Below are 41,221 nucleotides of genomic sequence, written 5' to 3' on the forward strand. Positions count from 1 at the left end.
GCACTCGCCGAGCCCGCAACCGAATCATATGGACAGAATCAGCGAACAGACCACGCACATATATATAATTCACATACGTCTCCGATAGGACTAGGACCAATTAAAGCACCAGAGGTTTTGCCACAACTGACTGAAGCTACACAGTTATTTACCGCCAGATACCGATCTTCCCACGAGCTTGTTGAAGATGTTTTCGGGCAGGCTGCAACACTTCCTGATTCGGGACGGGCGACATACGTTCCACCTCAGACGGAAGTTGAAAAAATGCTCGCTGATATCTGGCAGGATGCTCTGGGATGTGAGTCTCCCGGCGTTCAGGATAATTTTTTTGCAGCAGGGTATAACTCTTTGGAAGCAACCCAAGTTATCGCCCTGATCAGAAAACAGACCTGTATTGTCATTAATCTGGCTGATCTTTTGGAATATCCTACTATATCTATACTTGCGCAACATATTGAGAAAAAATTAGAACAGTGGGCTGCCGGTGCTTCACACCGGCAGCTGCTCGAACAGGCAGCTTTATTGAGCGACGATGATCTTGAAACCCTTTTACGTTAGGATGGCTAATTATGACTAGAGAAAATGATAAGTTGAGCCGCTTTAGCGAACAGCAGCGTGCTTTGTTAACCCTGAAATTACAACAGAAATTACAGCAGCAGATAGCTGTTGATACAGAGCCGGCAGCCTGTAACGATATTCCTGTGAATCGCAAATCGAGTACAGCTACACCCGCAGAACTTGGACTATGGCTTCAGGAAAGAATAGCTTCGGATTCAGCATATAATGAGTCGGTGACACTTGAGTTACATGGTGAATTAAATCACGAAGCGCTTCAATGGGCATTGGATCAAGTGGTTGCCGGACAACCGGCTCTGAGAAGCAGATATGAGTCTTCGATCGATGAACAGGGCGATATTTTCGTTACGCAACATATTGAACCACAATTGCATGTTTCTTTACCTGTAACTGCATTAAGTCCGGGGGATGTTCCTGATCAGCTTGCAAAACAACAGGCACGTCGAGGGTTTCAACTCGATCAGGCTCCGTTGTGGCGGGTGCAATTGCTCCATTTGGAAAATGGCTTGCACTGGCTGAATATAACAGTCCACCACATTATTTTTGATGGCTTCTCACAGTCGATTTTTCTTCATGAGTTGGGAACTTATTACAATGCTTATTTAGCCGGACAGCATTCAGAGGCTCCGGTTCGTGATCGCGCGTATCTATTACTGAGAGAAAAGCAGAACCGTGCAGCCGACGCAGACAATTTAGAGCTCGAACAGGCATATTGGTCAAAAAGGTTGAAAGATGTGCCTCCCCAAAGCCTGCCGCTCAATCCTGATCAACGGATGAAAAGTAGTTTCCGCGCTTCTGTACGTCATATTAATTTTGACCGGCAGTTTGCTGAAAAATTAACTGCATTTGCCCGTGCCCAAAATACCACAGTCTATACGATATTACTGTCTGCATATTATCTGCTGCTCTTTCATTATACCCGGCAACAGGATATTGCGGTCGGTATCGATGTGGCAAACCGAGAGCAGGAAGGGAGTGACGTTTTCATCGGGTGTTTTGTTAATCAGTTAGTGGTTCGTCATGAACTGACTCCAGAAGATGACTTTACAACATTTCTGCGTAAGGTTCAACATCACCTTACAGAAGCCTACCGCTATCAGGCGTTACCTTATGAGAGTCTGGTGAGATTGCTTTCCTGCCAAGATTCTCACTATCAAACGCCTTTATTCCGTAGTAAATTTATGATGTATCATAAACCGGATATTGCCTCTAAAATGGTTGGTCTCGATGTCGCATTAAAGACGTATCATCCCGGTTACTGTCCATTTGATCTGGCTTTTAGTTTCGAAGATGATAAGGGCGGGATCAGCGGGAGTGTTGAATATAGCAATGATATATTCTCAGCGCAGTCTATCGAACAACTGATAAATCACTACCATTTTTTACTTGAGAAAATCGTCGATGCTCCGGGAAAAGCATTGGCTGATTATCAGCTATTGACAACGACAGAAAGGCAACACTTGCTCATTGAATATAATCGTACTCAGGTTGATATTGGTCCGCCGCTGCCTGTGAATTGGTTGTTTGAAAAATATGCTAAAGAACAACCTGAGCAGGCAGCTATCGTAACCAAAGATACGCAGCTCAGTTATGGTGAACTTAATGCCAGAGCCAACCAGTTAAGTCATTATCTTCTTTCTTTGGGAGTGCAAAAAGATATTACGGTCGGGATTTACCTTGAACGGGGAAGCGATTTTATTGTTTGTATTCTGGCTGTTTTAAAAGCGGGAGGGGCATATGTTCCGATCGATACTGGCTTACCGGAGAAGAGAATTAAACGTTTGCTTGACAGTTCCGAAACCCATCTGGTGATTTCATCCCCTCAATGGTCGCATCAATTACCGGCGGGATTGCTGTTTTGTATAGATTTTGACGAAGATGGAGCTGAAATAGCGGACTACCCGACGACAACGCCGGATATACAGATTTCTCCCAATGATTTGGCATATGTCATCTATACATCCGGAACGACAGGCGAACCGAAAGGGGTTATGATCGAACATCGCAATTTGTACCATCTTGCCTGCCGGCAGCAGCGATATTTTTCGGTCGGGGCGGGGGCTCATATTTCACAAATGTCTTCGATCAGTTTTGACGGTTCGGTTGGTGAAATTTGTATGGCACTATTCCACGGTGCCACACTCTTTATGATGGATTGGGGACAGTTGAGTGGTTCAGCACTTTTAGCGGCAGTGAAGGAATATGAAATTGACGTAATGGTCACGGTACCGTCTCTTTTAGCTAACCTTTCGCCGGAAGATATCTGCGGACATTCAGGGTTGTCAATTGTCTGTGTCGGGGAAGTCTGCTCAACCCATCTGGCGAAACAGTGGGGCGATAAGGTTCGTTTTATTAATGCCTACGGGCCGACAGAATATACAGTTTATTCCCATCTGTTTGAATACCCCCCCACCGCCCATCATCCACAGAAATGACCCGAGTTCCTATTGGCAGGGCGATTGATAATACGCAAACTTATATTCTTGATGAGCAGTTACGTCCGCTTCCTGAAGAAGTTGTCGGAGAACTGTATATTGCCGGACATGGTATTGCCCGGGGATATCTGAATGATCCGGATCAAACCGAGCAGCGTTTTCTGGAGAATCCATTTCTTGTCAGAGACAGAGAGCGGGAAAACCATTTTGAAGAACCACTTATGAAAAGGGCTGCTGCCTTTCCGGAGGGCAAAATGTATCGCACGGGGGATTTGGCCTACTATCAGAGAGATGGGCAGGTTCAAATTGTCGGACGCGTCGATCATCAGGTGAAGTTCAAAGGTTTTAGGGTGGATTTGTCGGAAATAGAACAGTCACTTAAACAACACGCCGAAGTACGGAACTGTGCTGTCTTTGCTGAAAAAAGCACCGGACAGATCGTGTCGCGTTTGATATCCATCGTACAGTTGAAGGCTGAAAGTCTCCTCGTCGGTAAAGCAAACACAGGTGACGTTTTTCGGGGTTTCTTGAAGCTCGGCTCCCGCATTTTATGGTACCGCAAATCTTCATTGAAGTTGAACAGCTCCCTCTGATGGCCAGTGGTAAAATCGATAGAACCCGGCCGGAAAGCCAGTTTAGTGGATATTTAACAGAATCAAGATCATGTCTTTCTAATAAGATCATATTCGAGTCTGAACAGGAAGCATTGATGGCGGACATCTGGCAAGAGGTTCTGAAGGTAAATCATATTCGCCGCAATGATAATTTCTTCAAGGTCGGAGGCGATTCTATCCGTACGTTGCAGGTCATTGCTAGCTTGCAAAAACATAATATTACCTTACAGGCAGAAGATTTCTTTGAATATCCGACGATTGCTGAACTTGTCACGAAGATAATATCTACGCAGGTGCAGACGAGCGATTTGGTCTTTGTTGACAGCGGGCCAGTCGGCCCGGCTCAAGCGTGGTTTTTGTATCAAAATCTACCACAGGAAAATATTTATTACTGGGAAGTAACACTGAATCTGACGCAACAGCTTGAGACCAAGCATCTTCCGGCTGTGGTAGAAGCATTGTGTAAACGGCATGCTGCACTAGCGACGGCTTTTCGTTGTGAAAATGGTAGGCGGAAACAGTATCCGCAGACAGCAACTGAAATCGACGGTGACGATGAAAAGAACGTTCACCTGATAAGTTGCTCAGTGGAAGAGTGGTATGAGAATAAACAGGTGCGGATGCAGCCAATCGTAGCCAATCTCGATATCAGGCAGGGTCGTCTGCTACAACTGGCCGTCGTTGGTGAGCTCGGGAGTGCCGGACAGTTGGTTTTTATCATTCATCACCTGGCTGTTGATCTGCTTTCAATCGATATTTTATTGCAAGATTTTACCCGGATATACCCGAAGAGATATGTCCGGTTATTCGCCGTACAAGCATTTAGAAGCATCAGCAGACTTTGAACGGTTGGCTTACCGGCCTGGTCGCAGAAACTGGCTGATAAAAGCAGAGCTGAAGGCCGGTCAGAATCCGCAGATGACGAATACGCAATGCAAAGAGCAGATATGGCGTCAGTCCCCGGGCAGGAGCAGCTAACATGGACTGTTGATTTACCGGCCGGCAGGCACGTCAATGTCAGCTTTGTCAAAAGATTATCAGGCATCCGGACAGGCATTGATCAGCTGCATTTTGATTGGCGCATTGCAAGATAGCCTCCTTTTAGGATCGATGTTCAAAGTGCATGTTGAACAGCACGGCCGGTATGGCGACACGACAGAAATCGAGACAAGCCGTGCGGTTGGTGGTTTACTCGGTTACAAACTTTATCTGTTGAGCAGGATAAGCATGTGAGTTTGAAAATGCTGAAACAGTGGCTTGGCCGGATGGTTGACAGACAGGATGAACAATCACTTGCTCAGATATTAATTAATTACATGGGAGAACCGGATCGTCTTATATCGACCAATCCTTTATTTGACATTGCGTCGTCGTCACTGCATCTGGTCAGCAGCACATTACAGCCGCTACCATATTTACTGGCGTTTGACTGTTATGTGCAGGCAGATAAGCTAGAGATTTTGGTTAAATACAGCGGAACGCAGCTAAATCGACAGAAACTTGGTGTACTGGAACAGGCGATCCACAATAGATTCGCGGAATTGATCCGGCAGGAAGAATCGACATTACCGATGATGGCTGAAGATTTCCCCTTGGCTGCTGCCGTTATAAAACAGCAACCGGCAGACTTTTTGCCACAATTACGGCGGCAGATAGGGCGGATAGATGACCTTTATCCCCTGTCACCCATGCAAAGCGGGATTCTGTTCCAATCGCTGCTTATGCCGGGATCCGGTATATACATCAATCAGGTAGGCCGGAAGGTTGAAGGGCAGTTGTCACCTGAGCACTTTATTCGAGTGTGGCAGATGGTGATGTCTGAATTCGCGAATTTGCATAATGGCTTTGTCTGGGAAGCTCTCAGTCAGCCTCTTCAGTTTAACTCGGGAATACGCGATGTTCCCTACACGGTGAAAGACTGGCGTAATTTCACACCGAACCGGCAACGTGAGCTGCCGGAAGAATCTGCTGCAGCTGTTCGAAGTCAAGGATTTGATTTGTCACAGCCACCGTTGCAGCACCTTTTGATTGCACGTTTATGTGAGAATACCTACCAATTTTTATGGAGTATTCATCACTTGCTAGTGGATGGTGGTCAACCTCAATCTTGATTGACAAAGTCCTCGGGCGTATTGGTAGCCGGACTGGAGAAGATTTACAGCGTGACGATTCTGACTTATTTGAAGCCAATCCAGAGATACCGGGATATGCGGCATTCATCGAGCAGGTGATCCAAAACCAAAATAACGCACAATCTCCGAATTTTTGGCGTACATACCTTACAAAACCTTTGCAGCCTAACCGGCTGCTCGTTTCGTCGTCCGCCCGGAACCGTTCTTGGCGAGCCTCGCAATGGCAACGTAAGACACTCCGGCTTTCAGATAAACTGACCAACTCTCTTATTCAATTCGCAAAATGTCAGCATGTTACGCTTAATACGGTGATTCAGGCTGCTTGGGGAATTTTGTCAGGTCGTAGGAACCATACCGATGACGTGGTTTTTGGGCAGGTATTTTCCGGGAGAAGTCGCATGTCCGGTCAGATTCATCAGGCTGTTGGTTTGTTTATCAATATGCTGCCTGTCCGGATCTCAGTGGACAAGACTCAGATGATAACTTCGTACCTGCAACAGGTTTACTCGGCAACGTGCCGGCTACAACGATATGAAACAGATTCATTGCATGATATTCAGCGATGGGCCGAAGTGGGACAGATCAGTGACCTGTTTGATGCTGTTCTGGTTTTTGAGAATTACCCGGTCTGTGATGTATTGGGTCAGACTCGGGATACAGCAAGGTTATTTGACATCGAAGTTCGTGAGCAGACCAATTATCCTTTGACTGTGATGGTGAATCTGGCGGAAGAGTCCCATAGCCAGTATTTGACCTTCGATTTTATCTATAACGCCGATTTGTTTTCCAATCAGGATATGGCCGGAGAAGCAGTGAAGCAGTTGAGTCGGGATTTTGAACAGATTTTGACAGATCTGCCGGAGCCCAGTGATTGCCTGTCAAAATTTTTCCGGATGAATTGTCTTCAACTAACACCTTATTACAGCTTTCTCAAAGCCCAGAACCGTATGATACAGACGACAACCATTCCATGGACCTGATCGGACTGTTCGAGACTCAGGTCAGGAAGACGCCATCTGCAGTGGCACTGAAAAGTGCACTTGGCCAAATGAGTTTTTCACAATTAGACCATTACGCATGTCTCCGGCGAATTACCTGCTTTGGATTCTGGTGTCACACCCGGAGAGGTTGTTGCCGTCATCATGCCGGGTTCAATGGAAGCTGTTGTCAGTATTCTTGCGATACTGAAAGCCGGTTGTACCTATCTGCCTCTTGAAAGCAGTACGCCGGCAGAGCGGAAATACTACATTCTTGATAACGCCGGATGTCACTGTATGCTTCACTGCGATTCTTCAGATTCGCATGAAAATCACCGACTTCTCGATAAAATGAACTGTATTTCATACAGTGAATTCGAGCAGATGCTGCAAAAAAATGAAGAAAGAGACGGGGCTGAAGCCGGCGTGATTTTGCAGAAAAAGGTTATTTCTCGCAGTGAGATTGCCTGTTTAACATACACGTCAGGCTCGCAAGGGGTTCCTAAAGGGGTATTGTTGCCTCATTCGGCAATTGTCAATCGCCTGAAATGGATGTGGTGCCGGTTCCCGTATTCGGAGCAAGATATCTGCTGTCAGAAAACCTCACTTAGCTTTGTTGATTCGGTTTGTGAGCTGTTCAGCCCATTATTACAAGGGATTCCACTGTTTATTTTCACCGAAGAGCAGATAAAAAATCCTTATCTGATGATAAGCATACTGCAACGAGAGAAGATTACACATATTGTTCTGGTGCCATCTTTGCTAAAGATTTTCGTTGACCAGGCGCCTGAGCAGGTTCAGCAGCTTAAGCATCTGATCTGCCGGACAGTCAGCGGCGAAGTTTTTCCTGCAATGTTATACCGTCGGTTGAAACAATTGTTGCCTGATGTCACCGTCCTCAATTTGTACGGCTGTACCGAAGTTATGGCGGATGTATGCTGTTTCGAAGCCTCTGGAGAAGAAATCCTGACAGACAGTGTTCCCATTGGCCGGGCGATTTCCGGTAATGAAGTTTATCTACTGGATGAGAATCTGTATCATACGGCCATTGGTGAAACAGGAGAAATTTATGTTGCAGGTGAAAATCTCGCCAGAGGTTATCTTCATAATTCATCACTAACCGAACAGGCATTTATCGAAAATCCATTTATCGGTAGGGCGGGTGCAAATATTTCGGTTAGGGGGAAGTGGCAGAAAATGTATCGCACAGGTGATATTGCACGTAGATTGCCGAACGGAGAGCTAGAATTCATCGGTCGTTGCGATCGGCAGCTCAAGCTACGCGGACAGCGGTTCGAACCGGAAGAGATAGAAACGATTCTGTTTACTGACAGCCGTATCAGCCAGGTGGCCTTAATGCCCAGAGAGTATATGGAATATCCCGATTTGGTAGCTTTTTATCAATCGACACATCACGAACCGCTCTCCGAGTCTGTATTCCAGTCACAGTTAAAGGATAAGCTAGCTCGTTCCATGTGGCCGACCGTGTGGATTTACCTGAACGAATGGCCTGTTTTAGCCGCCGGTAAGACCGACTATCTGGCGTTGAAACGTGAATTGGACATCAGGCAGCCTGATGTAGCAGGTAACGAACGACAAAATGATGTTTTCGCTCGGGTGAAACAATTGTGGCAACAGGTGTTGCAAAAAGAGATTTCAGATGTCGATAAAACATTCTTTGAACTTGGGGGAAACTCATTGTCACTTATCCAGTTACATGGTTTGCTGAAGCAGAATATCACGCAAGATGTTCAGCCGGCAGATCTGTTGCAGTATCCGAGCATTCGCTATTTTTCTGATTACTTGGCAGGTCCCCCACGCTTGGATGGTAATGTCGGAGACAGTAAAAATCCTCGTAACAGGGGAGAGAGCAGACGCAAGGCTGCACACCGGAAATACCGGCAGACACGTCGGGTTAAATAACCGAAAATGTGGCTTTCAGTGCGTAATAAAAGCCAGAGATAAATGATTAAGGATAGTTTTGATGGATGTGGGTACAAATAACGGCAAGACTGAAGACAAAAGCGATATTGCGATTATTGGTCTGGGATTGAAATTCCCCGGTGCTGACAGTGAACAGGTATTTTGGGATAACTTGGTGTCGGCCAGAGAGTCGATCAAGCGATATGATCTGAGTATGTCGGAGAATAACCTTTTTGAGCATGCCAGAAACCATACGCAGGACCGAGTGGGTGCTGCTTTGGAGTGATTGAAGATATTGCATATTTCGATGCGGATTTTTTCGGTTATAGCAATAAAGATGCCGAACTGTCAGATCCCAGCAGAGACTGATCTTTGGAACTGGCTTGGCAGACTCTGGAAAATTCAGGATACTGTGCAGAAAAATATCCGGGTCGCACCGGTATCTATATCGGAGCGGCCAACAATACATATAGTTATTATCTGCAAAGCCGGCTTTCCAAGCTTCCGGATATAGGTCTTTGGCTTGACTAGGGGTATTGAATAATACTGACTATATCAGTAGTCAGATTTCTTACCAGATGAATCTTAAGGGGCCTTCTTATACCATCAGAACAGCTTGTTCATCATCACTTGCTGCGGTTCATTTAGCTTGTCAGGCATTATGGAATTATGAGTGTGATATGGCATTGTTTGGTGGAGTGACGATTCGTGTTCCCAAAGAGACTTCATATCAATATGTCGATTCGGGTATTTTGTCTAAGGATGGTCATTGTAAGGCGTTCAGTGCGCAGGCTACTGGTACGGTTTTTAGTAATGGTGCCGGTCTTATCGCTATTAAAAGATTGAATGATGCGGTAAATGATGGCGATCAGATTCTTGCGGTGATTAAAGGCACGGCCTGTAATAATGATGGTGGTATAAAAGGTTCATTTACTGCTCCTTCGGTTGAAGGACAGGTTGCGGTAATAGAGGAAGCTTTGGCACATGCCGAAGTATCACCAGATGATATTGACTATATTGAAGCCCACGGAACGGGAACCGATTTGGGAGACATGATCGAACTGACCGCACTAGAAAAAGTGTTTACCCGGCGGAAGAGGAATAGACAACCGCTTTTGATTGGTTCGGTAAAATCTAATATCGGTCATCTGGATGCAGCTTCTGGAATTGCGGGTCTGATTAAAACCGTTTTGGCTCTGAAAAATTGTCAGCTTCCGGCAAATCTTCATGCAGAATCTCCACGGGAAGAATTCGGACAGCACGATTATCCCCTCAGGCTGAATCGGTCTCTTACACCATGGCCTCACCAATTTGACGGTGTGCGTTGTGCAGGAGTCAGCTCTTTTGGTGTCGGCGGAACCAATGTACATATTGTATTGCAGCAAGCACCTGAATCTATGCCGTTAAGGATGCCTGATAGTGGATACAGTCCGGCAGACGATGATTTTTATACTTTCCGGTTGTCAGCAAGAAACTGGCGGGATCTGGACGGAGTGGTCGGGCAATTGGAAAACTTTCTCCTTGAAAAGAAACAGGATTTTGAACGACAAGATACCCCCCTTCAGTATCAAGGAACTGTCGGTAGCGATACGGCACCACTGGTTCTGACAGACCTTTCTGGTACGCTTGAACAGGGCAGACGGGACTTTTCTCACCGTTTGGGGATTGTTTGTGATAGCTACGATGCTCTCATTCGAGGTTTGCAGAAAAGCCGCAATTTGATTGCACAGGCGTCAGCCGGACGTCATTCCTCTCAGACCGAAGGACATAAAGATACGTTACCCTCGGATGATTGCCTCTTGTTTTTGGACCAGGTGCCGGATCAACCTCGTTTATTGCTTCTGTTTCCGGGCTATCATCAGGACTCGATCGCCTGTGTCCGTAGTTTTTACGTCTCTGATTTGCAATTCCGGGAAGAAATTGACCATTGTTTCAAGGTAGCACACAGTGTGTATGACGGCTTTCCAGAATCAAGCAGTATACTGAATATGGTGGATATAAGTGTGGGCGGAGATGGCAATCAGAAGCCTGACGGGGATTTATCTGCGGCTGAAAGGCTGTGTACATTTATCGCCGAATATGTTTTTGCCCGGATCCTGAACCGGCAAAATATCCATCCGTGTGGCAGTTTCGGTTCAGGTATCGGTATACTGGCAGCAGCCTGCATTAGTGAAGTTATTGATGTTACTGATGCATGCCGCCTGCTAGCAGTCTGGGAAAAGAAGGACTTGCTATTTACAATACTTCAGAATATGCCTTTCAGAGCGACACTTTATCCCGGTTTCGAACGGGACCGGATCTTGGCAAACGGCTGAAGAGACGTTATCAGCGGCATATTGGTTCACTCAATTGACTGGTCAGACTGACTTCCGGGCATGCACCAGTTTATTGTCAGACTATGAGGTTGCAGATGTCGTTGAAGCCGGACATGAGCAGAAACTGAGCCGCGCCTGTTTCATCAACCGAACCTGCCGGAAGTACAAACGGAGCACATGATCACCGGATCCAGTTATCAATACTGGCGGAAATCTCTGCTTCGGTTATGGACAAGAAGACCTGCCACATCTTTACCTGGTCACTATACTTTCCGGCGTATCATGCTGCCGACCTATCCGTTTCATCGTCAGAAGTACTGGTTATCCGATCCAAAGAGCGCTCCCTCAGACAGGGATGCATCAACGACAAACCGAGAGCAGCCCGATTGACAAAATATATAATTACAGTCAGTGGTTTTTTACGCCTGGCCGGATGCGTGATTATCAGCAGATGCATTGTCACCAGGGTAAAGTGACAAAAGGGAGTCATGTATGGTTGCTGCCGGGGGCCAACGAAAAACAGTGCGAGGTGTGGAAACATGCGCTGACGTGCAAAGGTATCCGGATGGTCACAGTATTCCCTGCTGAGGAATATTGCTGCTACCGGAACGATCATTACTCGATCAATCTGACCAGGCAAGCTGATTTTCAGCAGTTATTCTCGCAGCTGTCTTCAGCCGGACTTGAGCCGCACAATGTGATTCATCTGCTGAATCAGGGGAGGTTTAATTCCCGACCAACCAGTGAGGTATACAATTCATTCTATAGTGTGATATGGCTTGCTGCGGCACAGGCTGATAATTCTGCAAATCCGAGAGGATTCTTTATTGTTTCAAATAATACCCATATGGTTCTAGGGACTGAGCAGATGGCTGCGGAACGTGCAATGCTAATGGCCTGCATCAGGGTTATTCCACAGGAATATCCTCAAATTTATTGTAAAAATATCGACATCGACGATAGTGAACAGGATACCTTGAAGCAGGAAACATTTGAACTATTCTATACAGAAATCAACCGGGAAACAGATGAGCGGATGATAGCTTATCGGAATGGAATGCGCCGGAAACCCACATATCAGCGAATGACTCACTCTATGGAGCAAAGATCGCTGTTGCCAAAACAAGGTGGGGTTTATCTTGTCCGGGAGGACTGGGCAGCTTTGGTCTAATGACCGCCGCCTACCTTGCCAGAAAAGGAGCAGCAACGGTCGTACTGGTTCACCGAAGTACGTTTCCCGGCCGCGAACAGTGGGACGAATTATTAGCAACACTTGCTCATGATGAATTAACGATAATGAAAATTCGTCAGCTAAAGGCTATTGAAAAAACAGGGTGTCGGCTGAAGTTGGTTCAGGCGGAGCTTGGTACCAATTACTTATCGTTATTTCAGATTTTTGAGGATTTGGTCAAACAGTATAATCATATTACCGGCGTGATCCATACAGCCGGAATTACCGGACCTGAAACCCATTTTTCTGCAGAACAGGTGAGCATTGAATTAAGCGAAAAGATTTTTACCAGTAAAGTTGATGGCGTGAGGCACTTAATGCAGGCTATTGAGCATTTTAGCCCTGTTTTTTGTCTGCTGACATCATCACTTTCTCCTTTTCTCGGTGGTCTAGGGCTTTCAGCCTATACCGCTGCTCACTGTTTCATGGACATGACCGTTGCCCAGAATCATCTGAAACAGCATCTCTCATTTCAAAAGTCTCAGGCAGACTACTTGCCAACAGACGATAGCTTGTCAGAGCCGAAGCAGTCGACAATCGTGCGGACGATAAACTGGGAAGGTCGGGCACCGATGGATTCTGCTCTGTCAGACAATGCGACCGGTAATTCGGTCAGTCGCTTTTGGATGTCCGAAGAGGAAGTGGGGACATGCTTGGAGCAGGTTTTGAAAGAGCATCAACCTCATCAGGTAATTGTTGCAACAGGTGATATTGAATCCAGAATGAGACAATGGCAAAACTTTTCAAGAAATTTCAGGAAAAACCTATTGGATCACACCTCAAGTTTACGGTCGGAAACTACGGTGGAGACTGCTGAGGGCCAAAATAATGATGTCGAACACTCTAGTTATTCTTTGGATAACATTAGTGAAACATTAAGGGGTTTGGCCATTGAATTATTAGGGGTTCAATCACTAAAAGATACCGACAGTTTCTTTAATTTCGGGGGAACATCACTGACTGCATTACAATTCCGGGACGAATTCAAGAAATATTTCAGCAGCGAGTATCGATTGAGAGTTTTTATAACAGTCCTACCATTCTGGAATTGGCTCAGATCATCTATTACCAGATGGATAAAAACAAACTAAAACAAATTGAAAGTATACTTGAAGAAATTGAAGACTTGGATGATGAGGAATATTAAGATGAAGAAGAAAATTATTATATTGAGTTTGTTTTTACCGCAATGGAATCCGTTTCAGATTTTCCCTCTATTACCTATGTTTAAGGGTTATCTTACACACCATGATTTCAACGTTAAAACTGTAGATGCGAATATTAAGTTTTACCACTGGCTTCTATCTGAAGATTTTCTGCAGCTATTGGAGCTCCATATCAGTAGTTATGTGAAAGAAAACCCAGTGACTGGGCAGTGCCGTGAGGCTATAGAACATCTACAATCTGTGATAAGCGAGCCTAAGCAGATATTTGATCTTATTAACAGCATACGTAAAAAAGAAGTGTTTGATGATGAGCGGCAACGTAATCATATATTGAATACCTGGGAAAAATATTTGTCTTCAATCTCGACACTTTTTTCGCCAATGCAGCTCAGTTATCGCGGACTTAAATTTGATTTGCCGAAACATCCACAAGCTATCATAGATTATTGTCAGTCGGAAAAAGGAAGTCTATTCCGGCTTTTCTACTCCCACGTATTGTTTGATCAGATTGCTGATTTGGCGCCGGATGTAATAACAATCTTTATTATATCCAATGAGCAATTATTGCCTAGTTTGATTTTTTGCCACCTGATTAAACGTTTTTTTCCACAGATTCATTTATGTGTTGGTGCTCCATTACTGGTGGAGCACTTTAAAACAGCCCCCGGATTTGAACAGCTTTTGCCACAGGAGATCGATTCGCCGGTTATCGGTTATCACTTTGAACCTTTTCTTGAATTGCTACAGGCACTGGAGCATCACCGGCCGATACCGGATCACCCTTATTTGCTGCGCAATATTGATCAAGAAAAGCATAAATTAATGGCACGGGAAGCGACTTTCCCTGAAAAGGGATATCCGAAGGATTATTCGGATCTCGAACCTGCTGATTATTTCCACAATTCATCGATTTAAGCCGTGAATAACCGCTCATAGTTTTATTTGATTATTAAAAAAGAAAATACCGTTGTGAAAAAAATATATCCCGGATACCGGATCGAATTGAAACATTAATAAGTCGCAATGCCCAAAATCATGCAGAACATGTAGCATTGATTGCGAATGATGAAAAGCTGACCTACGGAATGCTTGAGCGTCTTTCAGATAACCTGTGTCAGGAAATCATTCAGCACCAGGCAGATATTGACCATCCGATTGCTGTCTGTCTTCCTCCTTCACCTGAATTATTCGTGAGCTTGCCGGCGATACTGAAATCAAATCATATTTTTATGTATTTGCCGCCGAATAACACGTCGCTACAGAAACACTATTCTACATTGGCTGAGCCGAGCCTGATTATAGGAGAGCAAGAATTTCTAACTGAACCTTGTCTAGATTTGCCTGTAATATCCTGTGATTTGGCAAGGCTAGGTGATTCATTTCCCGAGATGCATTCAACGTGTATATGCCCTGATGCATCTGACCGAAAATCTCCCGCAGCGATTCTATTTACTTCGGGAACAACAGGCTCATCTAAAGGGGTTCTTTATGATCACCGAGGACTTTTGAACCTGATCCGGCTAACGTTGGGTAATCAGGAATTAACTATATTACAGCTAACATCGCCGCTGTTCGATGCTTTCTGGGTCGAATCACTAAATGCTTTATTGAACTGCGGGACGCTTATCCTCCCTGACAGGGATAACCTTCAGCCACAATATATTTTCAATCTGATCAGAAACTACCATGTTAATTTTATGGTGATAGTAACCTCTTTCCTGCGTACTTTTCCCGTCCGGCCAGATTGGGTGGATCCAGGGCTGACAATATATTGTGTAGGAGAGTCCTGTTCTCCTGAGCTTGCGAATCAGTGGTCGAAGCTATGCTGTTTCTACCATGCTTATGGTGTAACGGAAGCCGGGATTTGTTCGCACCATTATCGGGTGGATGCCACAACTCCTTCGCATAACTCTGTGCCGGTGGGCAAACAGGTCGAAAATATATATTGCTATCTGCTCAATGAAAATATGGAACTATGTGGTGTCGATAATGTAGGGGAAATATATATCGGCGGAGATTGCATTGCATTAGGGTATTATCGACAACCGAATTTAACCGAAGAGTGCTTTGTTGCCGATCCCTTTGTAAATAGTACAAGTACAATACAGGGGCATCGTCAGAGAAAAATGTTCCGGACTGGTGATTTGGGGCGTTATGATCATAATGGCAATTTAGTTATTGTAGGGCGTCGGGATGAACAAATAAAAATTAGAGGCATCCGAATAAATTGTGACTTGCTAGAGCAGCAGCTCATTGATATGCCCGGTGTCGAAAATGCTGCGATTGTTCCCTTAAATAATAAAACAGATATAGCCGCATTTATTTCGATTCAACACGATTTTATCTTTGAAGAAGCCGAACAGAAATATATTGATAGCCGGCAACAACTGGCAGATAACCTCGACTATCATCAGGAATATGACGATGAATTTAATATCGCCGGTTGGCATTGCAGTTACCGTAATAAGCCTATTCCTGATGTTGAAATGCAGGAACAGGTTCATCTGGCGGTAGAACGAATTTTACGGCTGAAGCCTGGTAATGTTCTGGATATCGGTTGTGGCACTGGCCTGCTTTTGTATAAAATTTCTCCTTTCTGCGAAGGATACTGGGCTTCTGATATCAGTGGTCAGGCTATCGATCAGATTTGCAAACGCTTGTCGGTGCCGCCTTGGATTGAAAATGTTACAACTTTGCATCAGCTGACCTACGATTTTTCAATTTTCGATTCGCAGGTATTTGACACCATCATAATAAATTCAACTGTACAGTATTTTCCGAATATCGGTTATTTGACTCGACTGCTTGAAAGACTGTGCAAGTCAGTTGGGCAGGGACAGATTTTTATTGGAGATGTTAAACATAACCAATTACAATCTATCTTTCAATTCGACAGAATGAAACGAGACAATTCATATCATGAAATACAAGTCAGTCAGATATTTGAAGAAATAGAAATAGACCAACCGACAGAGCAGCGAACTGTCGATAGCACCGGAATATTTTCACAGGCTCGGACAGATGATTGATTTAATAAATCATGTGCAGGTTATGCCAAAAACAGGTAACTACGATAACGAACTCAACAATTTTCGGTATGACGTAGTTCTTCATATTCAGACACCCGAAAAGCAAGCAAAGCAGATGGAGTTTTTGCAGTGGGGCAAGGATATCGTTTCTTTGGAGCAGCTTGAAGCCTTTCTAAAGCGTTATCCCGAGAAAAATATCTGCTTGATGAATGTGCCGGATAAGCGTAAGTCAGGAGCTTTGGATTTATGGCATTACCTGATAAGCAGGACTGGTAACGAAACGGAAATACTTGCCGAAGCGATTGCATCTTTTGAAGCAGCTGATAGAAAAAATGCGATACCTATAGAACCTGCGACTCTTATTCATATGGGAGAAGAGCTCGGTTATATTACTGAGCTGAACTGTTTGGGATGTTCGGATGTACATCAGTTTGATATTGTTTTCTGGCAACCATCAGACTATGGTAGTCAGTTGGATTTTTCAGCTATCCGGCTGACGGAAAGACAAGATTTATCAATCCCAATAGGGTTCGTAGATTTGTTCTCTGAACGTTTTGCAAATACTCCGTACTTTACTACTCGGGATTCATTTCTTGTTAGTCAAATGACAGCAAGGGTTGCGGAGCTGTTCGAGGGACAGTGGATGCCCCTTCAATGGGTAAAAATTATAGGACAGTTACCGCTCGGCTATACCGGAAAAAAAGACCGCAAAGCCCTTGAAAAAAAGGCTCTTATTACAACAAAAAACAAACCCAAGTATGTAAGACATTTACCGGACGGTCAGCTCTATAATCCGCAAGAAACTGACGCTGAGAAAATTCATTCAGGCACGAATCTATTGGTAAGTAAAGAGGAGGCCCCTTCAGCACCCATACGGCAGGTTGTGATAGGCATTTGGCAAGAAGTGCTTGGTGAAGAAGTGCTGAATTTAGATGAAAACTTTTTTGTACTTGGCGGACATTCTCTTAAAGCTGTTCAGATTATCAGCAGGCTGAATCAAATTTATCAAAGCGATCTGAAAGTTGTTGATTTGTTGCAGAATCCTACACTTCAGGCCCTGGTTGGTATTGTTGAACGCCAATATCATCATAGGCATACTATTTTCTCTGAAACATCCCCGTTGAATACTACAACATCGGAAATACAGCTATCAGGTGTATCTGATCAAGTTATCACCAGTGATGAACTAACTGATAGTGCAAAACCAACAGTCTCTTATACGCAAAGACGTTACTGGTTTTTAGAACAACTAACTCCGGAAAGTTCTGTTTATAATCTGCCTTTACAAATACGTATTCGGGGGGCATTAGATATTTCTTGTCTGAAATATTCGCTGAAAGCAATCGGTCAGCGACACCAGGCCTTAAATACACGAATTATCCTGGATGATGATAATGATCTCATTCAACTGACAGAAGGCCCTGTGTTTGGGGAGTCACTGGAATATCAGAATATCAATCATCTTGATCATCAAAGCCAGGTCAGTTCTATCGATGATACCGTTGAACGTTTCATCAAACAACCATTTGATTTTGCTGCCGGCCCTTTACACCGCTCGATGCTGATTCGGATTTCTGAAACAGAACATTTGTTGCTGATTACATTGCACCATATTATTGCTGATGGATGGTCTTTGAATATTCTGCTTCGAGAGTTCCGGCATTTTTATCAAGCCCGTATGAACGGGGAAGCATGTTTACTGTCCGCACCAAAAAATCATTATATTTCATATAGTATATGGCAAAACCTCTGGGCCGGAAAACGATGAGGCGAAGCAACAGAAACGTTACTGGCTGCGCAAATTAAACAAAATAAATCCATTTGAACTGCCGACTGATTACCCCCGGCCAATTCCGAATAGGCATAGGGGAAAAACCTTATTTACACTTCTGGACAGCCCTAGCCTGACTGCATTAAAGAAGCTTGCTGTACAGAAGGATTGTACATTGTTTATGGTTTTAATGACTTTATTTAAGGTTTTGTTATGGCGACATGCTGATCTGGATGACCTTTCAATCGGAACACCGGTTGCCAACCGTCATAGGCTTTCGGATGAACAAATTATTGGCAGTTTTGCTAATACACTTGTTATTCGCAGCCTGCTCAATGAAGACTTGACGTTTGAACAAGTACTTGAGCAAGTTCGGACAAATTTGTTAGAAGCCTATCTTTATCAGGATTATCCTTTTGAAAAGCCGGTAGAAGATATTCAGCCTGAGCGGGATTTGGGTCGTTCTCCTATTATTCAGATCTGGTTCTCCTATTTTAATACCGATCTTGACAAAGTTCTTATCGGCGATCTGGAACTGGAGGAACTGGAGACCGGAATTTCTGGAGCTAAGTTTGATTTGTCGTTATCCCTGACAGAATCCGGTAACACACTGAAGTGTGCCTGGGAGTACAATACGGATCTGTATTGTCACGAGACTATACAAAGGCTGTCTGAACGCCGGAGTGTTCTCATTCATGGGATTTTGTTGTCACAAACGTTAGCAATCGGTGACTACAGCATGCAATCAACAGAAACAAAGAGAATTGAAGGTCTGTTGATGCAGGAGGATGCTATTGTCGGCCATAGCTTTACTTCTGACGATAGCAGTCCTTTTTCTCTACTCCAATGTTTTGATAAATGGGCAAGTGTTTCATCATCACGTATATGCTTGATTGATGATACGCACCGACTTACCTATAAGGAAGTCACCCAAGCAGGTTAATAGCATTGCTTCTGCGCTTATTAACTTGGGCATCGTCCCTGGCATGCGGGTAGCAGTACTTTTGCCCGAAAAAATTGAAACATCTGTTGCTCTTTTATCCATTTTCCGGATCGGAGCATGCGCTGTTCCTATCAGCTGCGATTATCCCAGTGATCGTATTCAATACATTATTAAAGATGCAGGTATTGATCTGTTGATTTACCATCAGGAGACAGCTCAGGATATTCTTGAACAACTATCATCTCATATTTTATTTTCTACATTGCAGTTAAACCGGTCGGACTTACCGGTAGCGGTAGAAGCACTAAGCAGGACTCTGTCGAATAGTGCTACGGCCTACATCATGTATACCAGTGGTACCGAAGGGTGGCCCAAAGGCGTAGAGATTACCTATCAATCCGTTAATATTCTGATACAGGCACTGGCTGAAAAGTTAAGTTTTACCGACCAGTGTAAACTGCTTTCTTGCTCTTCGGTCGGTTTTGATATTTTCATGCCGGAGTTATTGTTGCCACTGTCGGCCGGAGGGGAGCTTTATCTCGTTTCGTCCCGGCAGACACGAGATCCCGGTTGGTTGATCAATATCATGGATGCGGAGCATCCGTCTCACATCCAGGCAACCCCGTCGTTATATCGAATGCTTGTTAATGAAGACTGGGTGCCTGAGCGTACATTAACACTGCTGTGTGGGGGAGAAATGTTGACAGAACGGTGGCGGAAGCATTACTTCATGGCGGTGCTCGTCTTTACAATATGTATGGACCGACGGAAACAACAATTTGGTCAACTTCAGCAGAGATTTGTGAGCCACATAATGTCACCATTGGTGAACCTGTGCCGGGTACAAATTGCTATGTTCTGGATCGACAGCAACGGCCTTTATGCAGTGGTATTGTAGGTGAACTTTATATCGGTGGTATGGGCGTTGCGAAAGGATATATCAACCTGCCTGGTCAGAGTGCTGAAAAATTTCTTTCTGATCCTTTCAGCAAACAAACCGGAGCTAGAATGTACCGGACTGGAGATTTAGCGCGGGTCGATACGAATGGAAAACTTTACTTGCTTGGCAGAAAAGACGCCCAGATAAAGCTTTACGGTCACCGGATTGAATTATCGGATATTGAAAGAAATATGGAGCGTTGTCTTACCATTGATCAGGCTTGTGTTATTTTCTTACCGGAGATACAAAAAGACAGTGGTCGTATGATTGCGTTCTTTACGTCGGATAAAAACGAGCATGTTAATACGGGGTTGTTAAGAAAAATGATGACCCGCTATTTACCAACCTATATGCTACCAAACCCGATCTTTCAGCTTGAAACTATGCCGCGTACAGTCCATGGTAAGCTCGATAAGAAGGCATTGTTGAGTGATTATCTGACTTTCTCCGCGCTCTGTCAGACGTTCAGGGAATATCTCCGGGAAAAACTGGTTACAAAGTTGCGTCAGTACTATTTGGGCTGAATCGCCGGGAAATATTGGAGCATACGAAATTCGTCCGGAAGATAACTTTTTCTCTGACTTGGGAGGTAACTCTCTAATGGTTCCGCAGATAATGTCTATTATACGCTTTGGTTTTCATATGAGTCTGCCGTTGAGGACACTATTCGAATCTCCTGTACTGAAAGACTTTTGTGTTCGCATTGAAAGAGCCAGAGAAGAAGAGCCTATTATCATATCCCCGCCGGAAAACGGTTACAATAAACAAACAGGGTGCCGTATGGCACTTTCAGTGCGTCAGCAATATATTATAAAACATATCTCCCATTCAGATATACCTGTTGATTACTATAACAGAGCATTGAGCTATGAAATTGTGGTGGATCCAAAGACTGACCGAGATGATCTGGACCATACTACGATGAACCGGCGTATGGGGAATATTATCAGTCAATGTGAAATATTCCAATATCGTTTGGTTAAAAATGGGGATGATGAGTTTGAGTGGTCTTATTCCAATGATACCGAGCCAGAGATTGTTTACCAGAAAATTCAGGCCAGTCAACCAGAGAATGAAAGCATTATTCCGGTATTGCAGCAACATCGGAAGAAACCGTTTGATCTTAATCGTCAAGCGCTGATACGGGTTTTACTGCTGCAACTGAGCAATGAAAATCATTTGACAAACCGATACGTAATCCAAGTTGTTGGTCATGGGCTTGTCTGTGATAGCAGAACGCTCGAACTGGTTATACAGTACCTCTTAAACGGGGAGGGGCTGCAACAGGTATCCGAACAGATGGCTGTTCAGTATCGCCGTTTTGTTGAGTGGATGGAAGAATGGCTGAGAGGGCCAGTCGCCCGACAGCAGAATCGATTGTTTGACCAACTGGTCGTAAACATAGGCTCGTTGTTCGACAAATATCATGGTAATAATGCACCCGACTACAACTTTATATACCAACCTTTTGCACACAGCCGCGTATTACAGCTTACACCTGAATGTCAACTTAAGATCAAAACACTGGTAGACAGAGTGGGTTGTTTGAAAGAAATTATCTATTTATCAGCTTATTTTAAACTTTTGCAAAAGTATGCAGACGTTTTAGCGGTCAAACTGCCACAGGATGATACGCAAATAGACCCTGTTTTACAGAATAATCCCGTAACTATAGGTTGGCTGATCGATCATCGAGATTGGGCCGGGGCTGAATCTGTTGCAGGACCATTGGAAAATATTCTATTGGTACAAGCTGAGTTTGAGCAATATGTTACGGATCAAAAACTGGTATCCTTGATATCGGACGCTTATCATCAGGCATACTTTTTAAGAGATGTCAGTAGCCGAAATTTGTTTGCCCGTCAACCGGGTGAAGTGCAAATGCTCTATGCAGCTACATTTTCATCACATTTACTTGATTCACGAGTTTACGGTAGAACCAAAAGTGAGCTAGAAGGCAAGTTACATCTACAATTTGTCAGGACAGAAGGGAAAGAGGAACGACTGGAGCTGAGGTTAAACCGGCAGATTTTTATGTTAGAAAATTTGCCTTTGCCGGCGTTTGATATATTGGTAAATGATTTTGAGTCAATTCTGGAAAATTTAGAGTTTGATGTATATTAGTTGAGTTCTGTGTGAACATGAATAAGGAAACCGAAAATATGTCTAAAGTAGAAAAAAAGTTTTTTTTAAAATCGGAAGTCAGAGTCGAAGCTCTCGTTAACCAATGGTATGCCTGGTTATATACAGTTTCTCCGGCAGCAGCTGCGCGGTATTTTGTTCAACGGCAGATTCCTCTGCTCAAGTCCTATTTAAAAATGCCTAAGTTACATTCTGCGGGAGCACGTTCTTCGAAATTGGAAGGCGGAAATTTTGTAGATTTGGCGGAAGAGCATATTGACGAATGCCAGGTGTTGCTTAACGAGCTGCTTTCACAGCAAAATACGCTGAACCTTTCGGAGGCATTGCATGATTTAAATCGTTTGCTGCAAAGTCATCCGGCAGAAAGTAGTCTAACAGATATATATCCGGCGATTCCCGAGCCTTTGAAAGGGTATGTTGAGCTGACTTTTGATATGTTTAATAACTTGAACTACCGGTTGATAGAAGCACTATTATATCAAAGTGATTATTATCGTACCGATCGACAAAGTCTTTCTTTGGATCTCAATCAGCACACACGCGCTTTTACTTTGAGTACGCCTAGAGTAGAGTTGCCTGGGTATCATTGGCAAGTTGCTTTCAATGATGAAAGAGTTGATAAGTTATTCCGGGCCGAAGAGGAGTCTCTTACATGGCCGGAGATCAAAACGATTCTGTCTGTCAGTGAAGAAGATGAAGAAAAAGTCCGAACATTATTTACCTATGAGCGGTCAACGAATAAAAGGGGCGCAAATATCAATAGATCTGTTCGGCAAGGGGAGTTGCAGTGCCATTACTTCGGTCATGCTTGTGTGCTGCTAGAAGCTAAGGGTAAGAGTATACTGGTTGATCCAGTTATTAGTTACTACGAGAAGACACAACCGGATAGGCTTTGTTTAGGGGATTTACCTGCACATATAGATTATGTACTTATTACTCACGGGCATATGGACCATCTCAATCTGGAAACCTTGTTGAGAATTCGATACAAAGTTGGAACAGTCGTTGTGCCTGCGACCACTAATGGACAGCTTCAGGATCCATCCATGAAACTGATGTTGGAAAATTGCGGTTTTAACAATGTAATTGCGCTTGATAATTGTGAGTCGATTTTTTTCCTGAAGGTTTTATTCAGACCGTTCCTTTTTTCGGTGAACATGCCGATTTGAATATTCAGGCAAAATGTTGTTATTTGATTTCAATTGAAGAAATTAAGATCATGTTTGCAGCGGATACCTGTAATGTAGAACCTTCACTTTATCAGCATTTCTTCAGACAAGCAGGAAAAGTCGATTATCTCTTTGTTGGTATGGAGAGCGTAGGGGCTCCTACTCATTGGATTTATGAACCGGTTCTAGCAGAAAAATTATCAAAAACTGCCAATGAATCTCGTCGGTTGAATGGGAGTAATGCTGTTCAGGCGGAGGCTCTGGTCAAAGCACTCGGCAGCCAGAAAGTATTCATCTATGCTCTGGGGTCGAATCGTGGTTGTCACCGTTGATGGGGCTAACCCATACCGAAGACAGCGAACAGCTTCAACAAGTAAGTCGATTCATCGATAGTTTAACGCCTCAGGGAATAGATGTGAAATTACTGTTCGGAACCTGCTGCGTTTTTTAATATTAGGGAAATGACCTTTATATTAATTTTTTGAGGCAGGTTGATGTCGCTGATTTTTCTTTTGCAGGAGAGACAGCGACTCTAAGCCCTGTTTGATCAATTCATTGCTGAGACCGAAATCAATCAGACAGGCGACTTCATCAATGTCTGCCTTTTTTAAGCGAAGCAACATTTTTTGACAAGTAGACTGCGTACCGATAAGTGTTTTGTTTGTCAGAAAATACTGATAGATTTCATTTGCCTGCGTATTGCTGTCCCATATGTTATCTAACGTATCAGAAAGATTGCTTTCAATATACTGTTCGCTCATTCCGAGAAAATTTTTCAGATAATCTGACAGTGTATGTCGGATTTTTTCCGAAAGAATAATATTTTCAGCCTCTGTTGTATGTGAAGAAAATAAAAAAGTATGCATCATCAGCGTGACTTTGCCTTTTTTCCCTGGGTGGTATCGTTCTAAGGCGGCTCTGTAGCGACGAATATTTTTTGCACAAACCTCAAGGTCACAGGTGATTAGTGATGTTAACACATGGATACCGAGGCGACCGGCCTCTTCAAACATCTCGCCGGTGTTAGTGGTTAACCAAACAGGAATAGACTTGTCGTGATAAGGACGGGGATAGGTCAGGATTTCTGTGATTTGTTGTTCTCCGTTTGGTAACATTTGCTTTTGCCCACGCCATAACGATAAAACGGTTTCCATTCGTGAAAATAATTCGTGCTTTCGATGTAGATATTCTTCTGGTGCCAATACAAAGTCATTGCTGTGCCGGCCGCTAGCGAATCCGACACCTGCCCGTCCTTTTGATAGCTGATCCACGAGAGCCCATTCTTCGGCTACCCTCAATGGGTTGTGTAAAGGAAGAACAACGCTTCCCGATCTGATCCCTATCCTGTGGGTCTGTACTGCAATAGCAGCAGCCAGAACAGCAGGGTTGGGATGAAGCGCACCGAGGTCTAAAAAGTGCCTCTCAGGCAACCAAATTGCGTGAAAACCAGATTCATCAGCGTACCGAGCGGTTTCCAATATGAATTGATACTGATCTGCAAAATAGTCATTTGGCCGGCAGAGAAATAGAACAGACTGATTTTGATCTGCCGGTCTACTGTACTATAACCGGATGAATGTTCGGGAGCGGTGTTGATGTGGTCAAAGTTCAATGGTATATTTTTCTCCGGAGGTTTTTTAGAAAGGCAGCTTTCTGTTTCTGGGTCAGAGTTTGATATCTTTGTTTTAATTGATGATAGGTATGGTCATTTTCCATGAAAATTTATCCTAAATTGAGTTTTTATGATTGAGGAAATTAGAACTCATCGTATTTTTAATCTAAGCGATTTTAATTCCCCGTCGCTTGCGACGTAAAACCTTTTAAACCTAATGCCCTCTTCGTGATACGGATTTTAGCCTAAGCGAAGGCTTTGACGTGTGGTTATTCATATGTATAGCTCCAATTCGTTTAGGATAAAGTTTTTGGACGGGCTTGTTCAACAATTGGGGGAAACTGTTGTTGAACAAGCTATCATTATGTATTAGTCGAAACTTGATCGTATACCGCTACGTTCATTGTATCTCTGGAAGTTTGAATAATCTTATTGCATGCGCTACTACAGCAATATGTTCTGAGTCTTCATTAATGTCCAAGGCCGCAGCGATTCCTGAGGCAACTCTAGAATGACTAATAACTTCAAGCGCATTGTTTTTGATTAGACCATACCATAGAAATCCTTCCTCAGTGCTTGCAAAAAATTGAAGGTTACCCTCTTTTTCAAAAAGCTCTACATCGAAGTTATAGCTTTGTGATTTCGATTGATCGGAGAGAAGATTAGTTGAAGCGATCAAGTCTATTGAGGATTTTGTAACTTTATATAACCATAAATTTTGATCGCTTGATCCTAAGGAGCAGTTAGCTAATAGCAAGTGTTCTCCTTTGATTGCCAAGTTATTTATTCCTAGTTTCGCGTTTTTGTTGTAACGCTTTCTGACAATAACTCTTCGATCGAGTACATCTAGAATTGTAAGATCTCCGTCCTCAGATCCTGTAATTACTGTTCGATCCGAAAAGGGTAATAACCCACGTATATTATGCAGGTTCCAGGGGTTACTCGGATTTGCAGGTGTGCGAACATTTATAGAGTGCAAGAAGTTAATTTTTTCTCCGTCGATAGTCCATATGCTCACGTGCCCGTATTCATGGCCAATCGCAACCAAACTAAGCTCCCCTGTTAGCAAGGTTGCCGAATTGGCCGTGCCTAAATTCTCTGCATATTCTACCGTCCCATTTAGCGTCAGCAGGTTATTACTTATTGACCAGATCGCGAGACTGCTTTTGTCATTTGAAGTCAAGAGCATATCTCGATTGATCAGGCTCAACATCTCGACACCCTTTGCAGAAGGCGTCATTGTTGCTTGTACTAGTATCGGTACAAACTCTGAAGGACTCACTGGTTGTCGAAAAATAGAGATAGATCCATCCCGGCCGACCAATAGCTAAGTGTGAGTTTGAAATCCAATCGATTGATTGCGCCCTATTAAATGTTGTTTGAGGTTTCGGTAAATCATTCTTAATAACTTCGCTCGCCATTGCGGAATGAACTATCAATAATATAACCAATACGATAAATCTAGTATTCATTTGTCTTCCTTAATTCCCTGTTCGCCTGAATAGCTTGTAAAATAACTCGTTTATTATAAATAAGCCTATAAAATAAGTGTACTAAATTCATTATTTATATCGAATTAACCGTATGTAGTTCAATAAAACTAATACCGCTGACTAGCAATCAATTGAAAAATATTTCTCAAATAGAGCAAGATAAACACAGAAGTTCTAAAGGTTTACCTTGAATTTACTTGGAGGCCTTATTGCTTATTTACAAAAGACAAGAAGCCACAGCTCAACATTAATGACTTAGAGGTAAGTTCAATGGTGATTACTTAAGGTAATATGAGGTTAATTATTTTTTGTCTTAAACAATCAAAACGACTGTATTTCGACTTTTTTTCTTATTTTAGGCCCTTTTTTAGGAGCACTAAGGGGATTTAAGTCTTAATATAGGCTATTTCTTAATGTTATGAATAAGGCAGGAAATTGATTTTAATTTGGTATTTTTATATAATAAACATACATTTAAGTTTTAAGGGAGATAAACGTCATTTCTTTTACGTATATTCCACAATATCTGTTAATAGTATTGTTTGTATTCATTTTCAGTGCATGGTCGGTTGCTTACGCTGCACTGGAAAAAAACGACTCACCCTACCGAGTTTTAATAAAATTAAAAGGGGATCTTCATCTTCATTCAAAAACAGCCAGTTTTGATGCTGTAAAGTGTAGCTCACTAGATTGCAATGCGTTGACAGCCAAAGAGCAACTGGCTGAAGCATACCGCCGGGTCTTGACTTCGCTGCAGTGACGGAGCACTTACGAAATCCTTTGCCTCCACATAAAAAAGTTAACGAACAGCAGTGGCAGGAAGTGATCTCATCGGCTGAATCTTATAGTCCGGAACAAATGGTTGCATTTTACGGGTATGAATGGGGTAGCTCGATGCAGAGCTGTTACTCGCTTGAACAGCAGAAAAAAACTATGGACACCGAGTGGTGATCTTGCCACCGGGAGAGCGTAGCTACTGCCTGTCAGATCAATGTAGTACTCCTGATGAACTGGCCGGTTTTATGGCAAAAGTCGGAGCAGTCGGTATTATAGCGCATCCTTGGAGAGCTGTGGTAGTTGATCCGAAATTCAAAGTAGCCGATCACAATGGGCTACCTGAATTTTTATCCCGTAATTACTTTGATTACACTGGCAACGGTAAAAATAATGTGTGGGTCGGTGCTGAAGTTGGCCCAGATTTTCATCCCATACGGGGACAGTGGGCCGTACCACTGATTTGTGAAAAAAAAGGACTGCGGTTAGAAACGCAGACGGTGAGTATTCCTGAATGGGAAGATGCTCTGGCAAACGGTAAATGGCCGGCGCCAATCTCGTCGTCGGACAGGCACTTTAATTACATCCCCTTTGGTTTGAGAACCACCGTTGTTTTTGCTCAGAAGCGTTCACATCAAAGTGTTTTCGAAGCACTCAGTGCAAGAAGAACATTATCGGCATATATGGCTCCATTTGATATTGAGTTGTATCGGCTCGGTAATGTTCGGGGGTACAGCTGAACAATCCGAGTCACTGACTATAAGGCTTGTGGCAAAGGCAGGTTCCGTGATGGAAATGCAACTGAACCGACCAGGTGAGACGATAAAAGTGTGGAAAGGCGATGATGCCATTGCTTCATTTGATATACCTGTAAAAGATCTTCCACCAGGTCCAATATGGGTTCAGGTGACCGGCACTGAAGTTGACGAAAAACTACATTTGCGACGGACAACCATTACCGTACTCTATTTGGTTTGAGTAATATGTATTTCCCGGGGCTGTTGGGTGAATAACGAGGCTTTCTTATGCTGAAGCCATCTTTAGATATGTTATATCAGAGTTTTAAAAGGTACATGATGAATTATATTAAAAACCATAGACTTTTGGTTTCAGAAAGTCGTTTGAGTGAAGAGACGGTAGGTTCGATCGTCGCAGAACATTTTCAACTCCCTTATTATCTAAACTGTGAATTTTTCTTCCGTGGATGTAATGATACATATCGTCTTGAAGCTGATGGGAGGTTTTATGCTTTGCGAGTTTACAGGTATAACTGGCGCAGTCTCGAGGAAATTCAATCGGAATTGTCATTGCTAAATCACCTTAGTCAGACGTCAGATCTTGTTGCGCAACCTATACGCCCCAAAAATGGGACTTCAATAATAACATTGGATGCACCTGAAGGAAGACGATTTGCCGTCTTATTTGAATGGGTTTCCGGCTATCAACCAGATTATTTCAATTGTGAGCAAGCCGGAGTTTTCGGTGCAAATATGGCTAGGTTACATCAATCTCTCGATAAGCTTTCCGTTTTGGAAAACCGTTCGGATCATGGTTTAGATCGCCTGCTTCACCATCCGATGGAAAAACTTCTCTCTCAGGAAAGCATCTCCGTGGAAGATAGAAAAACACTCAATCTGGTTGCTCTGCATCTAACACAAACATTGTCGGAAAACTCTCTTACCTCCTTGTCATGGGGGCTGTGTCACGGTGATGCTCATGCAGGTAATGCTACTATCTGTAAAGATCGACTTCGTTTTTTTGATTTTGATTTTTGTGGACCTGGCCGGAGGCTCTACGATCTAGCTACATACTGTTGGGCCGGTATGCTGCGGCAACCAGAAGATTGTCGGCAGGCATTTTTAAACGGTTACTTGACTCATGCAAATCATTCAGAGAAGTTCATTGAATTATTAAAAGAGTTTGTGATGTTACGTCAACTCTGGTTTCTTGGGTACGAAATCGATCGGCAGCATATAGTTGGCCAGGGTTATCTTTCAAGAGTATTTTTTTCCAACCATATCGGTTTTCTCAAGCATTTGATGGAAACAACTTTGTCATTTGAAAAATGAAGAAACGCAGTGATCTTAATTTGAGGATGTGGCAATGATTCTACCTGAAAAAGTCGTACAGAGTTTATTTAGGGGTTTTGGAGAAAATTAAGCAGTAAATAACGGGGAAATTGTATTAATTACTTGTATGAAGAGTTGTGATTAATGTTTGTATAGAATTAGCATTATAGGTAAAACTCCCATAAAATATGTCGCCTATTTTAAATGTTTTAGATAAAGTAGTCGTTAACTTAATAATGAATGTTTTATTTTTCATGTGGATACATATAATTTGGGCATCTTTGAAATCAAAATAACATTGAAGGGAAGGAAATAAAGCTTTAAATAAACTTTCTTTCGCGGAAAATACTAATGTAAAAGCCTGTTCATATGCTAAGTCTATTTGACTTATTAACTTATCTTCTTGGCTATTAATGATACTTCTCTTAATTTCCTCTACGTTCATAGAAGAAATCCAATTTTCGTGATCTATTCCAAGATATCGGACATTTTTTCTAAGAGCAACAGTACAGAATGCAGAAGTATTTGTATGCGTTATAGAGCCTAAAACTCCATGAGGCCATATAGGTTCCCTGTGTTTTCCTGTTGATACATTATAAGTTGTAAAACCTAGTTTAGATAATGCTTTAACAGCCACATATCCTTGACAAAGGTACTCAGATTGGCGTTTGACAACGGCTTCATTTAATACACTAGGAAATTGAATATTTAATGACTGAAAAAGTTTTTGCTTAAATGCTAACTGACAGTAGTCTACACCTTCAATAATAACATTAATTTGTTTGCTTATAGGGGGGAAATATGTTCGATTGAGAAAAGTTTGTATTTTCTGTCTTTGAATTCCTTGCACTTTATTTTTCCTTATTCATATGTACCAATGGTTGGTTCTTTTTTGACCTGACCATATTATTAATTTAGTCAACAATAAAGCCTGATTTACTTATTATCGCAACTGTTGTAATCCATCGTAAATCAATTGTCATAGTGACTTGGTCAACTAAATTCAGTGTGTCAACTTCCAGATGGTATTCGCACAAATCCTGCGCAAAGCGTTGGCAACAAAATTCAACTCACCAAGAGTTGGTGAGCTAGGCTGCCGTAAGCTCACTAAATATCTTCTGCTCTTCCAATTAAATTCCAATTAATCGTTTTCATACAATTCAATTTCACGGGCTAATATTCCCTGCTACTTCATTTGAATTAGGTAATAAACCACTATCACGATGGCTGAGATAATTAAAGTTGCCCCATGAGTTACTTTAAAACTATCTAAATTTTTTTGTGCGATACTTTGATGATGGTCACTTACTTTATCAGGATCGTGTGCTGAATCTAGATTCCAAGCATTCATTTCTTTACTTAATTTATTGAGCCTTAATAGGTACCAAACAAAATAAACCGACCACAATGCTATTGATATTACTAAATATTCCATTATTCAAATTACCCCCATACAAAATTCAAATCTCGCTGAGCTTCTTTTAATAACTTGGCTTTAGCTTCTACTAAATGATTAATTTGATGTCTAACGTATGTTCCCGATTCTAATAGCTTAATAATAAGTTCAGTTCGTAGGGAAAGGTCCTGCTCTCTCCAAGCTTCAGCAATTTTGCATTGTCGATTATGTTCAGCATCCAAATAAATTCTTATCGCAATTAAAACCTTTTCTTCTAAAAAGAGAACACCTTTCAATTCCATTAAACGATTAAGTTCATAACCTTTCATTAATATCAAATTAGTGTATTTCTTTTCATGGCTTTCAATAGTAATTGGGTGTAGATCCTTTGAATCGACGAAAACTTAGAAAAGATCCTTTATTTTCATTGGGTTGAGTTAATTTGTAAGTGAAAGAGAGCCCAGTTTGTGGTACTTATTAAGTGACTAAAAATGATAAACAAACAAAAAGGACTCTCTAATGAACCTAGCTTACCTAAAATCTCCAGATCTTTCATTCTTTTCTGATGCCAAAGTGCAACTCGAACAGATAATTTTATCACTTGGATCAGCACACTATGCTAACCGTGAACATGGTGAAATCGAGCAATACATCAGGACTAAAGGTGACGAATTGTTGAGACGTCTTTTTCAGGGATATTTGGACCAAAAAGCGAGTATCGAACCAAGACTGAATTTTATAACTTCCATTGCAGGAGACAAGCTCAATTACGTCAAGGAGCTGACAAGCCGAAAGCTAACCTCCTTGTTTGGCGATGTAACCGTCAAAAGGAACCGCTATAACCAACGGCGCCAAGCAAGTCAGTTTCCACTTGATGGTGAATTGAATCTTGCCGCTGACCAATATTCAGACGGAGTCAGAAAGCGGGTCGCAAAGGAAACTATCAGAGGCTCATATGATGAGGCGGTTGAAACGATCCGTGATACAACAGGATGCAGTATTGCTAAGTGCGCCTGAGTCGATCATGAAAACCGAGGATGAACAAGATAGCAAGATCAGCACTACTATGCGACCTTCTGCACGTAATAAGCGGGTTTGGGCGAGTGTTGAACGTGAAACTGAGTCGGTTATCGAGGAAGCCTTTGAAGAAGCATTACGTAGAGATCCGCAGAATAAACGTGAATGGGTGATCTTGGTTGATGGCTTACCCTATCAACTCAAGATCATCAACAAAATCATGAAACGCTTGAACGTCAAAGCGACAATCGTGATGGATTTCATTCATGTATTAGAATACCTCTGGAAGGCAGCCTGGTGCTTTTTTGAAAAGGGAGATAGCGCTGTAGAAGAATGGGTTGCTGATAGAGCCATTAAAATACTGCATGGCAAGTGTAATCTAGTCGCTAAAGGCATACGTATTAGTGCAACGAGAAGAAAGCTAGTTCAGCGGGACAGTGTAGATAAGTGTGCTAGTTACTTACTGAAAAATAAACACAATTTAAAATATGGCAAAGCATTATTGAGTGGGTTCCCCATCGCGAGTGGTGTAATAGAAGGAGCTTGCCGCCACCTGATCAACGATAGATTAGATATCACAGGGGCACGGTGGGGTTTAATTGGTGCCGAGTCAATATTGAAGCTAAGGTCGATTCATATGTAGGTACGTAAGCCTACTTTTTGACCGGAGATTAAATATCCACCAGTGAAACCACCCCAAATTGATAAAGTCCATCCTTTAAATCTCGCTTCGGATGGGCTCGTTCACATAGCTTATATAAATTAGACTAGTGATGTTTAATTTCAGGAGACTTTTTTCCATTTATTAATTTTATTTTTGTATGTTTTTTGATCATATTTTCTAATAAGATGCTTGTAGGCTCTTAAATGATCCTACCCAACATAATTACAATATAAATATATAAAAGGAAGTTTTATGAAATATTTCAATTCTACTAATGTTTTATTTTGTTTGTGTTTTACTCTATTTAGCTGTTCTTCTTTAGAGGAAATTCAAATCCAACCAGAAAGTTATGCTAACGATAATCCACTTACATATCAACCTTCTGTTATATCTGCATCAGTTGTTATTCCCCTGAAGGACATCGAGCAAAAAGCCAATGAATTAGCTGAACAAGGTTATTCAGATGAAGATTCAGACGAGTTTCATGAGCAATACCGAGCAAAAACTAAAAACCCACTATATGACCCTAATAAATGGCTCTATACTAACAATCCACTGTATAATTCTAGAAAATGGCTTAAAGCCTGTTTTTTGGGTGGTTGTATTAAAACCAAAAATCCCGCTTACAACCCGACTAAGAAAATTAAAACTAAAAACCCACTATATGACCCAAATAAATGGCTCTATGCCGATACTGTCGCGGTTAATATAGGGTATACATGGGCCTACAAGGTAGGTAAGTTTGCGGATAAAAAAATACAGTTCACCTCATTAGTAGATAACACACTAAGACTTACCTTACCTATTGAGTTAAAAGGGAGCGTTGGATTTAAAGGGGATGGTGCTAAAGCGCTTTCGCTAACTAAAAAAAATCTGAGCGCAGGTATTGAATTGTATGTAGATACTAAAATTGATTTAACGACGAATTGGTGCCCGATTATAGATTTAGATTACAGCTATAAATGGTTAAGTGCGCCAAAATTGAGCCGGCTGATGAACTTTGGGTCAATCTGAAGGCTCCACTTAATATTGTTAATATGCTTAAAAAAAGTGATCTTAAAGACGCTATAAAAAATGCTATCGATTGCGACAAGATAAAAGGTGTAGCGGAAAGCAAGCTCGGACCAATTGCTATCCCGTTAACTGCTGATAAAGCTAAATTACCAGACATATTAAAAGGTATAGGCGATTACTATTTTAATGCAAAACTTAATAGCTTAGAGACAACCGGGCTTAAGTTAAATAATGGTAATTTAATATTAGGTGTTATCGCTTCTATAAATACATTTGTTAGTGAAAATGAAATCATTTCAAAGGGCTTTAAACTACCACCACTAAAATTAACCGATAAACCTCCCGTTAATTATCTTGCCGCAACTCTACCCGCTATCGTTTCTTATAAAGAGCTTGAAAAGCTTATTAATCAAGAAAGTACGATTACTAAGATTAATGAAGAAATGATTAATGAAATTGCGAAGGTCAATAAATTCGAGATTTACCCCACAGGCGATGCATTGACAATTAAAGTGAATTTAACTGTTAAATCGAAAGAAAATAAATTTTTAAAGTTTTTAGCGAATTTTCCAATACTGGGCACTCTTTTTGATACCTCTGGTGATGTTTATCTAACATCCTATCCCGTTTTTAAAAATAAAGAATTGAGAGTAGAGAATGTCAACTTCGGTCTTAATGTGAACAATGACATATACCCAGTATTAGGTACGGCATTCAAAGGATTAATTATTTCTACTATTGAAAGTAAAATTAAATACAATTTTTCTAAATTTATGACAGAAGCTGAAAAGGGAATTCCTAATTTGGTGAGTGAAAAGTTAAAAGATACTAAAGGTATTTCTCTTAAACTTATTGACACCATTGTTGATACAAATGAATCTGTCATCATTAGAGAAAAAGAATTGGCAGTTATCTTGTCGCTTAAGACTGGCTTTGAAGCAGATGTCAATCTAAGTGAATTGTAAGTTAGATTAAACAATATTGCACTCAAGCCCTTTATATAAAGGGCTTTTATATATTATATTACTTGTCCACACTTTTTTGCATCCCAAAGTCGTTTAACACGTTTCAGGGCTGTCTGAAGTTCTTCTAGGTTTGTAATTATCTGATTAGATAGAATATCTCTAATAGAAATTTTAATATCGCTATTATCCTTTAATTCAGTAGCTTCATTTTTAGATTGTGTGATGGCTTGAAAAATATTGTCATATTCCAATTGTTCAGGAGTTTGAGGTTTAAAAGGATCAATAATAGTTAAATTATCTACGCACATTTTAGAAAAACAATGTTGGCATAAATCTAAAGAGATCTGTTGATTATCGCCATGAATTGAACCATAACCACAGGTGTGTTCAATGGATATAAATTCCTGAAATTCATATCCATCATCAATAGTAGCCTCTAGGTGACAAACATCACAGGTTAGTTTGGCAACCTTTTGTTGTGTAATTTTTCTGAAAGTTTTCATTTATTTATTCCTAGGCTTTTAATATGATAAGTACAGTTAAAGATACAATACTCAAATTTGAGTGACGAACATAACTATCTAAGATCACTTAAGCCTAAAGCAATCGATTCTTGTTTGAATTTACCAAATATATTAACCATTTTCTCATAAGAGTTTATCAAAAATTGTTCGTCCATTATTTGCTCTTTACTATGGAAATCAGCGTCTTTAACTACATCATCAAGTTCACTAAGTTCGAAATATAACTGTTTAGGACTTGCTTGTGTTCTATTGAAAGTAACTGTATTAGCGATACTTTCATCAATATCGTTTTGATTGTTTTTTTCCATCTTTTCAAACTTAACTACATCAGCTTCAAAGGGTAAATCTTGCTTAACTCGATAAGCGTATTCCAATAGCTTAGGCTCAGCAGGCATATACATTATTGCTTCTTGATTTTTTGAATTTGTCATCCTAAGTATTCGACCTAAAATCTGTCTGAAGTGCATCTCTGTTTTAATATTAGTGAGATGACAGCATATTTGTAAACGAGGAATGTTTGTTCCTTCACTGATCATGCCTACGGAAATGATCCATTTAGTTTTTGCATTTCTAAACTGTTGAATAATGCTTGTTGGCTCATTCTCTTTGTAGGTAACAATTATAGATTCCTCATTAAGATATTCTTTCATTAACCTAGAAATTTGCTGTGCATGTTCAACTGATGACGCAATAATTAATCCTGCGGCACCAGTGTTTTCCTCTCTAATAGCGTTTAGCTTCTTTTGTGCAGATGAAATTATGTACTTAATAACTTTTTCATTTTCAATTATTTCCTGATATGGAATTATTGATTCGGATAATAAGCATTTAAAGCTGCTAAATGTTTTTGTTTCTTCATTATCAATTACAGAAATATTATCATTATCAATTGCTGTTATTTGAGGAATACGACAAACATTATCTTTAATAGCCTCTGAAAGACCATAGACGTAATTACAGGATATTTTATTACTAGGGTGTGAATAGTTTGAAAGAACGATAGGAGCTGTGTCTGAGCGCCAAGGAGTGCCAGTTAATGCTAATGTATATTTAGCTTTGTTTTGAATGTTAAGTATTATTTGTTCACCCCATGCATTTGCATTATCAATATTTGAACCCGCGCAATGATGGATCTCATCAAAAATTACAAAGATTCTATATTGGTGGAATAATTGCCAGAAGTTAGCATCTAGGTATTGCATACTTTGATACGTGAGTGATTTTCCTTTTGCACCGATAAGTCCATCAAATCGTTCTTGAGTTTTTAGTTGTAATACTTCACTGAAATCTTGTGACACAATAGATGAAGGTGAAAAACAAATAATTAAATCAATCAGATTATTCTTTAATAACTGATTGGCTAATTCAGATGCCATTAAAGTCTTACCTGAACCTGGGGTGGCTAATACTAAAAAATGATTATTATTTTGGTACTCGTTTAACGCTAATGTTATGCACTCATTTTGCCATTGTCTAAGTTTCATATTTTACCTAAAGGCTGTCATTATTCATCAGGCCTTCAATGGCTCTTATCTTCCCTAGTATTCTTGTATTGTTATCTCTAGCTTTGTTGTATTTAGGCTGTATCTCATCAATCAATTCAGGAAACTCTGAATACAGCTCCTTATACGCTTCATACTCACCCATATTCAATAACAGATCGGCCTTGTAAATATTCAACTTACTCAGTAGTTGTTCCTTTTTTTTATTGATATCTTTAATTACTTTGGTATGTTCCAATTCAGTTTGTAATTGAATTTTTTCAATATCAAAAAGAGATGTTTTACTAAAACGCGTAGGTCCTTTTTTACTCTTCGGTATTAACTTCTCAAGCCGGCCTTTTTTAACTTGACTTTAAAAGTTCAGCGTATACCTTTCGCCTAACACTTGTCGGCTCAAGTGACACATCATTCTTTAAAGCTAAGTAAGCTGTTCGAACATCAGCGGTTGTGAAGTTGTCAAAACTTTCTACCACAATAATTTGAGCTACTACAGGGTCTAATTTCAAAATAAAGCCTAGTCAAATTTAAATAATAATGGGTATTATAGGGCGTGGTGTCTTACCCCTCAACATGGAAATCTAATCATTTTGCCTAAAGGAAAACTTTGGTGAGTGATTTAGTTATAGAATTTGGTAAAATGTTGAGATTAAAACGTAAAGCTGCCGGCTATTCTCAAGAGAATTTTGCTGCATATGTTGGTATCGAAAGAGGTAACTACGGCAAGATGGAAAGAGGCCTGGTTAATATAAAATTAGAAACATTATATAAGCTCATTAATGCTCTAGACTGCGAATTTGGAGAAATAATGCCTGCAAGATTGAAATATAAAGTTAAACTAGATTGATCTAAATAGAGACTTAAGAACAAATCATTATTCAACGGACAATAACTGGTATGGAAACAAAATGCATATAACTCAAATATATATTAGTGGTTTTAAAAAGTTTTCTAGCGAAACCTTTAGCTTTAATGAAGATCTAAATATTATCGTTGGTGATAATGATTCTGGTAAATCTACGCTCCTTGAAGCGATTGAACTAGTTGTAAATGGACGTTATCGTGGAAAGTCAGTTACTTCAGAAATAACTCCAGAATTATTTAACGTACTTTCTAAAATAGACTATTTTAAAAGTGATTACGCCTCAGGAAATTTACCGCCTATTAAAATTGAGGTATACCTTGAAGGATGCCCTAATTACCGAGGTATTAATAATACTCAAAATGTTGACGCCGAAGGTATAACATTAGATATCCTATTTGATTGTGAATTACAGGCTGCATATAACGATTTTATAAAAGATAATAATGACATAAGTACTATTCCTACTGAATTTTATAAAGTTAATTGGCAAGATTTTTCTTGGAATAATATTAAATATTTAAATCGTGAAGCTAAGTCACTCTTAATCGACCCTTCAAGATTGCACCCGACTTATGGGAAAAGCCAATATATAGGGAATATTATTGATGCTTCTCTAGATAAAAAAGAAAAAGCGCTACTTAGTTTGAATTATCGTCAATTACGACAATCATTTAATGAACAACCTCAAGTTAAAGGCATTAACGATAAACTTGATGCTGATAATATGGTGACAGAGCAATGTTTATCAATTGTAGCTGATATTTCTAATAACCAAAATATTGAGTCAGGATTACAGTTAGCTGTAGATGATATCAATTTTCCCTTAATAGGTAAGGGAGAGCAGAATCAAATACAAATCAAATTAGCTATTGCCAACAAAGCAGCCAATATTGATTTTGTTATGGTGGAAGAACCAGAAAACCATTTATCTCATATGAATCTCAGTAGACTAATATCTAAAATAGCTGAACAACACGAAAAACAATTATTTATTACAACGCATAGTTCTTATGTTCTTAATAAATTAAATATTAAAAACTTATGTTTAATCGGACGTGAATATAAACAGCTGAAAGACATTGATAAAAAAGTAGCTAAAATACTTAAAAGATTACCTGGTTATGACACTCTTAGGATAGCACTAGCGAGTAGGGTTGTTTTGGTTGAAGGTCCTTCAGATGAACTTATACTAAAAAAAATATATTTCCAAAATCATAACAAGTTACCAGAAGAAGATGGTATAGATATTATTGTTGTGCGTGGAATCGGTTTTAAAAGCTATTTAGAGATAGCTAAACATATAGGGACAACTGTTCATGTTGTTAAAGACAATGATGGTAATTACCAGAAAAATATAATCGATTATGGGAATGATTATGCAGAGTATGATTTTATTTCATTCTATTCACATATAAATGATTCTCTGAATTCTTTGGAGCCAACATTGATTGCAGAAAATAACAAAGATGATGAGACATTAGATTCGTTTGCACGAATTGTGTTATCAACTCAAACATATCGAAAGTATAATAGAACATGTAAGAACTTAACTGATAAACAGTCGTTTTTAAAAGAGTGGTACGGAAGTGAAGGAGAAAACTTCGGTGGTAAAAAGGTAGATACAGCGATTAGAGTTTTTGACTCTGAAGGAATTATTGCATTCCCTGATTATTTAGTGGAGGCATTGTATTTTGACTAAAAAATTACTTATAGCTAGCGCAGGGGCAGGTAAAACACATAAAATTGCAGAAGAGTGTTGTCAACTAGCTAATAATAATAATCGAGTATTGATAATAACTTATACCGAAAACAATCAAAAAGAAATTATATCTAAATATAATAGTATGGATATTATCAATCCAAATAATATTATTGTAAAAGGTTGGTACACATTTCTATTGGAAGATTTAATTCGCCCTTATCAAGCATCTATTTTTTCAGAACGCATTAATAATATTAATTTTACGACTATTAATCCACACTTCAGAAATGGAAGAACAATACCAGGAACAGCTGAAAAAATTAATGGAAAATTTAATTCTCGTCACTTTTTAACTTCATGCAAAACAAAAGCACATACAGAGTTCTTAGCAAAATTAGCAACACGAATATGTGCGACTAGCAGTAAGAAATCTATATCCAGACTAGAATCAATATATCAACATGTTTTTATTGATGAAGTACAAGATCTCATTTGGTTGGGATTTTAATGTCTTAAAGGATATGGTGAAGATGAAAATACCTATAACTTGTGTAGGAGACTTTCGCCAAACGATTTATTCCACTACATCCAACCCTAAAATCCCTAGTACTAGTCAACAAAAGTTAGATGCGTTTTCACGATTAAAATTTACAACTGAGTATATGTCTATTAGTCGCCGTTGTATTCAAAGTATTTGTAAATTCTCTGACACTATTCATAAAGGTGAAGGCTATGATGAAACTAAATCTTTAGTGGATAATATTCCTCTAGAGTTTCAAGAGCATCAAGGAGTATTTATTATTCCTTCATCCAAACAACAAAAATATATTGATACATATTCTCCTGTTATTTTGAGAAATAGTATAAATAGTGCTAAGGGTTTAAACTTAATTCCAATAAAAAAAGTTAATTTTGGCGTATCAAAAGGGTTAGGTTTTAATCGGACATTAGTTGTTCCGACACAAAATATTTTAAATTTTTTATATGGAGATCTAAATGCTTTTGATAAAGGCTCTTCTGATAAGGCAAAAAATAATTTTTATGTTGCTAGTACTAGATCTAGATATAGTTTAGCTTTTTTAGTTGAAGATAATGATATTGAAAAGTGTAGACTACCAATTTGGGGAGGGTAAATGGAAATACAGAGAATTTACTTATGTTGAATAATACTAGAGAAAAATTTAAAAATTTTGCTTGAGAAACCAGAAAAAAACAAAATATCAGTTACAGCTTTAGCTGAAACTGTTGGGATATCACATTCAACCATTTATAATCGTTACTCTGACATTGCTACAAAAATTCAGACCCACAATATGTCTGTACTTATTGCTAATGACAACTCATTTAAAGATAAGTTAACTCAAACTAAAGTTGATAAAGGTAAACTTAAAAATGAAAATATTCGTCTTAAAGAAGATGTTCAAAAGTTAGTATCTTTGAATGCTAAATATGAAATGGATAATCAAAAATTGAAACGAGAAGTTGAATTACTTGAGAAAAGAGTTTCAGATTTAAATATAAAATATGGGGATATTAAGCTGCTTTAAGGTCGAAAAACTCCATTTTTGTTACATACTCAATAGGTGCTGTTTTTATTACCTTTAATGGAATGTAACATTTGACAAGATCATCTTTAGCATTAAAAATTGGACATCCCCAACCAAGTTTTGCAGCTCTTTCAACTTCTTGTTTTAGTACAGGGTTTACATTATTAAAATCAATGCTCACCCCTTTAAAAATCTCAACTATTTTTTCAAACTGAAATTTTTCATCTGATAAATCTAACGGGTCTGCTTCCATACTTTTACCTTTTATCAAAAAGCTTTTTTAATTGGCTAACTTCGTCGCGTCTTTCAATTAGAGATCTACGTTGGTTTTCTAGGTAATTATCCCACTTACCCTCGGCAGCCGCATTTTCTTTTAGTTGTTTGTCTACCACGCCTGACAAGTTGTTTAGCGCATTAAAGACGGTTCTGGCTTGCGCTTTGGTCAAGCTATATGATGTTTGTGTTTCGTTGTTAACTGTTTTTTCAGTCATAATATATGTCACTCTCTGTTAATTAATTATGGGTTATCTACCTAAAGCCTTTGTAAAAATATCCGTTATCTGCTCATGCGTGTTGTCACACTCAACAATGTATTGGAGCAAAAGCACGGTAACAGAGTTTAAAACTCTAGCAACAAACCTAGTTTATATTTCGGTCTAGCCGCCCCTTTTCGCTAATTCCAATACTAGATAGTATCGGACTTAGTACTTTATAATA

Annotated in this window: 42 protein-coding genes and 2 pseudogenes (1 of these 44 cut by a window edge); 33 read left to right on the forward strand and 11 right to left on the reverse strand. The window is 40.5% G+C overall.

Going from position 1 to position 41,221, the window contains the following annotated elements; genetic code table 11:
• The 21 genes and pseudogenes from L3081_RS25355 to L3081_RS25440 form a co-directional block, all read left to right on the forward strand.
• On the forward strand, window positions 1-558 hold the 3' portion of the coding sequence (locus L3081_RS25355) for a phosphopantetheine-binding protein (RefSeq protein WP_242289406.1). Its footprint begins 213 nt before the window's first position; the window shows 558 of its 771 coding nt (coding positions 214-771); its start codon lies beyond the left edge, outside the window; the stop codon is at window positions 556-558.
• 11 nt (window positions 559-569) lie between these two features.
• Entirely contained in the window at window positions 570-3,011 is a 2,442-nt protein-coding gene (locus tag L3081_RS25360) for a non-ribosomal peptide synthetase (RefSeq protein ID WP_274620761.1), read from the forward strand.
• Window positions 3,008-3,604: an AMP-binding protein gene (locus L3081_RS27625; RefSeq protein WP_274620762.1), complete on the forward strand. Its 597-nt coding sequence runs from the start codon at window positions 3,008-3,010 to the stop codon at window positions 3,602-3,604. Before L3081_RS25360 ends, L3081_RS27625 begins: the two co-directional genes overlap by 4 nt.
• A complete protein-coding gene (locus L3081_RS25365; protein ID WP_242289408.1) occupies window positions 3,562-4,470 on the forward strand; it encodes a condensation domain-containing protein in 909 nt (302 codons plus the stop codon). The genes L3081_RS27625 and L3081_RS25365 overlap by 43 nt, the downstream gene beginning before the upstream one ends.
• Before the next feature lie 102 nt (window positions 4,471-4,572).
• Window positions 4,573-4,719 (forward strand): hypothetical protein, encoded by a 147-nt coding sequence (locus L3081_RS25370; RefSeq protein ID WP_242289411.1) that lies wholly within the window; start codon window positions 4,573-4,575, stop codon window positions 4,717-4,719.
• Window positions 4,720-4,866: 147 nt separating this feature from the next.
• Window positions 4,867-5,736 carry a condensation domain-containing protein gene (locus L3081_RS25375; RefSeq protein ID WP_242289511.1) on the forward strand — a complete coding sequence of 290 codons (870 nt, stop codon included), beginning with the start codon at window positions 4,867-4,869 and terminating at the stop codon, window positions 5,734-5,736.
• Window positions 5,733-6,737, forward strand: coding sequence for a condensation domain-containing protein (locus L3081_RS25380; RefSeq protein ID WP_242289413.1), 1,005 nt, complete (start codon window positions 5,733-5,735; stop codon window positions 6,735-6,737). The genes L3081_RS25375 and L3081_RS25380 overlap by 4 nt, the downstream gene beginning before the upstream one ends.
• Before the next feature lie 120 nt (window positions 6,738-6,857).
• The gene (locus L3081_RS25385; protein WP_242289414.1) at window positions 6,858-8,657 is read left to right on the forward strand and encodes a non-ribosomal peptide synthetase; all 1,800 of its coding nucleotides are present in this window, start codon (window positions 6,858-6,860) and stop codon (window positions 8,655-8,657) included.
• Between the two features lie 61 nt (window positions 8,658-8,718).
• Entirely contained in the window at window positions 8,719-8,943 is a 225-nt protein-coding gene (locus L3081_RS25390; protein ID WP_242289415.1) for a beta-ketoacyl synthase N-terminal-like domain-containing protein, read from the forward strand.
• Between the two features lie 250 nt (window positions 8,944-9,193).
• A complete protein-coding gene (locus L3081_RS25395) occupies window positions 9,194-10,972 on the forward strand; it encodes a beta-ketoacyl synthase N-terminal-like domain-containing protein (protein WP_242289416.1) in 1,779 nt (592 codons plus the stop codon).
• A gap of 433 nt (window positions 10,973-11,405) precedes the next feature.
• A complete protein-coding gene (locus L3081_RS25400; RefSeq protein ID WP_242289419.1) occupies window positions 11,406-12,143 on the forward strand; it encodes a Rossmann-fold NAD(P)-binding domain-containing protein in 738 nt (245 codons plus the stop codon).
• Window positions 12,143-13,294, forward strand: coding sequence for a beta-ketoacyl reductase (locus L3081_RS25405; RefSeq protein ID WP_242289421.1), 1,152 nt, complete (start codon window positions 12,143-12,145; stop codon window positions 13,292-13,294). The genes L3081_RS25400 and L3081_RS25405 overlap by 1 nt, the downstream gene beginning before the upstream one ends.
• Before the next feature lie 57 nt (window positions 13,295-13,351).
• Complete coding sequence (locus L3081_RS25410; protein ID WP_242289422.1) at window positions 13,352-14,284, forward strand: hypothetical protein; 933 nt, start codon at window positions 13,352-13,354, stop codon at window positions 14,282-14,284.
• Between the two features lie 98 nt (window positions 14,285-14,382).
• Window positions 14,383-16,398, forward strand: coding sequence for an AMP-binding protein (locus tag L3081_RS28795; protein WP_338027503.1), 2,016 nt, complete (start codon window positions 14,383-14,385; stop codon window positions 16,396-16,398).
• Window positions 16,391-18,166, forward strand: a complete 1,776-nt coding sequence (locus L3081_RS27640; protein WP_274620763.1) for a condensation domain-containing protein — start codon at window positions 16,391-16,393, stop codon at window positions 18,164-18,166. The genes L3081_RS28795 and L3081_RS27640 overlap by 8 nt, the downstream gene beginning before the upstream one ends.
• Before the next feature lie 43 nt (window positions 18,167-18,209).
• Window positions 18,210-19,112: a condensation domain-containing protein gene (locus tag L3081_RS27645; RefSeq protein WP_338027504.1), complete on the forward strand. Its 903-nt coding sequence runs from the start codon at window positions 18,210-18,212 to the stop codon at window positions 19,110-19,112.
• Between the two features lie 43 nt (window positions 19,113-19,155).
• A pseudogene (locus tag L3081_RS28800) lies at window positions 19,156-19,991 on the forward strand (AMP-binding protein); the annotation flags it as partial.
• Window positions 19,992-20,030: 39 nt separating this feature from the next.
• The gene (locus tag L3081_RS28805; protein ID WP_338027498.1) at window positions 20,031-20,576 is read left to right on the forward strand and encodes an acyl-CoA synthetase family protein; all 546 of its coding nucleotides are present in this window, start codon (window positions 20,031-20,033) and stop codon (window positions 20,574-20,576) included.
• A gap of 28 nt (window positions 20,577-20,604) precedes the next feature.
• Window positions 20,605-22,176, forward strand: coding sequence for a phosphopantetheine-binding protein (locus L3081_RS25430; RefSeq protein ID WP_338027505.1), 1,572 nt, complete (start codon window positions 20,605-20,607; stop codon window positions 22,174-22,176).
• A gap of 38 nt (window positions 22,177-22,214) precedes the next feature.
• Complete coding sequence (locus L3081_RS25435) at window positions 22,215-23,363, forward strand: MBL fold metallo-hydrolase (protein ID WP_242289430.1); 1,149 nt, start codon at window positions 22,215-22,217, stop codon at window positions 23,361-23,363.
• Window positions 23,360-23,695: a hypothetical protein gene (locus L3081_RS25440; RefSeq protein WP_242289433.1), complete on the forward strand. Its 336-nt coding sequence runs from the start codon at window positions 23,360-23,362 to the stop codon at window positions 23,693-23,695. Before L3081_RS25435 ends, L3081_RS25440 begins: the two co-directional genes overlap by 4 nt.
• A 141-nt stretch (window positions 23,696-23,836) precedes the next feature.
• On the opposite strand, the pseudogene L3081_RS25445 reads toward L3081_RS25440, so the two are convergent.
• Both L3081_RS25445 and L3081_RS25450 read right to left on the reverse strand, forming a co-directional pair.
• Window positions 23,837-24,859, reverse strand: a pseudogene (locus L3081_RS25445) (MupA/Atu3671 family FMN-dependent luciferase-like monooxygenase); the annotation flags it as partial.
• Window positions 24,860-25,375: 516 nt separating this feature from the next.
• Window positions 25,376-26,215, reverse strand: coding sequence for a hypothetical protein (locus L3081_RS25450; RefSeq protein ID WP_242289436.1), 840 nt, complete (start codon window positions 26,213-26,215; stop codon window positions 25,376-25,378).
• Window positions 26,216-27,412: 1,197 nt separating this feature from the next.
• Here L3081_RS25450 and L3081_RS25455 point away from each other — a divergent pair.
• The 3 genes from L3081_RS25455 (at window position 27,413) to L3081_RS25465 (ending at window position 29,311) form a co-directional block, all read left to right on the forward strand.
• Entirely contained in the window at window positions 27,413-27,982 is a 570-nt protein-coding gene (locus L3081_RS25455; RefSeq protein WP_242289438.1) for a PHP domain-containing protein, read from the forward strand.
• A complete protein-coding gene (locus L3081_RS25460; protein WP_242289439.1) occupies window positions 27,963-28,220 on the forward strand; it encodes a hypothetical protein in 258 nt (85 codons plus the stop codon). The genes L3081_RS25455 and L3081_RS25460 overlap by 20 nt, the downstream gene beginning before the upstream one ends.
• Before the next feature lie 98 nt (window positions 28,221-28,318).
• The gene (locus L3081_RS25465; protein ID WP_242289441.1) at window positions 28,319-29,311 is read left to right on the forward strand and encodes a phosphotransferase enzyme family protein; all 993 of its coding nucleotides are present in this window, start codon (window positions 28,319-28,321) and stop codon (window positions 29,309-29,311) included.
• 115 nt (window positions 29,312-29,426) lie between these two features.
• Here the strand turns inward: L3081_RS25465 and L3081_RS25470 are convergent, their stop codons facing one another.
• The 3 genes from L3081_RS25470 to L3081_RS25480 all read right to left on the reverse strand — a co-directional run bounded on the left by L3081_RS25470 (window position 29,427) and on the right by L3081_RS25480 (window position 31,036).
• Window positions 29,427-30,161 carry a 4'-phosphopantetheinyl transferase family protein gene (locus tag L3081_RS25470; protein WP_242289443.1) on the reverse strand — a complete coding sequence of 245 codons (735 nt, stop codon included), beginning with the start codon at window positions 30,159-30,161 and terminating at the stop codon, window positions 29,427-29,429.
• Window positions 30,162-30,497: 336 nt separating this feature from the next.
• Window positions 30,498-30,746, reverse strand: coding sequence for a hypothetical protein (locus L3081_RS25475; RefSeq protein ID WP_242289445.1), 249 nt, complete (start codon window positions 30,744-30,746; stop codon window positions 30,498-30,500).
• Window positions 30,747-30,754: 8 nt separating this feature from the next.
• Entirely contained in the window at window positions 30,755-31,036 is a 282-nt protein-coding gene (locus L3081_RS25480; protein WP_242289447.1) for a hypothetical protein, read from the reverse strand.
• Window positions 31,037-31,226: 190 nt separating this feature from the next.
• Here L3081_RS25480 and L3081_RS25485 point away from each other — a divergent pair, with 190 nt between their 5' ends.
• The 4 genes from L3081_RS25485 to L3081_RS25500 all read left to right on the forward strand — a co-directional run bounded on the left by L3081_RS25485 (window position 31,227) and on the right by L3081_RS25500 (window position 34,367).
• On the forward strand, window positions 31,227-31,724 hold the full coding sequence (locus L3081_RS25485; protein WP_242289449.1) for a UPF0236 family transposase-like protein: 498 nt from the start codon (window positions 31,227-31,229) through the stop codon (window positions 31,722-31,724).
• Between the two features lie 7 nt (window positions 31,725-31,731).
• Entirely contained in the window at window positions 31,732-32,367 is a 636-nt protein-coding gene (locus L3081_RS25490) for a hypothetical protein (protein WP_242289451.1), read from the forward strand.
• Between the two features lie 273 nt (window positions 32,368-32,640).
• Window positions 32,641-33,402 carry a DUF4403 family protein gene (locus tag L3081_RS25495; RefSeq protein ID WP_242289453.1) on the forward strand — a complete coding sequence of 254 codons (762 nt, stop codon included), beginning with the start codon at window positions 32,641-32,643 and terminating at the stop codon, window positions 33,400-33,402.
• Complete coding sequence (locus L3081_RS25500) at window positions 33,351-34,367, forward strand: DUF4403 family protein (RefSeq protein ID WP_242289456.1); 1,017 nt, start codon at window positions 33,351-33,353, stop codon at window positions 34,365-34,367. The genes L3081_RS25495 and L3081_RS25500 overlap by 52 nt, the downstream gene beginning before the upstream one ends.
• A 53-nt stretch (window positions 34,368-34,420) precedes the next feature.
• Here L3081_RS25500 and L3081_RS25505 read toward each other — a convergent pair whose 3' ends face one another.
• From L3081_RS25505 to L3081_RS25520, 4 genes are all read right to left on the reverse strand, one after another.
• On the reverse strand, window positions 34,421-34,870 hold the full coding sequence (locus tag L3081_RS25505; RefSeq protein ID WP_242289457.1) for a hypothetical protein: 450 nt from the start codon (window positions 34,868-34,870) through the stop codon (window positions 34,421-34,423).
• Between the two features lie 74 nt (window positions 34,871-34,944).
• A complete protein-coding gene (locus tag L3081_RS25510; RefSeq protein ID WP_242289458.1) occupies window positions 34,945-36,375 on the reverse strand; it encodes a DEAD/DEAH box helicase in 1,431 nt (476 codons plus the stop codon).
• A gap of 7 nt (window positions 36,376-36,382) precedes the next feature.
• Entirely contained in the window at window positions 36,383-36,631 is a 249-nt protein-coding gene (locus tag L3081_RS25515) for a hypothetical protein (protein WP_242289460.1), read from the reverse strand.
• A 103-nt stretch (window positions 36,632-36,734) separates the two neighbouring features.
• The gene (locus tag L3081_RS25520; protein WP_242289462.1) at window positions 36,735-36,899 is read right to left on the reverse strand and encodes a hypothetical protein; all 165 of its coding nucleotides are present in this window, start codon (window positions 36,897-36,899) and stop codon (window positions 36,735-36,737) included.
• A gap of 101 nt (window positions 36,900-37,000) precedes the next feature.
• Between L3081_RS25520 and L3081_RS25525 the strand changes: the two genes are divergently transcribed.
• The 5 genes from L3081_RS25525 to L3081_RS25545 all read left to right on the forward strand — a co-directional run bounded on the left by L3081_RS25525 (window position 37,001) and on the right by L3081_RS25545 (window position 40,504).
• The gene (locus L3081_RS25525) at window positions 37,001-37,237 is read left to right on the forward strand and encodes a helix-turn-helix domain-containing protein (RefSeq protein WP_242289463.1); all 237 of its coding nucleotides are present in this window, start codon (window positions 37,001-37,003) and stop codon (window positions 37,235-37,237) included.
• 61 nt (window positions 37,238-37,298) lie between these two features.
• Window positions 37,299-38,954, forward strand: coding sequence for an ATP-dependent nuclease (locus L3081_RS25530; protein ID WP_242289465.1), 1,656 nt, complete (start codon window positions 37,299-37,301; stop codon window positions 38,952-38,954).
• Entirely contained in the window at window positions 38,947-39,465 is a 519-nt protein-coding gene (locus L3081_RS25535; RefSeq protein WP_242289467.1) for a UvrD-helicase domain-containing protein, read from the forward strand. Before L3081_RS25530 ends, L3081_RS25535 begins: the two co-directional genes overlap by 8 nt.
• A 22-nt stretch (window positions 39,466-39,487) precedes the next feature.
• Complete coding sequence (locus tag L3081_RS25540) at window positions 39,488-40,090, forward strand: hypothetical protein (RefSeq protein ID WP_242289469.1); 603 nt, start codon at window positions 39,488-39,490, stop codon at window positions 40,088-40,090.
• Window positions 40,091-40,147: 57 nt separating this feature from the next.
• A complete protein-coding gene (locus L3081_RS25545; RefSeq protein WP_242289471.1) occupies window positions 40,148-40,504 on the forward strand; it encodes a hypothetical protein in 357 nt (118 codons plus the stop codon).
• Here L3081_RS25545 and L3081_RS25550 read toward each other — a convergent pair.
• A complete protein-coding gene (locus L3081_RS25550) occupies window positions 40,491-40,757 on the reverse strand; it encodes a hypothetical protein (protein ID WP_242289474.1) in 267 nt (88 codons plus the stop codon). The two genes, L3081_RS25545 and L3081_RS25550, sit on opposite strands and share 14 nt — an antisense overlap.
• A gap of 4 nt (window positions 40,758-40,761) precedes the next feature.
• Entirely contained in the window at window positions 40,762-40,995 is a 234-nt protein-coding gene (locus L3081_RS25555) for a hypothetical protein (protein WP_242289476.1), read from the reverse strand.
• Window positions 40,996-41,221: the final 226 nt, after the last annotated feature.

Source organism: Colwellia maritima, from assembly GCF_022669015.1.
Lineage (GTDB): Bacteria > Pseudomonadota > Gammaproteobacteria > Enterobacterales > Alteromonadaceae > Colwellia > Colwellia maritima.

Bases quoted from the DNA above. Each gene is read 5' to 3' on its own strand.
- L3081_RS25365 (WP_242289408.1), top strand. From the start codon at position 3,562: ATGGTACCGCAAATCTTCATTGAAGTTGAACAGCTCCCTCTGATGGCC.
- L3081_RS25485 (WP_242289449.1), top strand. From the start codon at position 31,227: ATGAACCTAGCTTACCTAAAATCTCCAGATCTTTCATTCTTTTCTGAT.
- L3081_RS25505 (WP_242289457.1), bottom strand. From the start codon at position 34,870: ATGAAAACTTTCAGAAAAATTACACAACAAAAGGTTGCCAAACTAACC.
- L3081_RS25405 (WP_242289421.1), top strand. From the start codon at position 12,143: ATGACCGCCGCCTACCTTGCCAGAAAAGGAGCAGCAACGGTCGTACTG.
- L3081_RS25435 (WP_242289430.1), top strand. From the start codon at position 22,215: ATGTCTAAAGTAGAAAAAAAGTTTTTTTTAAAATCGGAAGTCAGAGTC.
- L3081_RS25510 (WP_242289458.1), bottom strand. From the start codon at position 36,375: ATGAAACTTAGACAATGGCAAAATGAGTGCATAACATTAGCGTTAAAC.
- L3081_RS25460 (WP_242289439.1), top strand. From the start codon at position 27,963: ATGTTCGGGGGTACAGCTGAACAATCCGAGTCACTGACTATAAGGCTT.
- L3081_RS25400 (WP_242289419.1), top strand. From the start codon at position 11,406: ATGCGTGATTATCAGCAGATGCATTGTCACCAGGGTAAAGTGACAAAA.
- L3081_RS25475 (WP_242289445.1), bottom strand. From the start codon at position 30,746: ATGGAATATTTAGTAATATCAATAGCATTGTGGTCGGTTTATTTTGTT.
- L3081_RS25375 (WP_242289511.1), top strand. From the start codon at position 4,867: ATGCTGAAACAGTGGCTTGGCCGGATGGTTGACAGACAGGATGAACAA.
- L3081_RS25360 (WP_274620761.1), top strand. From the start codon at position 570: ATGACTAGAGAAAATGATAAGTTGAGCCGCTTTAGCGAACAGCAGCGT.
- L3081_RS25390 (WP_242289415.1), top strand. From the start codon at position 8,719: ATGGATGTGGGTACAAATAACGGCAAGACTGAAGACAAAAGCGATATT.
- L3081_RS25550 (WP_242289474.1), bottom strand. From the start codon at position 40,757: ATGGAAGCAGACCCGTTAGATTTATCAGATGAAAAATTTCAGTTTGAA.
- L3081_RS25465 (WP_242289441.1), top strand. From the start codon at position 28,319: ATGAATTATATTAAAAACCATAGACTTTTGGTTTCAGAAAGTCGTTTG.
- L3081_RS25370 (WP_242289411.1), top strand. From the start codon at position 4,573: ATGGCGTCAGTCCCCGGGCAGGAGCAGCTAACATGGACTGTTGATTTA.
- L3081_RS25540 (WP_242289469.1), top strand. From the start codon at position 39,488: ATGAAAATACCTATAACTTGTGTAGGAGACTTTCGCCAAACGATTTAT.
- L3081_RS25555 (WP_242289476.1), bottom strand. From the start codon at position 40,995: ATGACTGAAAAAACAGTTAACAACGAAACACAAACATCATATAGCTTG.
- L3081_RS25450 (WP_242289436.1), bottom strand. From the start codon at position 26,215: ATGACGCCTTCTGCAAAGGGTGTCGAGATGTTGAGCCTGATCAATCGA.
- L3081_RS25480 (WP_242289447.1), bottom strand. From the start codon at position 31,036: ATGAAAGGTTATGAACTTAATCGTTTAATGGAATTGAAAGGTGTTCTC.
- L3081_RS25490 (WP_242289451.1), top strand. From the start codon at position 31,732: ATGAAAACCGAGGATGAACAAGATAGCAAGATCAGCACTACTATGCGA.
- L3081_RS28805 (WP_338027498.1), top strand. From the start codon at position 20,031: ATGGGCGTTGCGAAAGGATATATCAACCTGCCTGGTCAGAGTGCTGAA.
- L3081_RS25410 (WP_242289422.1), top strand. From the start codon at position 13,352: ATGAAGAAGAAAATTATTATATTGAGTTTGTTTTTACCGCAATGGAAT.
- L3081_RS27640 (WP_274620763.1), top strand. From the start codon at position 16,391: ATGATTGATTTAATAAATCATGTGCAGGTTATGCCAAAAACAGGTAAC.
- L3081_RS27625 (WP_274620762.1), top strand. From the start codon at position 3,008: ATGACCCGAGTTCCTATTGGCAGGGCGATTGATAATACGCAAACTTAT.
- L3081_RS25530 (WP_242289465.1), top strand. From the start codon at position 37,299: ATGCATATAACTCAAATATATATTAGTGGTTTTAAAAAGTTTTCTAGC.
- L3081_RS25495 (WP_242289453.1), top strand. From the start codon at position 32,641: ATGAAATATTTCAATTCTACTAATGTTTTATTTTGTTTGTGTTTTACT.
- L3081_RS25500 (WP_242289456.1), top strand. From the start codon at position 33,351: ATGGTTAAGTGCGCCAAAATTGAGCCGGCTGATGAACTTTGGGTCAAT.